The 57671-nt window shown below is 61.3% G+C and carries 46 protein-coding genes (1 of these 46 running past the window's edge); 22 read left to right on the top strand and 24 right to left on the bottom strand.

Annotated features, from left to right (window positions below; all coding sequences use genetic code 11):
• On the top strand, nt 1-1057 hold the 3' portion of the coding sequence (locus K5E37_RS13005; RefSeq protein ID WP_007954342.1) for a hemolysin family protein. 284 nt of this gene lie to the left of the window's left edge; only the last 1057 of its 1341 coding nucleotides appear in the window; the start codon falls outside the window, past its left edge; the stop codon is at nt 1055-1057.
• 6 nt (nt 1058-1063) lie between these two features.
• On the opposite strand, the gene K5E37_RS13000 is transcribed toward K5E37_RS13005, so the two are convergent.
• From K5E37_RS13000 to K5E37_RS12965, 8 genes are all read right to left on the bottom strand, one after another.
• Nucleotides 1064-1960 (bottom strand): M23 family metallopeptidase, encoded by an 897-nt coding sequence (locus K5E37_RS13000; protein WP_007954336.1) that lies wholly within the window; start codon nt 1958-1960, stop codon nt 1064-1066.
• Between the two features lie 225 nt (nt 1961-2185).
• Nucleotides 2186-3142: a response regulator gene (locus tag K5E37_RS12995; protein WP_064379783.1), complete on the bottom strand. Its 957-nt coding sequence runs from the start codon at nt 3140-3142 to the stop codon at nt 2186-2188.
• A 177-nt stretch (nt 3143-3319) separates the two neighbouring features.
• Entirely contained in the window at nt 3320-4081 is a 762-nt protein-coding gene (gene phoU, locus K5E37_RS12990; RefSeq protein ID WP_007954334.1) for a phosphate signaling complex protein PhoU, read from the bottom strand.
• Between the two features lie 71 nt (nt 4082-4152).
• The gene (gene pstB, locus K5E37_RS12985; RefSeq protein WP_221534015.1) at nt 4153-4986 is read right to left on the bottom strand and encodes a phosphate ABC transporter ATP-binding protein PstB; all 834 of its coding nucleotides are present in this window, start codon (nt 4984-4986) and stop codon (nt 4153-4155) included.
• Between the two features lie 82 nt (nt 4987-5068).
• Nucleotides 5069-6739, bottom strand: a complete 1671-nt coding sequence (pstA, locus tag K5E37_RS12980; protein ID WP_127800691.1) for a phosphate ABC transporter permease PstA — start codon at nt 6737-6739, stop codon at nt 5069-5071.
• A 16-nt stretch (nt 6740-6755) separates the two neighbouring features.
• Nucleotides 6756-8789 carry an ABC transporter permease subunit gene (locus tag K5E37_RS12975; protein WP_221534069.1) on the bottom strand — a complete coding sequence of 678 codons (2034 nt, stop codon included), beginning with the start codon at nt 8787-8789 and terminating at the stop codon, nt 6756-6758.
• A 424-nt stretch (nt 8790-9213) separates the two neighbouring features.
• Nucleotides 9214-10215 (bottom strand): phosphate ABC transporter substrate-binding protein PstS, encoded by a 1002-nt coding sequence (locus K5E37_RS12970; protein ID WP_007954316.1) that lies wholly within the window; start codon nt 10213-10215, stop codon nt 9214-9216.
• A 154-nt stretch (nt 10216-10369) separates the two neighbouring features.
• Complete coding sequence (locus K5E37_RS12965) at nt 10370-11668, bottom strand: MFS transporter (protein ID WP_085606203.1); 1299 nt, start codon at nt 11666-11668, stop codon at nt 10370-10372.
• Nucleotides 11669-12046: 378 nt separating this feature from the next.
• Here K5E37_RS12965 and K5E37_RS12960 point away from each other — a divergent pair, with 378 nt between their 5' ends.
• Nucleotides 12047-12451: an acyl-CoA thioesterase gene (locus K5E37_RS12960; protein WP_003229628.1), complete on the top strand. Its 405-nt coding sequence runs from the start codon at nt 12047-12049 to the stop codon at nt 12449-12451.
• Nucleotides 12452-12508: 57 nt separating this feature from the next.
• On the top strand, nt 12509-13408 hold the full coding sequence (locus K5E37_RS12955; RefSeq protein ID WP_085606205.1) for a D-hexose-6-phosphate mutarotase: 900 nt from the start codon (nt 12509-12511) through the stop codon (nt 13406-13408).
• A gap of 126 nt (nt 13409-13534) precedes the next feature.
• Here the strand turns inward: K5E37_RS12955 and K5E37_RS12950 are convergent, their stop codons facing one another.
• The 5 genes from K5E37_RS12950 to K5E37_RS12930 all read right to left on the bottom strand — a co-directional run bounded on the left by K5E37_RS12950 (nt 13535) and on the right by K5E37_RS12930 (nt 17249).
• Complete coding sequence (locus K5E37_RS12950; protein ID WP_085606207.1) at nt 13535-14071, bottom strand: DUF3299 domain-containing protein; 537 nt, start codon at nt 14069-14071, stop codon at nt 13535-13537.
• 103 nt (nt 14072-14174) lie between these two features.
• Nucleotides 14175-14420, bottom strand: a complete 246-nt coding sequence (locus K5E37_RS12945) for a GlsB/YeaQ/YmgE family stress response membrane protein (protein WP_003229635.1) — start codon at nt 14418-14420, stop codon at nt 14175-14177.
• A gap of 111 nt (nt 14421-14531) precedes the next feature.
• Nucleotides 14532-15614 carry a 5-(carboxyamino)imidazole ribonucleotide synthase gene (locus K5E37_RS12940; RefSeq protein ID WP_007954299.1) on the bottom strand — a complete coding sequence of 361 codons (1083 nt, stop codon included), beginning with the start codon at nt 15612-15614 and terminating at the stop codon, nt 14532-14534.
• 10 nt (nt 15615-15624) lie between these two features.
• Entirely contained in the window at nt 15625-16116 is a 492-nt protein-coding gene (gene purE, locus K5E37_RS12935) for a 5-(carboxyamino)imidazole ribonucleotide mutase (RefSeq protein WP_007954291.1), read from the bottom strand.
• Between the two features lie 215 nt (nt 16117-16331).
• The gene (locus K5E37_RS12930; RefSeq protein WP_007954288.1) at nt 16332-17249 is read right to left on the bottom strand and encodes a LysR substrate-binding domain-containing protein; all 918 of its coding nucleotides are present in this window, start codon (nt 17247-17249) and stop codon (nt 16332-16334) included.
• Between the two features lie 180 nt (nt 17250-17429).
• On the opposite strand from K5E37_RS12930, the gene aspA reads away from it, so the two are divergent.
• The 3 genes from aspA to K5E37_RS12915 all read left to right on the top strand — a co-directional run bounded on the left by aspA (nt 17430) and on the right by K5E37_RS12915 (nt 21852).
• Nucleotides 17430-18854: an aspartate ammonia-lyase gene (gene aspA / locus K5E37_RS12925; RefSeq protein ID WP_039765095.1), complete on the top strand. Its 1425-nt coding sequence runs from the start codon at nt 17430-17432 to the stop codon at nt 18852-18854.
• Nucleotides 18855-19296: 442 nt separating this feature from the next.
• Complete coding sequence (locus K5E37_RS12920) at nt 19297-20742, top strand: sodium:alanine symporter family protein (protein WP_085606209.1); 1446 nt, start codon at nt 19297-19299, stop codon at nt 20740-20742.
• 99 nt (nt 20743-20841) lie between these two features.
• On the top strand, nt 20842-21852 hold the full coding sequence (locus K5E37_RS12915) for an asparaginase (RefSeq protein WP_221534014.1): 1011 nt from the start codon (nt 20842-20844) through the stop codon (nt 21850-21852).
• A gap of 68 nt (nt 21853-21920) precedes the next feature.
• Here K5E37_RS12915 and K5E37_RS12910 read toward each other — a convergent pair whose 3' ends face one another.
• Nucleotides 21921-22337: a hypothetical protein gene (locus tag K5E37_RS12910; protein ID WP_221534013.1), complete on the bottom strand. Its 417-nt coding sequence runs from the start codon at nt 22335-22337 to the stop codon at nt 21921-21923.
• 325 nt (nt 22338-22662) lie between these two features.
• Here K5E37_RS12910 and K5E37_RS12905 point away from each other — a divergent pair, with 325 nt between their 5' ends.
• The 4 genes from K5E37_RS12905 (at nt 22663) to K5E37_RS12890 (ending at nt 30653) form a co-directional block, all read left to right on the top strand.
• On the top strand, nt 22663-23661 hold the full coding sequence (locus tag K5E37_RS12905) for an AraC family transcriptional regulator (RefSeq protein ID WP_085606215.1): 999 nt from the start codon (nt 22663-22665) through the stop codon (nt 23659-23661).
• 132 nt (nt 23662-23793) lie between these two features.
• Nucleotides 23794-24819: a histone deacetylase family protein gene (locus K5E37_RS12900; protein WP_221534012.1), complete on the top strand. Its 1026-nt coding sequence runs from the start codon at nt 23794-23796 to the stop codon at nt 24817-24819.
• Complete coding sequence (locus K5E37_RS12895; RefSeq protein WP_221534011.1) at nt 24816-25916, top strand: polyamine ABC transporter substrate-binding protein; 1101 nt, start codon at nt 24816-24818, stop codon at nt 25914-25916. Before K5E37_RS12900 ends, K5E37_RS12895 begins: the two co-directional genes overlap by 4 nt.
• A 117-nt stretch (nt 25917-26033) precedes the next feature.
• Complete coding sequence (locus K5E37_RS12890) at nt 26034-30653, top strand: dermonecrotic toxin domain-containing protein (RefSeq protein ID WP_221534010.1); 4620 nt, start codon at nt 26034-26036, stop codon at nt 30651-30653.
• On the opposite strand, the gene K5E37_RS12885 is transcribed toward K5E37_RS12890, so the two are convergent.
• The gene (locus tag K5E37_RS12885) at nt 30650-32203 is read right to left on the bottom strand and encodes a PLP-dependent aminotransferase family protein (RefSeq protein ID WP_221534009.1); all 1554 of its coding nucleotides are present in this window, start codon (nt 32201-32203) and stop codon (nt 30650-30652) included. The two genes, K5E37_RS12890 and K5E37_RS12885, sit on opposite strands and share 4 nt — an antisense overlap.
• A 92-nt stretch (nt 32204-32295) precedes the next feature.
• On the opposite strand from K5E37_RS12885, the gene K5E37_RS12880 reads away from it, so the two are divergent.
• Genes K5E37_RS12880 through K5E37_RS12870 form a run of 3 tightly spaced genes read left to right on the top strand, consistent with a single transcriptional unit; the run spans nt 32296 to nt 34060 of the window.
• The gene (locus tag K5E37_RS12880) at nt 32296-32919 is read left to right on the top strand and encodes an FMN-binding negative transcriptional regulator (RefSeq protein ID WP_085606223.1); all 624 of its coding nucleotides are present in this window, start codon (nt 32296-32298) and stop codon (nt 32917-32919) included.
• 10 nt (nt 32920-32929) lie between these two features.
• Complete coding sequence (locus K5E37_RS12875) at nt 32930-33376, top strand: GNAT family N-acetyltransferase (protein WP_221534008.1); 447 nt, start codon at nt 32930-32932, stop codon at nt 33374-33376.
• Between the two features lie 12 nt (nt 33377-33388).
• Complete coding sequence (locus tag K5E37_RS12870) at nt 33389-34060, top strand: GNAT family N-acetyltransferase (RefSeq protein WP_085606225.1); 672 nt, start codon at nt 33389-33391, stop codon at nt 34058-34060.
• Between the two features lie 30 nt (nt 34061-34090).
• Here K5E37_RS12870 and K5E37_RS12865 read toward each other — a convergent pair whose 3' ends face one another.
• A complete protein-coding gene (locus K5E37_RS12865) occupies nt 34091-34369 on the bottom strand; it encodes a helix-turn-helix domain-containing protein (protein WP_064379753.1) in 279 nt (92 codons plus the stop codon).
• Nucleotides 34366-35718 carry a HipA domain-containing protein gene (locus tag K5E37_RS12860; protein ID WP_221534007.1) on the bottom strand — a complete coding sequence of 451 codons (1353 nt, stop codon included), beginning with the start codon at nt 35716-35718 and terminating at the stop codon, nt 34366-34368. The genes K5E37_RS12865 and K5E37_RS12860 overlap by 4 nt, the downstream gene beginning before the upstream one ends.
• A gap of 240 nt (nt 35719-35958) precedes the next feature.
• Here K5E37_RS12860 and K5E37_RS12855 point away from each other — a divergent pair, with 240 nt between their 5' ends.
• Nucleotides 35959-38916 (top strand): autotransporter domain-containing protein, encoded by a 2958-nt coding sequence (locus K5E37_RS12855; RefSeq protein ID WP_221534006.1) that lies wholly within the window; start codon nt 35959-35961, stop codon nt 38914-38916.
• 593 nt (nt 38917-39509) lie between these two features.
• A complete protein-coding gene (locus K5E37_RS12850) occupies nt 39510-40583 on the top strand; it encodes an autotransporter domain-containing protein (RefSeq protein ID WP_409348065.1) in 1074 nt (357 codons plus the stop codon).
• A 104-nt stretch (nt 40584-40687) separates the two neighbouring features.
• On the opposite strand, the gene oadA is transcribed toward K5E37_RS12850, so the two are convergent.
• Both oadA and K5E37_RS12840 read right to left on the bottom strand, forming a co-directional pair.
• Nucleotides 40688-42496, bottom strand: coding sequence for a sodium-extruding oxaloacetate decarboxylase subunit alpha (oadA, locus tag K5E37_RS12845; protein WP_007954260.1), 1809 nt, complete (start codon nt 42494-42496; stop codon nt 40688-40690).
• An 11-nt stretch (nt 42497-42507) separates the two neighbouring features.
• Nucleotides 42508-43923 carry an acetyl-CoA carboxylase biotin carboxylase subunit gene (locus K5E37_RS12840; RefSeq protein ID WP_007954255.1) on the bottom strand — a complete coding sequence of 472 codons (1416 nt, stop codon included), beginning with the start codon at nt 43921-43923 and terminating at the stop codon, nt 42508-42510.
• A gap of 190 nt (nt 43924-44113) precedes the next feature.
• On the opposite strand from K5E37_RS12840, the gene K5E37_RS12835 reads away from it, so the two are divergent.
• The gene (locus K5E37_RS12835; protein WP_039765068.1) at nt 44114-45076 is read left to right on the top strand and encodes a LysR family transcriptional regulator; all 963 of its coding nucleotides are present in this window, start codon (nt 44114-44116) and stop codon (nt 45074-45076) included.
• Here the strand turns inward: K5E37_RS12835 and K5E37_RS12830 are convergent.
• The 3 genes from K5E37_RS12830 to K5E37_RS12820 all read right to left on the bottom strand — a co-directional run bounded on the left by K5E37_RS12830 (nt 45018) and on the right by K5E37_RS12820 (nt 49223).
• Nucleotides 45018-45224, bottom strand: a complete 207-nt coding sequence (locus tag K5E37_RS12830) for a PA3496 family putative envelope integrity protein (protein WP_007954251.1) — start codon at nt 45222-45224, stop codon at nt 45018-45020. The genes K5E37_RS12835 and K5E37_RS12830 overlap by 59 nt on opposite strands.
• A 108-nt stretch (nt 45225-45332) precedes the next feature.
• Nucleotides 45333-46199, bottom strand: coding sequence for a transcriptional regulator HexR (hexR, locus tag K5E37_RS12825; RefSeq protein WP_007954250.1), 867 nt, complete (start codon nt 46197-46199; stop codon nt 45333-45335).
• A gap of 150 nt (nt 46200-46349) precedes the next feature.
• Nucleotides 46350-49223, bottom strand: coding sequence for a bifunctional diguanylate cyclase/phosphodiesterase (locus K5E37_RS12820; protein ID WP_085606233.1), 2874 nt, complete (start codon nt 49221-49223; stop codon nt 46350-46352).
• A 259-nt stretch (nt 49224-49482) separates the two neighbouring features.
• Between K5E37_RS12820 and uvrD the strand changes: the two genes are divergently transcribed.
• The 4 genes from uvrD to K5E37_RS12800 all read left to right on the top strand — a co-directional run bounded on the left by uvrD (nt 49483) and on the right by K5E37_RS12800 (nt 53855).
• Nucleotides 49483-51666, top strand: coding sequence for a DNA helicase II (uvrD, locus tag K5E37_RS12815; RefSeq protein WP_221534004.1), 2184 nt, complete (start codon nt 49483-49485; stop codon nt 51664-51666).
• A 148-nt stretch (nt 51667-51814) separates the two neighbouring features.
• Nucleotides 51815-52255 (top strand): EamA family transporter, encoded by a 441-nt coding sequence (locus tag K5E37_RS12810; protein ID WP_085606235.1) that lies wholly within the window; start codon nt 51815-51817, stop codon nt 52253-52255.
• Nucleotides 52256-52430: 175 nt separating this feature from the next.
• Complete coding sequence (locus K5E37_RS12805) at nt 52431-53309, top strand: Tim44 domain-containing protein (RefSeq protein ID WP_007954246.1); 879 nt, start codon at nt 52431-52433, stop codon at nt 53307-53309.
• 138 nt (nt 53310-53447) lie between these two features.
• On the top strand, nt 53448-53855 hold the full coding sequence (locus K5E37_RS12800) for an SMI1/KNR4 family protein (protein ID WP_007954245.1): 408 nt from the start codon (nt 53448-53450) through the stop codon (nt 53853-53855).
• A 21-nt stretch (nt 53856-53876) separates the two neighbouring features.
• Here K5E37_RS12800 and K5E37_RS12795 read toward each other — a convergent pair whose 3' ends face one another.
• On the bottom strand, nt 53877-55640 hold the full coding sequence (locus K5E37_RS12795) for a cation:proton antiporter (protein WP_221534003.1): 1764 nt from the start codon (nt 55638-55640) through the stop codon (nt 53877-53879).
• Between the two features lie 281 nt (nt 55641-55921).
• Between K5E37_RS12795 and K5E37_RS12790 the strand changes: the two genes are divergently transcribed.
• A complete protein-coding gene (locus tag K5E37_RS12790) occupies nt 55922-56404 on the top strand; it encodes an acyl-CoA thioesterase (protein WP_003229693.1) in 483 nt (160 codons plus the stop codon).
• A gap of 116 nt (nt 56405-56520) precedes the next feature.
• Here K5E37_RS12790 and pdxY read toward each other — a convergent pair whose 3' ends face one another.
• A complete protein-coding gene (gene pdxY / locus K5E37_RS12785) occupies nt 56521-57393 on the bottom strand; it encodes a pyridoxal kinase PdxY (RefSeq protein ID WP_085606240.1) in 873 nt (290 codons plus the stop codon).
• Nucleotides 57394-57510: 117 nt separating this feature from the next.
• Between pdxY and K5E37_RS12780 the strand changes: the two genes are divergently transcribed.
• The coding region (locus K5E37_RS12780) for a DUF3301 domain-containing protein (protein ID WP_221534067.1) at nt 57511-57671 on the top strand (161 nt) is incomplete at its 3' end.

Below are 57671 nucleotides of genomic sequence, written 5' to 3'. Positions count from 1 at the left end.
GCACATCCTCGAGCCGCTGTTGAGCGCGGTCGGCGTGCAATCGGCCGAAGTCGTCAAAGGCATTTCGTTCTTCACCGCGTTCTTCATCATTTCCTACCTGCACATCGTGGTCGGCGAACTCGCACCCAAATCCTGGGCGATCCGCAAACCCGAATTGCTGTCGCTGTGGACGGCGGTGCCGCTGTACTTGTTCTACTGGGCCATGTACCCGGCGATCTACCTGCTCAACGCCAGCGCCAACACCATCCTGCGCATTGCGGGGCAAGGTGAACCCGGCCCGCATCACGAGCACCATTACAGCCGCGAAGAACTGAAACTGATCCTGCACTCCAGCCGTGGCCAGGACCCGAGCGACCAGGGCATGCGCGTGCTGGCCTCGGCGGTGGAAATGGGCGAGCTGGAAGTGGTCGACTGGGCCAACTCCCGGGAAGACCTGATCACCCTCGAATTCAACGCCCCGCTGAAAGAAATCCTGGCGATGTTCCGTCGCCACAAGTTCAGCCGTTATCCGGTGTACGACAGCGAGCGCAAGGAATTCGTCGGCCTGCTGCACATCAAGGACCTGCTGCTTGAACTGGCAGCGCTGGATCACATTCCCGAGTCGTTCAACCTCGCCGAACTGACCCGTCCGCTGGAGCGCGTGTCGCGGCACATGCCGCTGTCGCAGCTGCTGGAACAGTTCCGCAAGGGCGGCTCGCACTTCGCCGTGGTCGAAGAAGCCGACGGCAACATCATCGGCTACCTGACCATGGAAGACGTGCTGGAAGTGCTGGTCGGCGATATCCAGGACGAACACCGCAAAGCCGAGCGCGGCATCCTCGCCTACCAGCCGGGCAAGTTGCTGGTACGGGGCGATACGCCGTTGTTCAAGGTCGAGCGCCTGCTGGGGATCGACCTGGATCACATCGAAGCCGAAACCCTCGCCGGGCTGATCTACGAAACCCTGAAACGGGTGCCGGAAGAGGAAGAAGTGCTGGAAGTCGAAGGCCTGCGGATCATCATCAAGAAGATGAAAGGTCCGAAGATCATTCTGGCCAAGGTGCTGATGCTGGACTGACGGGGTTTACTGCTTGCCCAACGCAAAGTTGGGCAACGCCCCCAGCGGCTGGTTGAACTGATACGGAATCGACACCAGCCCCATTCCGGTATTGCGCTGCACCACAAAGTGCAGGTGCGGGCCGCTGCTGTTGCCGGTGTTGCCGGACAGCGCCAGCGGACTGCCCACCGCCACTCGCTGCCCTTCGCGCACACTCACCGATCCTTGCTTGAGGTGCAGGTACACGCCCATCGTGCCGTCGTCGTGCAGTATCCGCACGAAGTTGCCGGAGGGATCGGTGCCACGCCCGTTCTGGGAATTCTCGGTCTTCACTACCACCCCGGCGCGAGCCGCGATGATCGGCGTACCGACCGGCATGGCAATGTCCATCGCGTATTTGTTCTTCGGCCCGAAGTGGCTGTAATCGCCATTGGCGCCCTGACTGAGGCGGAACGGCCCGCCACGCCACGGAAACGGATAGCGATAGCCCTGTGCGGCGCCAGCGGGGTCACCGAGGGAATACTGGAACATCGGCGTGTACACCAGCGGCTTGCCACCGGACACCGCCGTCAGCAGCGCCAGCCGCGTATTGCTGCGCGCCGGCAGCACCCGGCGGATCGTTTGAGCCGGCGCGCCACGCACGTTGCTCATCCCGGTAAACGCCAGCGCAACCTCGACCGGCGCGTACAGGTCGTTGCGCACGAACACCACGTCCGCGCCCTTCTGCTTCTTGATGTCGAGATAGACCTGGCGCTCGAGGCGCTCGACCATCCGGTCCTGAAACACGAACACCTGGGAGCCTTTGCTCGGACGGTCGCTGTACGAAACCACTCCGTTGGCATCGGTGGATTTGTAGATCGTCATGGCCACAGTCGAGGTGGAGGCCATGAACAGACCACAGAAAAACAGCAGACGCAGGGGCATGGGCAAAAGTTCTGTCGAGTAAGGCCTGGGAATGAGCCTAGCAGCTGAAGCAGACCAGGCTAGTCGACAGATGTTTCAAATTGGCAGGTGCAGGAGATGATCGTCCCCACGCTCTGCGTGGGGATGCAGCCCGGGACGCTCTGCGTCCCATGCGTGAGGACGCAGAGCGTCCCTTGAGGCATTCCCACGCGGAGCGTGGAAACGATCAATGTCAGGCGACGAAGATTACGCGCCCGGAACGAAGTGCTTCTGCGCCGTGCCGCGGGCGATCAGGCGGGAGATGTAGTCGAGCTTCTGCGCGTCCTGGTCGACGAAGCGGAAGGTCAGTTGCAGCCAGTCGCTGTCGGGTTTCGGCTCGTGGGCGACGACGGCGTGCAGGTAGCCGTTGAGGCGGGCGATTTCGGCGTTGTCGCCCTGCTCCAGATCGAGCACGGCGCTGTCGAGGATCTGCGGCAGGGTGTCGGTGCGTTTCACCACCAGCAGCGCTTCCTTGATGCTCAGGGCCTTGATCACGCATTGCTGAGTGCCGCTCGGCAGGCGCAGTTGACCCTGGCCACGACCGCCGGCCGGAGCGCTGGAGGCTGCCGGAGCTTTCACAGGCGGGCTGTTGAGCAGACCACGCTGTGGCGCGGCGGCAGGTGCCGGGGCCGCAGCGGCAGGCTTGGCAAACGGATTTACAGCCGCAGCGGTCGGTGCGGAACCGACCACGGCAGCCTTGCCGCCGGTCAACGCGCTCAGGGAGTCGTTGCCGAACGCCGAGTTCATCTTGGTCGGGGCGCTGTTCATCAGGGTGTCGAGCTTGCCGACCTTGTTCAGGGCCTGCTTGACCTTGGTCAGCAGTTGCTCGTTGGTGAACGGCTTGCTGACGTAACCGGTGACGCCGGCCTGGATCGCCTGCACGACGTTTTCCTTGTCGCCACGGCTGGTGACCATGATGAACGGCATGGTCTTGAGGTTGTCCTGCTCACGACACCAGGTCAGCAGTTCGAGGCCGGACATTTCCGGCATTTCCCAGTCGCACAGCACCAGGTCGAAAGCTTCCTTGGCCAGCATGGCCTGGGCCTTCTTGCCGTTGATGGCGTCCTCGGTGCGGATCCCCGGGAAGTAATTACGCAGGCACTTTTTCACCAGGTCACGAATGAACGATGCATCGTCCACGACCAACACACTGATCTTGCTCATCCAACACCCCTATTAAAATCCCGGCAAGCATAACGCTGGCTGATGGCACATTGCCAAAACTCTTCAGTCACGCCGGGACTTTTCGTTCGCGGGTGCTGCTTTTTAATTCGCTTCTGCCCATGAAAAGCAGAAACAAAAACGCCCGGCCAAAGGGCCGGGCGCTTTTCTCAGGCAATCTTACTTATCGTCAGCATCGCCCGGAACATTAGCGGTTTCGCCACTTGTCCCTTCAACTTCTTCCTTCATGCGCTTGAGGCCCATGTGCCGCACATCGGTGCCGCGCACCAGATAAATCACAAGCTCCGAGATGTTGCGCGCGTGGTCGCCGATCCGCTCCAGCGAACGCAGCACCCAGATAATGCTCAAGACCCGCGAGATAGAGCGCGGGTCTTCCATCATGTAAGTCGCCAGCTCGCGCAGGGCGGTCTTGTATTCGCGGTCGATGATCTTGTCGTACTGCGCCACCGACAGCGCCAGATCGGCGTCGAAACGGGCAAAGGCATCCAGCGCATCACGCACCATGTTGCGCACCTGGTCGCCGATATGGCGAACCTCGACGTAACCGCGCGGCGCTTCGCCTTCTTCGCACAACTGGATCGCACGGCGGGCGATCTTGGTCGCTTCGTCGCCGATGCGCTCAAGGTCGATCACCGACTTGGAGATGCTGATGATCAGACGCAGGTCGGAAGCCGCCGGCTGACGACGGGCCAGAATGCGCAGGCATTCTTCGTCGATGTTGCGTTCCATCTGGTTGATCTGGTCGTCGATCTCGCGCACTTGCTGGGCCAGGCCCGAGTCGGCCTCGATCAGCGCGGTGACCGCGTCGTTGACCTGCTTCTCGACCAGCCCGCCCATGGCCAGCAGGTGGCTGCGCACTTCTTCCAGTTCGGCGTTGAACTGCGCGGAAATGTGATGGGTAAGGCCTTCTTTACTAATCATGTTGGCGTCCTTGGAGCGTCCGGTAAGGTGCGGCGGGCCGCAGCGTCAATTCTGTGAATAACCCGCAACTGTCAGCCGTAACGACCGGTGATGTAGTCTTCGGTCTGCTTCTTGGCCGGATTGGTGAACAGGGTATCGGTGTCGCCGAATTCCACCAGTTTGCCCATGTACATGAACGCCGTGTAGTCGGACACCCGCGCCGCCTGCTGCATGTTGTGGGTCACGATGACGATGGTGAACTTGGATTTGAGCTCGTAGATCAGCTCTTCGACTTTCAGGGTCGAGATCGGGTCGAGCGCCGAGCACGGTTCGTCGAGCAGTAGCACTTCCGGTTCCACGGCGATGGTACGGGCGATCACCAGACGTTGTTGCTGACCACCGGACAGGCCAAGGGCCGAGTCATGCAGACGGTCTTTGACTTCGTCCCACAGGGCCGCGCCTTTCAACGCCCACTCGACGGCTTCGTCGAGGATGCGCTTCTTGTTGATGCCCTGGATGCGCAGGCCGTAGACCACGTTTTCGTAGATGGTCTTCGGGAACGGGTTAGGCTTCTGGAACACCATACCGACCCGGCGGCGCAGCTCGGCCACGTCTTCGCCCTTGCGGTAGATGTTGTTGCCGTACAGGTTGATCGCGCCTTCGACGCGGCAGCCATCCACCAGGTCGTTCATACGGTTGAAGGTCCGCAGCAGCGTGGACTTGCCGCAGCCGGACGGGCCGATGAAGGCGGTCACGCGCTGTTTCGGAATGTTCATGCTGACGTCGTACAGCGCTTGTTTCTCGCCGTAGAACAGGCTCAGGCCCGGCACTTCGATGGCCACGGTTTCCTGTTCGAGGTTCAGGCTCTGCTTGTCGCGGCCCAGGGCAGACATGTTGATGCCGTAGGTATGTGTTTCGTGCTGCATGGGAGATCCCCTGTGCTAACAAATTCGGTTCGGTTGGCTGCCGGAATCTAGACCGGCAGCCCTTCAATTCTTGTGACGGCGATCAGCTGTCCAGCGCCTTGTACTTCTCGCGCAAGTGGTTACGGATGTACACCGCCGACAGGTTCAGGGTGGCGATCACCAGCACCAGCAACAGCGCCGTGGCGTACACCAGCGGCCGCGCGGCCTCGACGTTCGGGCTCTGGAAGCCGACGTCGTAGATGTGGAAGCCCAGGTGCATGATCTTCTGATCCAGGTGCAGATACGGGTAGTTGCCGTCCACCGGCAGCGACGGCGCCAGTTTCACCACACCCACCAGCATCAGCGGCGCCACTTCACCGGCGGCACGAGCCACCGCGAGGATCATGCCGGTCATCATCGCCGGACTGGCCATCGGCAGAACGATCTTCCACAGGGTTTCAGCCTTGGTCGCGCCCAGAGCCAGCGAGCCCTCACGCACGGTGCGCGGGATACGCGCCAGACCTTCTTCAGTGGCCACGATCACCACCGGCACCGCCAGCAGCGCCAGGGTCAACGAAGCCCAGAGCAGACCCGGGGTACCGAAGGTCGGTGCCGGCAGCGCTTCAGGGAAGAACAGACGGTCGAGCGAGCCACCCAGCACGTAGACGAAGAAGCCCAGACCGAACACGCCGTAAACAATCGCCGGAACACCCGCCAGGTTGTTCACCGCGATCCGGATAACCCGGGTCAGGGTGTTCTGCTTGGCGTATTCACGCAGGTACACCGCCGCCAGCACGCCGAACGGGGTCACGATCATCGCCATGATCAGGGTCATCATCACGGTGCCGAAGATCGCCGGGAAAATCCCGCCTTCGGTGTTCGCTTCACGCGGGTCGTCGGACAGGAATTCCCAGACCTTGCTGAAGTAGAAACCGATCTTGGTGAACGTACCCATCGCGTTCGGCTGGTAGGCGTGAACCACTTTGCCCAGGCCGATTTCGATTTCCTTGCCGTTCGCATCACGAGCGGTCAAGGCGTCACGGTTGAACTGCGCGTGCAGGTCGGCCAGACGGGCTTCGATGTCCTGATAGCGAGCGTTCAGCTCGGCGCGCTCGGATTCCATGTCCGCTTGCGCGGTGGCATCGAGCTTGCCTTCCAGCTCCAGCTTGCGACCGTGCAGACGGATGCGCTCGAGGCCGGCGTTGATCGCGCCGATGTCGGTTTTTTCCAGCGACTTGAGCTGCGCCGCGAGGCCGTTCACGCGGTTGATCCGCGCTTGCAGTTCAGGCCAGGCCGCTTCGCCTTCGGCAATCACCTTGCCGTCCTGTTTGACGTTGACCAGGTAGCCGTAGAAGTTGCCCCACTCACGACGCTCCAGCGCCATCAGTTCCACCGGCGTGGTCTGGTTGGTCAGCCACTCGCCGACGATCCAGGTGAAGTCGTTGCCGTTCAGGTCACGGTTGCCGACCTTGATCAGCTCGCGGGTCATGAATTCCGGACCTTCGTCCGGCACCGGCAGGCCGGCGCTCTTCAGACGGGCGCGCGGCACTTCTTCTTTCTGCACCACTTCGCCCACGACCAGATGCTGGCCCTGGCCCGGTACGTCATAGCTGGCGTGGATCAGATCCGCCGGCCAGAAGTGACCCAGACCGCGCACGGCGATTACCGCCAGCAGGCCAATGGTCATGATGACCGCGATGGACACCGCGCCACCGCTGATCCAGACGCCCGGGGCGCCGCTCTTGAACCATCCTTTCAGGGAGTTCTGTTTCACAGACTTCTACCTTTGCTTAAAGCGACGAGTATTTCTTGCGCAGACGCTGACGAATCAGTTCCGCGAGGGTGTTCATGACGAAGGTGAACAACAGCAGCACCAGCGCCGAGAGGAACAGCACGCGGTAGTGGCTGCCGCCGACTTCCGACTCCGGCATTTCCACCGCGACGTTGGCGGCCAGGGTGCGCAGGCCTTCGAACAGGTTCATTTCCATGACCGGGGTGTTGCCGGTGGCCATCAGCACGATCATGGTTTCGCCGACCGCACGGCCCATGCCGATCATCAGCGCCGAGAAAATGCCCGGGCTGGCGGTCAGGATCACCACGCGAGTCATGGTCTGCCACGGTGTGGCACCGAGGGCCAGCGAGCCCAGGGTCAGGCCGCGCGGCACGCTGAACACGGCGTCTTCGGCGATCGAGTAGATGTTCGGGATCACCGCAAAACCCATGGCCAGACCGACCACCAGAGCGTTGCGCTGGTCGTAGGTGATGCCCAGGTCGTGGGAGATCCACATGCGCATGTCACCGCCGAAGAACCAGTTCTCCATGAACGGGCTCATGTACAGCGACAGCCAGCCCACAAACAGGATCACCGGAATCAGCAGCGCACTTTCCCAGCCGTCCGGGACTTTCAGGCGGATCGATTCAGGCAGACGGCTGAAGGTGAAACCGGCGATCAGGATGCCGATCGGCAGCAACATCAGCAGGCTGAAGATGCCCGGCAGATGCCCTTCCACGTATGGCGCGAGGAACAGGCCGGCGAAGAAACCGAGGATCACCGTCGGCATCGCTTCCATCAGCTCGATCACCGGTTTGACCTTGCGGCGCATGCCCGGGGCCATGAAGTACGCGGTGTAGATCGCAGCGGCGACGGCCAGCGGTGCAGCCAGCAGCATCGCGTAGAACGCGGCTTTCAGGGTGCCGAAGGTCAGTGGCGACAGGCTCAGTTTCGGTTCGAAATCGGTGTTGGCCGCAGTCGATTGCCAGACGTATTTAGGCTCGTCGTAGTTCTCGTACCAGACCTTGCTCCACAGCGCGCTCCACGAAACTTCCGGGTGCGGGTTGTCGAGCAGCAGCGGTTGCAGCTTGCCGCCGGCTTCGACGATCACGCGGTTGGCGCGCGGCGACAGGCCGAACAGGCCCTGGCCTTCGACGACTTGATCGACCAGCAAGGTGCGGTGCGCGGTGCTGTGGAACACGCCGAGCTTGCCGCTGGCATCCAGGGCCAGGAAGCCCTTGCGACGTTCCTCGGCGGAAATTTCAACGATCGGCGTGGTGCCCATCTGGAAGGTGCGGATCTGCTTCAGACGCAGCTCGCCATCGGTGTCGCGGGCCATGAACCACTGGGCCAGGCCACCTTTGGAGTCACCGACGATCAGTGAGATGCCACCGACCAGTTGCGTGGTCGCAGTGACTTCAGCGTCAGCGTTTTCCAGCAGTTTGTAGCGACCGTTGAGGCTCTTGTCGCGCAGGCTGAACACGTCGGCCTGGGCACGCCCGTTGACCACGTACAGCCACTGCTGGCGCGGGTCGACGAAGATGTTTTTCACCGGCTCGGTCATCTGCGGCAGATCGATACGCTTCTGCTCGTTGGTGACTTCGCCGGTCATCATGTTTTCTTCGCTGGTCAGCGACAGCACATTGAGTTGCGAACCGGTGGAGCCGACCAGCATCAGGGTCGAATCGGTGGCGTTGAGGCTGACGTGCTCCAGCGCACCGCCGCCTTCGTTCAGCGCGATCGGTGCATCGCCGTACGGATACTCGATGGCCGGGGTGATGGTTTTCTTGCCATCCGGGTAGCTGACTTTATAAGTGTGACGGAACACCAGCGCCTGACCGTTGGACAGGCCCACGGCCACCAGCGGATGGCCCGGCTGGTCTTCGCCGATGGAGGTCACACTGGCGCCTGCCGGCAAAGGCAGATCGACGCGCTTCAATTCAGCGCCACTGTCGATGTCGAAGAACAGCGCCTGGCCCTTGTCGGAAACGCGCATGGCCACCTGATTCTGCTCTTCGAGCGAAATCATCAGCGGCTTGCCGGCGTCCTGCATCCAGGCCGGGGTGATTGCATCTTTCGCGCTCAGGTCAGCACCTTTGAACAGCGGCGCGACCACGTAGGCGAGGAAAAAGAAGATCAGGGTGATGGCTGCCAGCACCGCCAGACCGCCGACGAGGACGTACCAGCGGGTGAAGCGATCCTTGAGCGCGCGAATGCGGCGCTTGCGTTGCAACTCAGGCGTATTGAAGTCAATGCGCTTGGGAGGGTTCGTAGTCATTTTGGAATTGGCCAGATCATTCATGCGCACACCCTAGCGATCCTGTATGACAGAAAGATGACAATGCAGTGACGCACCAAATCCGCCGCCAGCAGGGCACTGGCAGTGGATAGAAGAATTCGGGGAGTGTGGGGGCCGGGCCGCTTGCGGGCCGGGCCCCACACGTGAGTCAGGCGGGGTTCACCCCTGACTCAGTTTGTTACTTTTTTGCGACTTCAGCGCCGCCTTCCTGCAGACCCAGGTCAGCCAGTGCTTTTGCAGCAACCTTGGCTGGCAGCGGGATGTAGCCGTCTTTCACGACCACTTCCTGGCCCTGTTTCGACAGAACCAGTTTCACGAACTCGGCTTCCAGCGGGGCCAGAGGCTTGTTCGGGGCTTTGTTGACGTACACGTACAGGAAACGCGACAGCGGGTACTTGCCGTTCAGGGCGTTTTCTTCGGTGTCTTCGATGAAGTCAGTGCTGCCTTTCTTCGACAGAGCAACGGTTTTCACGCTGGCGGTCTTGTAGCCGATGCCCGAGTAACCGATGCCGTTCAGCGAGGAGCTGATCGACTGCACGACCGAAGCCGAGCCTGGTTGTTCGTTGACGTTAGGCTTGTAGTCGCCTTTGCACAGGGCTTCTTCCTTGAAGTAGCCGTAGGTGCCGGATACCGAGTTGCGACCGAACAGTTGAACCGGCTTGTTGGCCAGGTCGCCGGTCACGCCCAGGTCACCCCAGGTTTTCACGTCGGTCTTGGCGCCGCACAGACGGGTGGACGAGAAGATCGCGTCAACCTGTTCCATGGTCAGGTGCTGGATCGGGTTGTCCTTGTGTACGAAGACAGCCAGGGCGTCCACGGCAACCGGGATGGCGGTTGGCTTGTAGCCGTATTTCTGTTCGAAGGCTGCCAGTTCGGTGTCCTTCATCTTGCGGCTCATCGGGCCCAGGTTGGAGGTGCCTTCAGTCAGCGCAGGTGGCGCGGTGGCGGAGCCAGCGGCCTGAATCTGGATGTTTACGTTCGGGTATTCTTTTTTGTAGTTCTCAGCCCAGAGGGTCATGAGGTTGGCCAGGGTATCGGAGCCGACGCTGGACAGGTTGCCCGACACACCAGTGGTCTTGGTGTAGCTCGGGATAGCAGGGTCAACAGCGGCAACCGCGTTGGCAGTCGCAACGCCAGCAGCGACAAAAGTCATTGCCGCCATCAAACGCTTCAGTTTCATGCCTTACTCCTAGCAGATAGGGTGTGTTAAGTCGGGGCCAAGTATCAGCAGGCCGTGTGAACACTCTATGGCTGAAATATGACAATTGGATGAAAGGCCAGCATCCCTGTCGGAAGGCTGGCCTTTCAGTTGTAACCGCAAGTGTGAAGGTGGTTTAGCGACCTTTGCTCCAGAGCCACGCACCGACCAGGATCCCCATCCCGCACAGCACCGCCACATAGTAGGCAGGCCCCATCGCGCTTTCTTTCAGCAGCAGGCTGACCACCATCGGGGTCAGGCCGCCGAAGATCGCGTAAGCGACGTTATAAGAGAAGGACAGACCGCTGAAGCGCACCACCGGCGGGAACGCTTTGACCATCACATAAGGCACCGCGCCGATGGTGCCGACCAGGAAACCGGTCAACGCATACAGCGGGAACAGCCAGTTCGGGTGATCGGCGAGGCTGTGATAGAAGGTCCAGGAACTGGCCAGCAAACCCAGGCAACCGAACACGAACACGCGACCGGCACCGAAGCGATCGGCCAGCGCGCCGGAAATGATGCAGCCGAAGCTCAGGAACACGATCGCCAGGCTATTGGATTGCAGCGCGGTGGTCGGCGAGAAGTGATAGACCGTTTGCAGCACGGTCGGGGTCATCAGGATCACCACAACGATACCGGCGGACAGCAGCCAGGTCAGCAGCATCGAGACTGCAATCGCCCCGCGATGGTCACGCAGCACCGCGCGCAGCGGCACTTCTTCGGCCAGCGCCTTGCGTTGTTGCAGTTCGGCGAACACCGGGGTCTCGTGCAGCCAGCGGCGCAGGTAAACCGAGAACAGACCGAACACGCCGCCGAGCAGGAACGGAATCCGCCAGGCGTAATCCGAAACTTCCGTTTGCGTATAAATGCTGTTGATCGCGGTGGCGACCAGCGAGCCGAGCAGGATGCCCGCCGTCAGGCCGCTAGTCAGGGTGCCGCAGGCGTAGCCGATGTGCTTGCCGGGTACGTGTTCGGAAACGAAGACCCAAGCCCCCGGCACCTCACCGCCAATCGCTGCGCCCTGGATGACGCGCATCAACAGCAGCAGGATCGGCGCCCACATGCCGATCTGCGCGTAGGTCGGCAGCAGGCCCATGATCAGGGTCGGCACGGCCATCATGAAAATGCTCAGGGTGAACATCTTCTTGCGTCCCAGCAGGTCGCCGAAGTGCGCCATGACGATCCCGCCCAGCGGCCGTGCGAGGTAGCCGGCGGCGAAGATGCCGAAGGTCTGCATCAGACGCAGCCACTCGGGCATGTCGGCCGGGAAGAACAATTTGCCGACCACGGTGGCGAAGAACACGAAGATGATGAAATCGTAGAACTCCAGCGCGCCCCCCAGGGCCGAAAGCGACAGAGTCTTGTAGTCATTGCGGGTCAACGGTCGTGCGGGTTGGTCGGGCTGCGCGAGGCTCGAGGGCGCTGTGGTCATGGCAAGGTCTTCTCTTATAGTCGGATCTGCCGCCACAACAACGCTGGCTGTGGCTCGGGCAGGTTCGGCACCATAGCAAATTGTTCGAAAAAGCACATAGAGGCGCGTATTTGCCGGTCGAAATCAGAACCGGACGGTCGTCGCGGAGTCTACCGACCGATATACTCGCAACCTTGCTCCGGTTTGTAAGGGGTTGCTGTGCGAAAACGTCGTTGGCCCGACCCTTGCTCGGGATTAGCCGGTTTCGCAGAGTTTCTCCTTAGGCGCCTGATGGAAAACGTGACGAACGTAGTATGTTCGGTGCTGAATCGTTTTTCCCGAAGACGGCTACCACCAGCAATACCCAACGAAGAGTCACGGGTCAGAGGCACCCCCGGCATGATAGAGCTCGAACAAGAAGATCCGATCCCGCAAGGCGACCTGGCCCTGCAAATCACCGCGCTTCCCCGCGAAACCAACGGCTTCGGCGATATTTTCGGCGGCTGGCTGGTGGCGCAGATGGACCTGGCCGGCACTGCCATGGCCAGCCGTGTTGCCGGTGGCCGTGTTGCGACAGTGGCCATTGATCGCATGGCGTTTCTGGTGCCGGTGGCTGTCGGCGCGCAATTGTCCTTTTATACCCAGACCCTGGAAATCGGCCGCAGCTCGATCCAGATGATGGTCGAGGTGTGGAGCGACGATCCGCTGTCCAGCGAGTGGCGTAAAGTGACCGAAGCGGTGTTCGTGTTCGTCGCCATCGATGGCAGCGGCCGCACCCGTTCGGTTCCGCCACGCGCACGTTAAACCTCGCGGCCGTTTCACGGTCGATAGTCGTCCAAGTTGCTGATCGAGAGTTGTCCCATGAACACGCCCAACGTTGAAGCCGTGAAACTGGATGAACTGAACTGCTGGCGCATCCGCCACGGTCAGGCCGAAGTGCTGGTGGCCCAGCAAGGCGCGCACATCCTCAGTTATCAGGTGGACGGCCAGCCGCCGCTGATCTGGCTGAACGACAAGGCCGTGTTCAAGACCGGCAAGAGCATCCGCGCCGGCGTGCCGGTGTGCTGGCCGTGGTTCGGCGTCTTCGCCCGCAACCCGCAGAGCGTGCAGGCAATGCGCGTCAGCGAAGAACCGGCCGCCGCCCACGGGTTTGTCCGGGCGATGGATTGGGAACTGGGCGGTATCGAAACCGAAGGTGAAAGCCTCAAGGTCGAGTTCAAGCTGCCCTACCCCGAAGGTGGCTTTCCGGGCTGGCCGCATCAGGTCGACCTGACCCTGACCCTGCGCCTCGACGATCAGTTGCACATCAGCCTGACCAGCCACAACCGTGGTGCCGACACCGTCAGCATCAGCCAGGCGCTGCACAGCTATTTCGCGGTCAGCGATGTGCGCAACGTGCGCGTCGAAGGCGTCGATGGCCTGGATTACATCGAGACCCTCGACGACTGGAAGACTCACACCCAGCAAGGCGACCTGCGTTTTGCCGGGGAAACCGACCGCATCTATCTCGACGCTCCGCCGCAACTGAGCATCGTCGATCCGGCCTGGGAACGGCGCATCGTGCTGACCGCCAGCGGTTCACGTACGGCGGTGATCTGGAACCCGTGGATCGACCGCGCCGCTGCGCTTAGTGACATGGACAACGATGGCTGGCAGCGCATGCTCTGCATCGAGACGGCAAACGTGATGAACGACGTGGTGAACCTGGCACCGGATGCCCGCCACACCATGGGTGTCAGCGTCGGCAGCAAGCCGCTTTAACCAACACCGCAAAACCCATTGTGGGAGGGGGCTTGCTCCCGAAGACAGTGTCTCAGTCGACGAATCCATTGACTGATCCACCGCCTTCGGGAGCAAGCCCCCTCCCACATTTGTTATGAGCAGGTTTTAGAGATCCGATTCCTGCACCACCCGCACCTTGTCCGCCTCCAGCGCATACGCCGCGTCGGCCAGATCATTGCTGACCTTCTCGATCTTCAGCGTGCCGGTCACCCACAGCGGCGTGTAGATGTCATCCAGCTTCAAGCCTTTCGGATAACGCACCAGCACCAGTTGATTCGGCGGCGGTGGCGGCACGTGGATGCACGCGCCCGGGTACGGCACGAGGAAGAACAGCGTGCTGCGACCCTTGGCGTCGGATTCCAGCGGCACCGGATAACCACCGATGCGGATGTGCTTGTCGTTCATCGACGCCACCGTCTTGGTCGAATACATCACCGCCGGCAAACCCTTGGCCTGCTTCATCCCGCCTTTCTGGGTGAAGGTGCCGGTGGCTTCCGGGGAGTTGTGGTCGATTTCAGGCATGGCCTCGAGGGCTTTCTGATCCGACTTGGGCATCAGTTCCAGCCAGTCGGTTTCCGGCAGATCGCCGGCGTGGGCCAGACCGCTGCCCAGCAAAAGGAGAGTCAACAGAAGACGGCGCATGAAGGTGCTCGGTAAAGGATGCTCGAATAAGGAGGGAACGCTGAATCGCCGAGCATTCTAGCCCTCCCCGCCGGATTGGCAGAGAGGGCTTTGTCGCTTTGGATCAGTTCTTTTTGATCAGGCCGTAGATCACCAGCAACACGATCGCGCCAACCAGCGCGCCGATGAAGCCGGCGCCCTGACCCGCCTGATAGATGCCCAGGGCCTGGCCGCCGTAAGTGGCTGCCAGCGAACCGCCGATACCGAGCAGGATGGTCATGATCCAGCCCATGCTGTCATCGCCCGGTTTCAGGAACCGCGCCAGCAGGCCGACGATGAGGCCGATAAAGATGGTTCCGATAATTCCCATGGCATTTCCCTCTGAATAGTAGATATGCGAAAGCCTAGTCAGACTTTCGCATCCTGCCATGAGAGAACGGCGGCCCCTTAATGGTTCCGCCGCTGCCAGATGAAACTGTCGTTACTCGGCGATCAGCGCTTCGACCTTGAGGATCTGCTGCTCGAGGGTCGCCTTGTCCTTGCAGCGCAGGTTGGCGTGACCGACCTTGCGCCCGGCCTTGAAGGCCTTGCCGTAGTGATGCAGGTGGCAATCGTCGATGGCGATGACCTTCTCGACCGGCGGAACCACACCGATGAAGTTGAGCATCGCGCTCTCGCCGACCTTGGCGGTCGAACCCAGCGGCAGACCGGCAACGGCCCGCAGGTGGTTTTCGAACTGGCTGCACTCGGCGCCTTCGGTGGTCCAGTGCCCGGAGTTGTGCACGCGCGGGGCGATTTCGTTGGCCTTGAGGCCACCGTCGACTTCAAAGAACTCGAACGCCATCACGCCGACGTAGTTCAATTGCTTGAGCACACGGCTGGAATAGTCTTCGGCCAGGGCCTGCAACGGGTGATCGGTGCTGGCAACGGACAGCTTGAGGATGCCGCTGTCGTGGGTGTTGTGCACCAATGGATAGAACTTCGTCTCGCCATCACGGGCGCGCACGGCGATCAGCGACACTTCACCGGTGAACGGTACGAAGCCTTCCAGCAGGCAGGCCACGCTGCCCAGCTCGGCGAACGTACCGACCACGTCTTCCGGCTTGCGCAGGACTTTCTGGCCCTTGCCGTCGTAACCCAGGGTGCGGGTTTTCAGCACGGCCGGCAGGCCGATCGACGCGACGGCGGCGTCCAGGTCGGCTTGCGACTGGATGTCGGCGAACGCCGGGGTCGGAATCCCCAGGTCCTTGAACATGCTCTTCTCGAACCAGCGGTCGCGAGCGATACGCAGGGCTTCTGCGCTCGGGTAGACCGGCACGAATTGCGACAGGAACGCCACGGTTTCGGCCGGGACGCTTTCGAACTCGAAAGTCACCAGATCGACTTCATCGGCCAACTGGCGCAGGTGATCCTGATCGCCGTAATCGGCCCGCAGGTGTTCGCCCAGCGCAGCGGCGCAAGCGTCCGGCGCAGGGTCGAGGAAAGCGAAGTTCATGCCCAGCGGGGTGCCCGCCAGGGCCAACATGCGACCCAACTGGCCGCCACCGATTACACCGATCTTCATCTCAACAACCTCAGGCAATACGTGGGTCTGGATTGTCCAGGACGCTGTCTGTCTGCTCGGCACGGAAGGTTTTCAGTACCGCGTGGAATTGTGGATGCTTGGCGCCCAGGATGCTCGCCGACAGCAGGGCTGCGTTGATCGCACCGGCCTTGCCGATGGCCAAGGTGGCAACCGGAATACCGGCCGGCATCTGCACGATCGACAGCAGCGAGTCGACGCCCGAAAGCATCGCCGACTGCACCGGCACGCCCAGCACCGGCAGGTGGGTCTTGGCCGCACACATGCCTGGCAGGTGGGCTGCGCCACCGGCACCGGCGATGATCACCTCGATGCCGCGGCCTTCAGCCTCTTCGGCGTACTGGAACAGCAGATCCGGGGTGCGGTGGGCGGAAACCACCTTGACCTCGTAAGGGATGCCGAGCTTTTCCAGCATATCGGCGGTGTGGCTAAGGGTGGACCAATCGGACTTGGAGCCCATGATCACGCCAACCAGTGCACTCATCGTCGCGCCTCTTCTCTCTGGGCGCCCGCAGGCGCGTCAAAAACAACAAGCCACGCAGGATGCGTGGCTTGTTGTAGGAAAAATGGCCGGACGAACCGGCCGAAGGCCGCGCAGTATACCGCAAAGAAAGCAATAAACAGCCCCCGTTGCGACCATCTGTCATCTGCCGCAAAAGCCCGGTTTTATTGACTCGAAGGTCAGTGCCGGGACATGTTTCACGCACCGGCCGGACCTTGCGCCGCACCGCCTTCCAGCTTGCGCCACAACAACCGCACATTGGCCTTGCGCACCAGCGCACAGCGGTACAGGCGAATCTCCAGCGGTACATGCCATTGCGGGCCGCCACAAACTACCAGCTCGCCCCGGGCCAGTTCGGCGCGCACGCTCAGTTGCGGCACCCAGGCAATGCCGAGGCCTTCCAGCGCCATGCTTTTCAGGCTGTCGGCCATGGCCGTTTCATAGATCGTGGTGAAGCGCAGCTGACGCTGACGCAGCAAACCATTCACCGAACGCCCCAGAAACGCCCCGGCGCTGTACGCCAGCAACGGCACACTGCCCTCGCCTTCCAGATCGAACAGCGGCTTGCCATTGGCATCGGCCGCGCACACCGGAAGCATTTCGGTCTGGCCCAGGTGCAGCGACGGGAAGATCTCCGGGTCCATCTGCATCGCCGCGTCCGGGTCGTAGAACGCCAACATCAAATCGCAGCCACCTTCACGCAGCGCGTGAACCGCGTCGCCAACGTTGGTCGCCACCAGCCGGGTGGCGATGTTCAGACCCTCGTTGCGCAATTGCGCGATCCAGCGCGGGAAGAAACCAAGCGCCAGTGAATGCGCCGCCGCGACCTGGATCACTTCGCCCTGCCCGCCTTCCAGATGATGAAGATGACGCAACACTTCACCGAGCTGTTCGACCACCGTGCGCGCGGTCACCAGGAACAGTTGCCCCGCCGCCGTCAGCTCGATCGGCGTACGCGAGCGGTTGACCAGCGTCAGGCCCAGCGCCGCTTCCAGGCTGCGGATCCGCCGACTGAACGCCGGCTGGGTCACGAAGCGCCGTTCGGCCGCCTGCGAGAAGCTGCGGGTGGCGGCCAGAGCACTGAAGTCCTCGAGCCATTTGCTTTCCAGATTCATCACGTCCTCCCGGACACGCACCAAAACAGGTCACACGTCTGCCGCGCACGCGGCGTCACACGAGCATTATGCCGAATGTGCATAGGGCAGTGTTTAACAGCATTGGCCCAAAAATTCCCACAAGCCTAGCATTCGCAGCGTTCCGGCACAGACCGGGTCCATATCGAGATGATTTCTATCATGTCCTCCGCTGCATCATTCCGCACAGAAAACGACCTGCTTGGCACCCTCGAAGTCCCTGCTCAAGCGTATTACGGCATCCAGACCCTGCGAGCGGTGAACAACTTCCGCCTCTCGGGCGTTCCGATTTCGCACTACCCGAAGCTGGTTGTCGGTCTGGCGATGGTCAAACAGGCCGCCGCTGACGCCAACCGCGAGCTGGGTCACCTGAGCGAAGCCAAGCACGCTGCCATCAGCGAAGCCTGTGCACGTCTGATCCGCGGCGATTTCCACGAAGAGTTCGTGGTCGACATGATTCAAGGTGGCGCCGGTACTTCCACCAACATGAACGCCAACGAAGTGATCGCCAACATTGCTCTTGAAGCGATGGGTCACCAGAAAGGCGAGTACCAGTACCTGCACCCGAACGACGACGTGAACATGGCGCAGTCGACCAACGACGCCTACCCGACCGCGATCCGTCTGGGTCTGCTGCTGGGTCACGACGCGCTGCTGGCCAGCCTCGACAGCCTGATTCAGGCGTTCGCGGCCAAGGGTGAAGAATTCAACCACGTCCTGAAGATGGGCCGTACCCAGCTGCAAGACGCCGTACCGATGACTTTGGGTCAAGAATTCCGCGCTTTCGCCACCACCATGGGCGAAGACCTGGCCCGTCTGAAGACGCTGGCCCCGGAGCTGCTGACCGAAGTGAACCTGGGCGGCACCGCGATCGGTACCGGCATCAACGCCGACCCGCGTTATCAGGCCCTGGCCGTACAGCGCCTGGCGCTGATCAGCGGTCAACCGCTGGTTCCGGCCGCCGACCTGATCGAAGCCACCTCCGACATGGGCGCCTTCGTGCTGTTCTCCGGCATGCTCAAGCGCACCGCGGTCAAGCTGTCGAAGATCTGCAACGACCTGCGCCTGCTGTCCAGCGGCCCGCGCACCGGCATCAACGAAATCAACCTGCCGGCGCGTCAGCCAGGCAGCTCGATCATGCCAGGCAAGGTCAACCCGGTTATCCCGGAAGCCGTGAACCAGGTGGCATTCCAGGTCATCGGTAACGATCTGGCGCTGACCATGGCAGCCGAAGGCGGCCAACTGCAACTGAACGTGATGGAGCCACTGATCGCTTTCAAGATCCTCGACTCGATCCGTCTGCTGCAACGCGCCATGGACATGCTGCGCGAGCACTGCATCGTCGGCATCACCGCCAACGAAGCGCGCTGCCGCGAACTGGTCGAACACTCGATCGGTCTGGTCACCGCACTGAACCCGTACATCGGCTACAAAAACGCCACCCGCATCGCCCGTATCGCCCTTGAAAGCGGCCGCGGCGTGCTGGAACTGGTGCGCGAAGAAGGTCTGCTCGACGAAGCCATGCTCGCCGACATCCTGCGCCCGGAAAACATGATTGCTCCGCGTCTGGTGCCTCTGAAGGCCTGATCCGACGCGTTACTTGTAGCACCGCTCACCAGGTCGAGGGACTAGACACCTCTCACCTTTTGAGGGCTTGGGGATGATTCCCCGAGCCCTTTTTTTTAACTGTTTGAACCTGAGAACCGTATGTATGGAAGCTGACCGCAAATCAGCTTTCACACAAACCCGACGCCGGTAACGTCGGGTGTTTCAAAGCTTCGTTTCGTCGCTCGCACCACAACCGTGCAGACGGGCGCCGCACTGATCGGTATAGTGCCGCCCCTCTTCGCGTGAGCGGTCGTCGGTAACGAGGCCATAACCCATGCGAAACCCGAACTAATAACAAACCCGCGATATGGATCCGGGACGAAACCCTCGCCTCGCCTGTTGTGCCGCGCGCACACCGGTGTAACGCGATGTTTCCGACCATCCAGCATTTGCTTACACAATAAACAGCGAGGAAAAATCCATGCTCGAAGTCATCAACGACTTCCTCTCAGGGAAAGTACTGATCGTGCTCATTGTCGGGCTCGGTAGCTACTTCACGATTCGCTCGCGTTTCGTTCAATTGCGCCATTTCTTCCACATGTTCGCGGTGTTCCGCGACAGCCTCAAAGGCAGCGCCGGTCAACTCAGCTCGTTCCAGGCCCTGATGCTCAGCCTCGCCGGCCGCGTCGGTGCAGGCAACATCGCCGGTGTCGGCATCGCCGTGACCCTCGGTGGTCCGGGTGCGGTGTTCTGGATGTGGGTGACCGCACTGGTCGGCATGTCCAGCAGCTTCTTCGAATGTACGCTGGCCCAGGTCTACAAGCGCGCCGATGGCGACGGCCTGTACCGTGGCGGTCCGGCTTACTACATCCAGCACGGCCTGAAACTCAAAGGCATGGCGGTGGTGTTCTCGATCCTGCTGCTGGTCACCTACGGCTTCGCCTTCATCGGCCTGCAGTCCTACACCGTGACCCACTCGCTGCAGAACGCCTTTGCCTTTGATCCGCAACACACCGGTATCGTCCTGGCTGTGCTGCTGGCCATTACCTTCATCGGCGGCATCAAGCGCATCGCTTCGGTGTCCGACCTGCTGGTTCCGATCAAGACCCTGGCCTACATCGGCGTGACCCTGTACGTGATCGGCACCCAGATCGAACACGTGCCAGCCATGCTGGAAACCATCTTCAAGAGCGCCTTCGGTCTCGACCCGGCCTTCGGCGGCCTGCTCGGCAGCGCAATCGTGATGGGCGTGAAACGTGGCGTGTTCGCCAACGAAGCGGGCCTGGGCAGTGCGCCGAACGTCGCCGCCGTGGCGGCCGTGAAGCACCCGGGCGCTCAAGGCGTGGTTCAGGCGTTCAGCGTGTTCCTCGACACCTTCGTGATCTGCACCTGCACCGCGCTGCTGATCCTGCTGTCGGGCTTCTACACCCCGGGCTTCGAAGGTGACGGCATCGTCCTGACCCAGAACTCGCTGGCCGCCGTGGTCGGTGACTGGGGCCGCATGTTCGTCAGCGTCGCACTGTCGCTGTTCGTCTTCACTTGCATCCTCTACAACTACTACCTGGGCGAAAACAGCCTGCAGTTCCTCACCCGCAACCGCGCTGCGCTGATGACGTTCCGCGGCCTGGTGCTGGCGCTGGTGGTCTGGGGTTCGATGCAGGACCTGTCGACCGTGTTCGCCTTCGCCGACATCACCATGACCTGCCTGGCCTTCGTCAACCTGGTGGCCCTGGCCATGCTGTTCAAGGTCGGCATGCGCGTGATGCGCGACTACGACGCGCAACGCCGCGCCGGCGTCAGCCAGCCGGTGTTCGACTCCAGCAAGTTCAGCGATCTGGACCTGGACCTGAAAGCCTGGCCGGCCAATCCGCCGGCCGACACTCAGGCTGACGCTCAGCCGCAAGGCATCCCCGCAGCGCAACGCTGATCGGGTAAAAACCGGGCGCAGGTCTTGCGCCCGGCGTGACACAAGCAGCGGTCGGCGTCATGCTCGACCGCATGCTGTCCTCGTTCAGGAGAACTCCCCATGAATTCCTCGACCTACCCTGCCGCCCAGCACGTCATGGTGCTGTACACCGGTGGCACCATCGGCATGCAGGCCAGCGCCAATGGCCTGGCCCCGGCGTCCGGTTTCGAAGCGCGGATGCGCGATTACCTGCACAGCCAGCCTGAGCTGGTGGTACCGCAGTGGCGCTTTCGCGAGATGTCGCCGCTGATCGACAGCGCCAACATGACCCCGGCCTACTGGCAGCAACTGCGTGAAGCGGTGGTCGACGCCGTCGATGTGCAAGGCTGCGACAGCGTGTTGATCCTGCACGGCACCGACACCCTGGCCTACAGCGCTGCCGCCATGAGCTTTCAGCTGCTGGGCCTGCATGCCCGCGTGTGCTTCACCGGCTCGATGCTGCCGGCCGGCGTTACCGACAGCGACGCCTGGGAAAACCTCAGCGGCGCACTGGTCGCCCTCGGCCACGGTCTGGCGCCGGGCGTGCACCTGTATTTCCACGGCGAATTGCTGGCGCCGACCCGTTGCGCGAAAGTGCGCAGCTTCGGCCGTCATCCGTTCAAACGTCTGGAGCGTCAGGGCGGCGGCGTGAAAGCCACTTCCCTGCCGGCAGCGCTGAACTACAACCAGCCCAAGCAACTGGCCAAAGTGGCCGTGCTGCCACTGTTCCCGGGCATCGGCGCCGAGATCATCGACGGCCTGCTCGACAGCGGCATTCAGGGTCTGGTGCTGGAGTGCTACGGCAGCGGCACCGGGCCGAGCGATAACCCGCAATTCCTCGCCAGCCTCGGCCGGGCGCGGGATAACGGCGTGGTTGTGGTTGCAGTCACGCAGTGCCATGAAGGCGGTGTCGAGCTGGATGTGTATGAAGCCGGCAGCCGCTTGCGTGGCGTTGGTGTGTTGTCCGGTGGAGGGATGACCCGCGAGGCGGCGTTCGGCAAGTTGCACGGTTTATTAGGGACAACTCTGGAAACAAACGAAGTCCGTAGTCTGATAGAACTCGATCTGTGCGGCGAACTGACGCAAGTCTAATCCCACTCTTAAATACATGAAAACCATAACCCACTCTTAGGCATTAATGGGTTATGGTTGGATCAGCATTAAACAAAATCGAAAATAATATCTTCGATATTTACAACCGGTGAACCGCTCATCATTTTCGCATTGCCGCCACCATAATATCTATTGCCTACAGCATCGTGCGAAACCTTGATTTTCCCTTCTACCCACGAATATGTTTCTCCCCCCTCTTCTTTATAACTAACCAATGCACTGTCAGGCCCCAATTCCTGTCCAAAATTTCGTTCTTCAACAACGAGAATAATACCGCTTTCAAAAATATCATCTCCGCTTCCGAACATAATGATCCAGCTCACTCCCTTAATGATTTTCCAGAGAGGCAGATCAATTGGGCTGCCGTCAGCCATAGCCTTCAAACGGCCAGTCAAATTCGTCTTCGATCCATTTCCGACACTCAGGCTTTCTTGAACCAACTTTTCAAAACCAGACTTTTCCATGACAAACACCTTTTTCGTGAATTAGAATTCGCCAGCAATTCGAAAGTAGCTAAAACAGCCTCAGAGTCAAGAAAAAACCCTAAAAAAACCAAATAACTTTATTCACATACAAAAACACGACCAACGGTTAACTCTCCTGTCAAAACCTGCAACTTCTGACAGTGGCGGCTTTAAAATATCAACATTATTCTATTCAGGCGCCTGCCTGAATTCTCGAACTAACCCACTTCTATTATTCAAATTTCATATTATCGAAAGTCCTTCTTGAATATTTTACGGCACATAACTTGCTAAAAAATCATCACATCCAGACTGGACGTTCCCAATGCTCCACTCCCACCTCACCACCCTCAACGCCGTCTCCCTGGTGCTCAACACCTTCAGGGATCAGGGCCTGTCCAGCGAAGCACTGCTGGCCGGCAGCGGCATCAGCGCGGCGGATCTGAGCCGGGCCGATACGCGCATAACCACCAACCAGGAGATGCAGGTCTGCGCCAACGCCGTCGCGCTCAAGCATGACATTGGCCTGGAACTGGGCCGGCGCATGCACGTTTCCTGCTACGGCATCCTCGGTTACGCGCTACTGACCTGTGCCACCTTCGGTGACGCTTTGCGGCTGGCGATCCGTTATCCGGCGCTGCTGGGAACACTTTTCGAACTGAGCCTGGAAGACGACGGCGAGCGTGTCTGGTTCGTCGCCGCCGATTATCGCGAGAGCCCGGCGATGGCGGTGTTCAACGCGGAGTTCTGTCTGGTGTCGCTGAAAGTCATCTGCGATGACCTGCTCGGCCATCCGCTACCGCTGCTCGCCACCCGCTTCGAGCACACCGCGCCAGACTATCGCGACAGCTACGCCGAACACTTCAAGGCGCCGCTGCACTTCGGCGCCAAGGACAACGCCTTCGCCTTCGACCGGCGCTGGCTCGACCAGCCGCTGCCGCTGGCCGACATCATCACCCACCAGGCCATGGCCGAACGCTGCCGCAAACAGAACACCGAGTTCACCGGCCGCCAGGCGTGGCTGGGGCGGATCCGACAGTTGCTCAGCGCGCAACTCAACGCCGCGCCGGGGCTGGAAGGTCTGGCACAGCAGATGAACTGCTCGCCGCGCACCTTGCGCCGGCATCTGAAGGACATGGGCTGCAGTTATCAGGAGCTGCTCGACGAACTGCGTTTCGAGCGGGCCAAGCAGATGCTTTGCGAGGATCAGTTGCCGATCTACCGCATCGCCGAAACCCTCGGCTTCAGCGAGACCGCGAGCTTCCGCCATGCCTTCGTACGCTGGAGCGGCGTGGCACCGAGTCAGTTCCGGCCACACGGTTAAACCGTCGAGGGGCGATATCAGGTCAGCATTTTTGGCCACATCGATCCCCTTTTGGCCTCTCTGGCCGTTCTCCGATTCGCCCCGCGCCGCAACACTGGAGCCAACCGAATCAGCCCCTGCGGAGAACAACAAATGCTGACGATCTACTCTGACGATCACCACCTGCACCATGGCCGCTGCGAATTGATCGACGGGCAACTCAAGCCCTGCTTCGAGATGCCGTCACGCGCCGACCACGTGCTGCAACGGGTGAAAAACCAAAACCTCGGCCCGGTCGAGGCGCCGAAGGATTTCGGCCTCGGGCCGATCGAGCGCATCCACAGCCGCGACTACCTCGACTTTTTCAAAGGCGCCTGGGCGCGCTGGACCGAATTCAACACCGACGGCGATTTGCTGCCCTACACCTGGCCGGCGCGCACCTTGCGTCAGGTCAAACCGGCCAGCCTGCACGGCCAGCTCGGCTATTACAGCTTCGACGGCGGCGCACCGATCACCGCCGGCACCTGGCAAGCGGCCTACAGCGCGGCGCAAGTGGCGCTGACCGCACAAGCGGAAATCCAGCGTGGCGCCCCTGGTGCCTTCGCCCTGTGCCGTCCACCGGGACACCACGCTGCCGGCGATTTGATGGGCGGTTATTGCTACCTCAACAACGCCGCCATCGCTGCGCAGGCGTTCCTCGATCAGGGCCACAAGAAGGTCGCGATCCTCGACGTCGACTACCACCACGGCAACGGCACCCAATCGATTTTCTACGAGCGCAGCGATGTGCTGTTCACCTCGATCCACGGCCATCCGGAAGCGGAATTCCCGTTCTTCCTCGGCTACGAAGACGAACGCGGCGAAGGTGCCGGTGAAGGCTTCAACTTCAACTATCCACTGCCGGCCGGTTCCGGCTGGGATGTCTGGAGCGCGGCGCTGGATCAGGCCTGCCAGGAGATCGATAACTACGGCGCCGACATCATCGTCGTGTCGCTGGGCGTCGACACCTTCAAGGACGACCCGATCTCGCAGTTCAAGCTCGACAGCCCGGATTACCTGGCGATGGGCAAGCGCATCGCGGCTCTCGGCAAACCGACCCTGTTCGTCATGGAAGGTGGCTACGCGGTGGAAGAAATCGGCATCAACGCGGTGAACGTGCTCGAAGGTTTCGAACAATGAGCAGACTCAAGCACTTCATCGCGCCGGCGTTGTGCGCGGCGCTGCTGAGCGGCGCCGCGCACGCGGAAGAACGCACCCTGCGCGTCTACAACTGGTTCGACTACATCACTCCCAAGGCACTGGAAGATTTCAAGGCGCAGAACAGCCAGACCAGACTGGTCTACGACATCTTCGACACTAACGAAGCACTGGAGGCCAAGCTGCTGACCGGCAACTCCGGCTATGACGTGGTGGTGCCGTCCAACGTCTTCCTCGCCAAGCAGATCGAGGCCGGGGTATTCCAGCCGCTGGATCGCAGCCAGTTGCCGAACTGGAACCACCTCGACCCGAAACTGATGAAGCTGATCGAAGCCAACGATCCGGGCAACAAATTCGCCGTGCCCTACATGTACGGCACCATCCTGATCGGCTTCAACCCGGCCAAGGTCAAGGCCGCGCTGGGCGACAACGCGCCGGTGGACAGTTGGGACCTGATCTTCAAGGAAGAGAACATCAGCAAGCTCAAGCAATGCGGTGTGGCCCTGCTCGATTCGCCGTCGGAGATCCTGCCGCTGGCCCTGCAACACCTCGGCCTGGATCCCAACAGCAAGAACCCGGCGGACTACGCCAAGGCTGAAGCGCTGCTGATGAAGATTCGCCCGTACGTGACCTACTTCCATTCGTCCAAGTACATGGCCGATATCGCCAACGGCGACATCTGCGTTGCGGTCGGTTATTCGGGCAGCTTCTCGCAGGCCGCCAACCGCGCCAAAGAGGCGAAGAATGGCGTGGTGGTCGACATGCGCCTGCCGAAGGAAGGTGCGCCGATCTGGTTCGACATGCTCGCGATCCCGAAAGGCGCGAAGAACCCGCAGGACGCCTACACCTTCATCAACTACCTGCTGCAACCGCAGGTGATTGCGCCGGTCAGCGATTTTGTCGGTTACCCGAACCCGAACAAGGACGCCACCGAACTGGTCGACCCGGCGATTCGCAACAACCCGAATCTGTACCCGACCGATGCGGCGATGAACACGCTCTACACCCTGCAACCGCTGCCGCGCGATGCGGAACGGGCGCGGACCCGGGCGTGGACCAAGATCAAGTCCGGTACCTGAAACCTGACAACCTGAACAGACCCGCACTCGCGGGTCTTTTTTTGCCTGCAAGATCTATGTACCGCATCGCGCCGTGGCCGGGATTTTAGTGTCCGGGTTTTCCCCGTGGACATGACCATGACTGAATCTGCCACCACTGCTGCACCCAGTGCTTCCCCTCTCCTGCTGAAACAGAGTCGACTGGTCGAGCTGATCGGCCAGGGCTACTCGATGCATCAAGTCGCCTCGGCGTTGTTGCGCGAAGCGCTGAGCAAAAGCTATCCCGAGCAACACCTCGATCCGGATCGCACCCAGCTCGCGACGCCCCTGCGTGAATCGGACGCCGCCCGGAACGCTGCCAGGGTCTTTACCTTCGAATCACTGACCCACGCCTTTATCCAGCATTGCCTGCACAAGACCACCGCCGACTACATCGAAGGCGAACACTTCCTGACCCGTACACCCGAAGCGATCCCGCCGATACTGCTGCCGGTAAGCATGGATGACATCACTTCGCTGGTGAACGACCTCGCACCGTTTCTGTTCCTCGAATACCAGCAGCGCCAACTCGATTACTGGAATGAATCCGCCAATCGCCAGCCACGCTGGCAAGAGCTGTCGGATCTGCTGTGTTCGGCTGCGAATGTGCAGTCGGCCAACGGCTGGGACGCCGACGAATGTGCATTGGCGCAATTTGTCGCGCAGCATCCCGACCGCAAACAACGCTCGACCGTGAATAGCGATTACATCGGGCTCAAGGCCTGCCTGATGGACATCGACCTGGTCGAAGACGAGGACAGCGCACACCTGCTCATTGCCGGTGCGCTGGTGCTGACCGCCACCGTCAAACAGCGGCAGCGTGTGTTGATGTACACCGTTGCCGATGGCTATGAGTCATTCGAATCGCTGACCAGGCTGGGCGAAACGCTCCCGCAGCGGATCGCCCCGGAGTTGTCCGACCGCTCTTTGAAATGGCGCCTGATCGAGCCTGAAGGAAACGTCTTCGATGCCGTCGCACAGGCGCTGATCAGCAACCAGCTCAGCGCCATCGAAGCACTGGATCCCGCCAGCCAGTCGATCAGTGCGCACGCCAGTTCCGGGCGACAAAGCCACGGGCATTTCAGTTCGCGTGAACGAGCCCGGCTCGACCAGCTGGAGGAGGCCATTCCCGACTGGTTGCAAGACGGCTCTGTCCATGACCAGCAAGACTACAGTCGCTACATTGCCGAGCTCGCAAACTTGCGCAACGACGCCGAGACCGGCGTATTCAAGGACGACGACTTCCCTCTGCTCAAGCCCTACGCCGAACGCCGCATGCGCGAAGCAATCATCGCCGACAAACGTGCCGAGGGCGCTGCCGACCTGCCGTTGGAACACCTGCGTATCAGCGTGACCAACAGCTTCGAAACCGGTGGCTTCACCCTGCCCAATCCATTTGACCGGTTAACCGAGACCCTGGGCGAATTCGCCCTGCAAAATGCCCCGCCCTATCAGGCCACGATCGCTTTCGACAATGGCCGAGCCGTACCGGCCTGGCTGACCGTGGACTTCCTGACCGCCATCGCGGAGAAGGTCGATATCGGCGGTCATTACCCGCAACTGATCAAACGCGCTCTGATCGATGACCCGATCCGCTCGGCTGCGCACAAGACCCACTACCTGAGCCAATTGCCGACGCTCCTGCCGATGCTCGCGCTGGAGTGCAAACTCAAGCACCGGGGCGGCGTCGATGAACGCGGTTATGCCTACGTCTGCCAACTGATGGATGCCATCAGCCGCAAACTGCCCACAGGCGAACATCCGGTGACCATCCGGCCACTGGCGTTTGTCCCTCGCCGCCGCTTGAGCCGGCGTTCGGACACGGTCGCCAACATGTTCATCATCTGTCCGCGAGACCACACTCAAGGTCCCTGCCTGTTGTACCGGCCACTGCTGGACACGCCGCTGACGCAGTTCGCCTCTTTGCAGAACCTGATGTATGCGCTGTATCAGGCCGGCGAATTGCGTAACTCGGTACTGGCCTGGCTGGGCAGCGCCGCACTGAGTTTTGAATACTCGCAATACGCCTTTCCGGTCGGCCTGCCCTCGCCATGGATCGTCACGCAACTGGCCACCGAACCGTTCATGCACCTGGACCTGACCGGTCCGCTCGAACTGGAGAACGCGCCCCTCGAAGGCGACATCCTCGCCGCGTTATACGCGGCAAACAGCCAGGCATTGGTGGAACTCGCGAACCGCCAGTCGCAATCCAACAGTGAGCGACGCTGGGCACTTCTCGCCGACAGCGGCTGGGCGATCTTCAGCGTTGCCGCGAACTTCATGAGCGGAGCGGCGGGCACCGCCGTCTGGGTCTGGCAGACCATCACGCAGATCCAGCAGGCGCTCGATGCCCATGACCGCGACGACACTCTGGTGACCTGGCAATCCACCGCCGATGTCCTGCTGACGCTCGGCATTATCCTGACCCAACACGTCGTGGCGCGACGCAAACGTTCATGGCTGCCGCGCCTGAGCGAGCCGTACGAGGCTGGCGAACGGCTGCCGGATAACGAGGCGTCAACCGGTTTCCCGCCATCCACCCTCGAGGTCCCACCGTCCGTCACACTGGATCCGCTGACCACCACCGGCGACGTGCCTGTCGGGCATCTCACTCAACTGGCACCTGACACGTTGCTGCGACCGGACTCCAGCGCACGGTTCATTGCAATGCTCGACCGTTTCAAGATCGCCACACCTGACTTGAGCGGCAAACGAGCCTCACCGGTCACTCACCTGTACACCCTCAAGGGCAAGACCTGCGCTCAAGTCGGCACGCGCTGGTTTCAAGTGCTCGCCCCGGCAGACGAGCCGGTTCACATCGTCGATCCGGCCGATCCACAACGAATCGGCATGGCACTGAAATACGACGAGACTGCCGAAAAATGGCACTGGGATCCGAAACTGCGCTTGCGCGGCGGCATGCCGAAAAGCCGGATCGAGGCATTCCGCCGTTCCAAAAAAAAGGCCATGGACGACGCCTGGGCGAAGCTGGAACAATTCGAAGCACGGGAAACCGAAGCGAAAACACAACTGCTGCGTGCGCTGGTAGCTCTTCCACGGGACACCAGCGAAGCGGGATTCGAGGTCTCCGCAGCCACTTATCTGGACCGGGCCACAAAGTTGGGCAACGACTACACCCAGGCTCTGGCCCAGCTGGAAATCTGGCGCGAGGCCGGGGGCGGTGGCTCGGTCCACCAGGCCAAGCTGATGAGCCTGACCCTGGGTCAGCACCGCTGCTTCGGCTCGTGGCTGCGGGTCAAAATGCGCATGTACGCGAAGGCCACACAGATATTCGTCGACAGCGCGACTCACCAGACACCGGTACCGCGCAAACGCCAGATCGATATCGCCACCGCTGCCACGGCGTTGAGCGACGAGATGATTGCCAACCTGCAGACACTGGACCGCTCACTGCAAATCCTGAACAGCCACTCCGCCAAGGCCAGAGAAGTGGCCACACGGCTGGAGTTGCTACTGCCGGACTTCAGCCCGCTCGATCTCAAGGCCAATGAAATCGGCATGTCCTACGAACGCTGTGTCGTGGAACAGCCGGGGGCGGCCATGAATGCCGCTCGCGTCGCTATCGGGATCATTACGGCCACGGCTGCCGACGCCAGTCATGAGCTGATTCAGCTGAGCAAAGCAGCGGTGACCGCCGACGGACAGCCGGCCCGTATCGAGCGTTTGTCGCAGTGGAACGACCTGTTCGCCAGCCTCGGCGAACAGGTGGAACAGTTGCCTGCCGCCCATCCGGGCCAATTCGTCCAGGCCCGGCTCGACAGGGTGCGCGAGCTGATCGGCGAATTCCACGCGGTAGCTCGCGAACGCCTGACCACGGAGCTACCTGAACCGGAGGAACGATCGGCACCCGCCAGGTCCCAGGCGCAGCCCTCTGCATCGCAGCCCAAAGTGAAGGTCTCCAAGAGCCGTCCACGCCCCGAGGTGGATGAGCAGGCTGCCCCTGCACCGGACAGCAACTCCGGCACAGAGGCCGCGTTCGTCAAACTTTCCACGCAACGGCCCGAACCGAAGGTGCCCACGGATGACGAGGACCTCCTTTCATCGGCCATGCAACTTGAAGCGAACATCTACAGCTTCAACAGAAAGACCCGCGAGGACGCCAAGCGGCCAGGGCGCATTCCCGCAGACATCCGCGACATGTTCGAGCAGCAAGTCGAACGACTCAAGCAAGCGGCCAGCGACGTCGACGAGGCGATTGTCCGAAGAAAAAGCGCGAAGAAGGATCCATGGCCCGTCGCCTCCCTCAGCGCCAATCTGCGCGAAGGCGCAACCCGCACCCGCGCTGAAGGAATCGAGACCTACGCGGCCATGCTGAAACAACGCAAACCCCGGGAAACCTATTTCCACTGGCTGCACGACAATGCGCAGGTCGAGGTGATCAAGGACCCGCGCGGCCGTATCCGCACCCGACATCGCGGGGACTTTTTTCAGGAGTACCGGATTCTCGACAAGACCAACGCCGACAAGCCGCTGTGGGTGGCGCACTTTCACTATGACCAGCTCAAGGATGCGGATGAGCTGTACACCATCGCCCACCTGAAATTTTCCGATGCCTATCTGCAGACGCTCGATGACAAGACCCGTCAGGCACTGAATACCTTCGATGCCGTCGACAATGCACTACGGCGCATCGTCGATCCGCAGGTGCGCGATCTGTTCCTCAAACCAGAGCCAGAGGAGCGACCGAAAGACCATTAACGGCACCAGACCTCACGCAAACGGGCCAGAGCCGACTCGATCGCCGGCTCCGGCACCGCCGCAAACCCCAGCACCAGACCGGCGCGCTGATCGATTGGGGTCGTTGAGTCCGGCAGCCAATACTTGCTCAAGCCGTGGACTTCCACTTCCACGCTGGCGGCCTGTTCGATCAATTGCTGCTCACGGGCCACGCTGTCGACCGCCACGGTGAGATGCAGTCCGGCCGACACCGCCGGCAGTTCACCCACACCCGCCAATCCGTGTGGCCATCCGTTGATCAGGGCGTTACGCCGGCTCAGGGCTGCCCGACGCATCCGCCGGATGTGTCGCTGGAAGTGCCCGGCCGCCATGAACTCGGCCATCACCGCCTGAGTGCTCACTTCGGAATGCCGGACATCTACCGCGCGCCGCTGCGCAAAGGCTTCCACCAGCCCCGGCGGCAACACCAGGTAACCCAGACGCAGCGCCGGGAACGCGACTTTGCCGAAAGTGCCGACGTACAGCACGCGACCCTGGCGGTCGAGCGCAGCCAGCGGCGCCAGGGGCGCGCCGGTGTAGCGATACTCGCCGTCGTAGTCGTCCTCGACGATCCAGCCGCCGGTGCGCTCGGCCCAGGCCAGCAGTTCGAGGCGTCGCGCCAGGCTCATCACCACCCCGGTCGGGTATTGATGAGACGGCGTGACATAAGCCACCCGACAATCTTCGGCGGCCGCCAGTGCCGCGCAGTCGATGCCCTCTTCGTCCACGGCAATGCCGCGCAATCGACCGCCGGCCAAGGCGAACGCATGACCCGCTGCGCGATAGCCGGGATTCTCGATGCCCACGCCGGCGCCCGGCTCCACCAGCAACTGTGCACAAAGGCTGATTCCCTGTTGCGCGCCACTAGTGATCACAATTTGCTCAGCCGAGCACTGCATGCCGCGCGAACTGCGTAAATAAGCGGCAATCAGACCGCGCAGGCGCGCATCGCCCGCCGGGTCGCCGTAGCACAGTTGCTGCAAATCGGGTTTGCGCCAGAACGCCGCGTTCAGCTTGGCCCAGACGTCGAACGGGAACAGATCGAATGCCGGAACACCGACCCGGAATGCTCGCGGCGGACCGCTCGGTGGCGTCGGTAAATGGTTCTGCTCAAGCCGCTGCAATGCACCGCTGTGGATAACTTTGCTGGATAAATTCCCAGTGGAATTGGCCAAAATTGTGGATAAGGCTGTGGGTAAGCCTGTTGAAAACCCTGTGGATACTTTTGTGGATAATTTTTTCGCCGGTGTCGCCGATTGCGGCAACTGCGCCACATAAGTGCCGTCCCCGACCCGGCCTTCGATGAAACCTTCGGCATACAGCTGATCGTAGGCACGCACCACACTGTTGCGGGAAATCCCCAGCGCTGCCGCCAGATCGCGACTGGCCGGCAGGCGCGTGCCGCTGGCCAGGCGTCCGTCGAGCACCCGCAGGCGCAAGGTCTGGTAGAGCTGACGGCTCAGACCTTTGCGGCGGTCGAGCTCGATACCCGCAGGGTTGAACGGCAGCGACAGCGTGGTCGAATCGGGCATGACAATGGACCTATGAAATTGGTCATCAATGGCTCTTACAACAGACCAATAGCCTGCCTACGATGCAGGCATTCGCCAAGGAAATTTTCTCCATGTACACGCCCCGCGCCTTTGCCATCGACGACTTGTCCCAACTGCACGAACTGATCCTCGCCACCCGCCTCGCCATCCTGGTGACCCACGGTGAACAAGGCTTGCAAGCCAGTCATGTGCCGGTGTTGCTGCATCGCGAACAAGGTCCGAACGGCACGCTGTACGGGCACCTGGCCAAGGCCAATCCGCAATGGAAAGACCTGCGCGACGGCGCCGAGGCCATGCTGATCTTCCCCGGTGCCGATGCCTACGTCAGCCCGGGCTTTTACCCGAGCAAGGCCGAGCACGGCAAAGTCGTGCCGACCTGGAATTACGTCGCCGTACACGCCTACGGACACGCCGAAACCTTCAGCGATGGCGGCCGTCTGCTGGACATCGTCAGCACCCTCACCAATCGCCATGAGGCCGGCCGCGCCCAGCCCTGGTCGGTCGACGATGCTCCGCCCGATTACATCGACGGCATGCTCAAGGCCATCGTCGGGTTTGCCATTCCGATCGACCGGCTCGAAGGCAAGCGCAAGCTCAGCCAGAACCGCAGCGCCGAAGATATCGCCGGCGTGCGCGAAGGCCTGGCCGCCAGCCCCGACATCAACGATCAAACCCTCGCTCAATTGATGCGTTAAGGAAATCACCATGAGTCAGATCGACATCCGTCCGGTCAGCGCCGCCGATCACGCCGCCTGGCTGCCGCTGTGGCAGGCCTACCTGCGCTTCTACAACACTGAATTGCCGGACGCCGTCAGCCAGAGCACCTGGCAGCGCTTTCTCGACCCGAACGAACCGACCCACGCCGTCCTCGCCTGGGCCGACGGCAAAGCGGTGGGCATGGTGCATTTCATCTACCATCGTTCGAACTGGAGCATCGAAAACTCCTGCTACCTGCAAGACCTGCTGGTGGAGCCGCAAACCCGTGGCACCGGCGTCGGTCGCCTGCTGATCGAACACGTTTACGCCACGGCCAAGGCCGACGGTTGCTGCAAGGTGCACTGGCTGACCCACGAAACCAACGCCACCGCGATCCAGCTCTACGAGCGCATCGCCGAACGCCCGGGTTTCATCCAGTTTCGCAAAGCCATTTAAGGAGCCACGCGCATGACGATTTCTCTCGCTGACTGGAAAGGCGTGCCGCCACCCTCCACCACCCTGATCGAAGGCCGCTTCATCCGCTTGGAAAAGCTCGACCCGGCGCGCCACGGCGACGACCTGTTCAACGCCCTGCAAGGCCCCGGCGCCGACCCGAAACTCTGGGATTACTTGCCCTACGGCCCGTTTCCGGAGCGCAGCGCCTTCAATGACTGGCTGAACAACCATGCCGCCCACAACGATCCGTATTTCTTCAGCGTCATCGACCGCGCCAGCGGCCAGGTGCAAGGCATCCTCAGCCTGATGTCGATCGTCCCGGCTCAGGGCCGCATCGAAATCGGCCACGTCACCTTCGGCGCCCCGATGCAGCGCTCGCCGAAAAGCACTGAGGCGGTCTACCTGCTGGCCAAAGAATCCTTCGCCCTCGGCTACCGTCGCCTCGAATGGAAATGCAACAACGGCAACGCCCGCTCCAAATATGCGGCCGAGCGGTTGGGCTTCAGCTTCGAAGGTGTGTTTCGCCAGCACATGGTGGTCAAAGGCCAGAACCGCGACACCGCGTGGTACTCGATCCTGGACTCGGAATGGCCGGCGATTGCGGCGGGGTTCGAACGCTGGTTGAGCGATGAGAATCAGACGGCGGATGGGCAGGTGAAGGGGTTGGTTGAGTGCCGCGCTTGAAACTCGATCGACACTAAACAGGTTGCGGGTTCAGCTGTTGTTTCGCCGAACCCGAACCACGCCCATTTTCAACCCGAACGGGCGGAACACGGCATTCAGGGATTTCAGTGTCTGATTACCCTCGCCGTGTTCGATGTGCACCAGCGTGCGTACCGAAATCTTGCACATCTTCGCGAACTGGGTCTGATGCAACCCGGTCACCTCCACGCGTAAACGGCGAACGGCTTCACCGATTTCTACGGTTCCTTCAGCCAGCGCTTCTTGAATGCTTTCGATGAGCACGGTTCGCTCCGCGACGGTCATGCTCATTTCAGATCCCACTCTTTCAATCGTTGCTCCAGGTTTTTCAGGTGGACGCCCGGATGATTCATTGTCCGGTCAGGCAAACCGCTGGCGCTCAAAATATCCGGCAACTCGGCCAGGCACTGCGCATCTTCACGCAGGCGCTCGAAAGACTCCGGCGCGTCGGACAACCCTGCCAATGGATCATCCGGATCGGAAATATCCGCCAATGCGCGACAAACCCCTCGCCAATCGACATCTCCCGCCCTCTCCAGCTCTTTTGGCCATTTGGTCGTGCGGGTCACACCTTCGTCATCCATGACCATGGGGGCCAGATCATAAATGGGGGCCAGACGATACGAGCCCTCGTCACGAATGATTGCGGTATTGCGACCGTGGTTGTCCGAGTTGCCAAGAATTTTGTTGATCAGGTCCCGACGTAAATAGTCCGCCACCAGTGCCGGAATCTGATCCGCTTGCCCCGCATTGCGCCAGAGCTCGGCGAGCATGCGAATGACATCCATATGGTTCATCGCACTTCCCGGCGTCGTCACTTCGGCCAGCGAATAAATCGACTCCACGGCAAAACGCTCTACCCCACGGCTCGTCACCTGGCGATCAAAACGCTGCATCCACAAGCTGGGTTTGTTCGCTTCCTCTAATGCCAGACCTTCTGCGGCGACGGTTTCGATACCCAGTGCCTGAAGCGCCTGGTAGTAGTGGAATTCGCTGCGCAGGATGTCTTGATCGGTTTGACTTCCTTTATTCCGGGCGAACTTCACAAACCAGTGCTGATGGACGTTTTCATCATCCAGCACAGCATCGGGGTACAGAAGACCGGCACGATCCTCCGCCAGGAGAATCTTGGGCGCTTCACCTCCGGCCCCTGTCGCCCCACCAATCGCAGCTCCCATTTCATAGGCATACTCAAGAAACCGGTGGTCACGGCTGACGACCTCCTGACGCTGAAAACCGATGGGCTTGCGCTCATCGACAGCCTCGGCCGATTCTTTTATCCGCATGTTGCCGATCGGAGCTGGAGTGCAGCGACCAAGCAGATAAAGATCGGCACTGATGCCTGCAGGTTTCTCCTGCCCCAGACGTGCAAGAAGAAACCTTTTAGCGGCGCCTGCCGGCGCGATGTCATGCACGAATGCAGGCGTGATGGATCGCCGGCCTTCCCAATCAAGGGGAAACAGCGCACTCACGGCCTTGGAAAAAGGGGAGCCGATGGCCTCAATGTTCTCGACCAGATACGCCGACTCGTAGCCAAAGCTGCAGCGGCTTTCGAAGCCTTTTTCGGGCGAGTCGAAACTCAACACCATCGCGTCGTGCCATTTGCCGGCGTCGAATATCTGCAAAGTCAGATTGTGCATGAGGTTCTCATCTGCAATTAAATGCATTGCTGCGGTCGTTTGGTGAACTATAAGTGCAATATAGTGCATTTCAGAAGTTCGAGAGACTCGTTAATCTGCAATAAAGTGCAGATAAGGAAATAAAACCTCGAGATAAACGCAAAATAATGCAGATGCCGCTGAGACCGCCACGGACATCATTCTGTAAAAACCCTCCGCTATACAGGACGCCCCGCTTATAACAAAAAGGACGTTCTCCCCATGCCCTTCCCGCCCCAGCGTCTGTCATTTGCCATTGCCCTGCTGTTCGCCACCAGTGCCGCCCACGGCAAGACCGTACAGATCGACACCGCCACCACCGCGTCGCAGACATTGGGCGGCAGCGACACGCTGACAATTTCGGCGCCGGGCAGCATCACCAACAGTGGCAAGGCTGTGAGCCTCAAGGACGGCACCAGCGGTGCCGGCGTAATCATCGACAACGCCGGCAAGATCATCTCCACGGGCGGCCGGGCCATCGACAGCAGCGGCGACCTGACCCAGGCGCGAAACTACACCATCTATAACCGCAGCGGCGGGCAGATTCTTGGCTCCAACGACGCGATTCGCATCGACAGCAACTTCGTCAGCGGCAGCTTGTTGATCGACAACAGCGGCACCATTCGCTCGACCACAGGCCAGGGGCTGGACCTCGATGCATTGCGCAGCGACGGGGTCAAAACCAAGATCATCAACCGCGCGGGCGGGCTGATTCGTGGCGACGCCAGCGACGGCATGAAAACCGGCGCCAACGCGACCATCAGCAACTACGGCGAGATCTCCACCGGTGACTCGCACAACGCCGACCAGAAATTCGACGGCATCGATATCGACACCGCGACCGGCGTCAGCGTGACCAACTACGGCGTGATTTCGGGCGGGCGCCATGGCATCACCACCGACCTGGGGGCGACGCTGGTCAACTACGGGCAGATCACCGGGCGCAACGGCTCCGGTTTCGGTTCCGATGGCGACGGCACGGTGATCAACCACGGCACCATCACTGGCGCCTATTCCGGTTTGCAACCGAATGGCGACGGCGACGGCGTGGACATCGACAAGATCGCCCACATCGAAAACTACGGCACCATCCAGGGCGTCGGCGCCGGTGGTGTGGACAAGGGTGGCTTCGCCAATGGTAGCGAAGGCATTGCGCTGGGCGGCGGGTACATTCTTAACGCCAAGGACGCGCTGATCAGCGGCGCCAACAGCGCGATTCTGGTGGACGACGGCAGCAGCGGTTCAGGACTGGCGGCCACCACGCTGGAGAACTACGGCACCATCCGGGGTCTCGACGGTTTCGGCGTGAAGTTCGTCGGTGAGTTCGCCGACAACGTGATCAACGGCGGCACCATCAGCGGCAGCAACGGCCTGGCGCTGGACCTGGGCGGTGGCAATGACAGCCTGACCCTGCGCAACGGCAGCCGCTTTGTCGGCGTGGTCGACGGCGGCAGCGGTTATGACCGCGTGGTGATGGACGACGCGGCGGGCGGCAGCTTCGGTGCCAGCCGCAACTTTGAATGGCTGGAAGTCAAACAAGGCGCCTGGACGCTCACCGGCAGCGGCGACTTCAGCGACGGTGGTGCCGTGCGCAGCGGCGCCACGCTGATAAACCAGGGCGGTATCGCCGGCAACCTGACCGTGGACGCCGGAGGTGTGTATGCCGGCGGCGGGTCGGTAGGCAACCTCAACGTCAATGGCACGTTGCGCACCGACACCCGTCTCGGCACCGCAACCATCGTGCACGACTTGAACATGAGCAGCGCATCCACCCTCGCCTACGGCGTCAACGCCGATGGCAGCAGCGCGCCGGTCCAAGTCGGCGGCACGGCCAACCTCAACGGCGCAACGTTGGCGGTCAACCCCGGCAGCGGCACTTATCCGTGGCAGAGCCATTACACGGTGCTACAGGCTGCGCGGGTCAACGGCACGTTCGGCGCGGTCACCAGCGACTACGCGTTCCTCACGCCGACCCTCGCTTACACGCCGACTCAGGTCGACCTGACTTACACCCGCAATGACGTGGCGTTCAATGAATTCGCCGCCACCGGCAACGGCAGCAACGCCGCCAACAGTCTGGCCTCGATCGGCAAGAGCAATGCGCTGTACAACGCCTTGCTCAACACCACTCAAAGCAGTGCAGGCGCGGCCATCGAGCAACTGGCCGGCGCCAGCAACGCCAACCTGACCAGCGCCACCCTCGGCGCCAGCAGCCAGGTCGGCAGCAGCATGCTCTCGGCGATGCAGCAAATGGGTGGCAGTCCAGGCTTGATGGTCGGCCTCAATCAGCGTGATACGCCGATCCTCGCCGCCAACGGCGTACCGACCGAAGCGCGAAACCTGAATGATCCGAACGCCCGAGGCCGACTCTGGCTGCAAGCCATCGGCGGCTACGGCAAACTCGATGGCGAACACGGCAGCAGCGGTCTGGAACAACGCACCAAGGGCAGCGTGCTCGGTGCCGACTGGGCACCGAATCCACAATGGCGTCTGGGCGTGCTCGGCGGCTATTCGAAGACCGACCTGGACGCCACCGGCGTCGACGGCAATGTCGAGAGCTGGCATGCCGGTGTTTACGCGCTGCATCAAAACGGCCCGCTGGCCCTGCGCCTGGGCGCGGCATACAGCGGCCATCAGGGCGAAAGCAAACGCACCATCGAGTTCAATGGTTTCAGCGATCGTCCCAAAGGCGATTACGACGCCGACAGCCAGCAAGCCTTCGCCGAACTCGGCTACGCCATGGGCACTGGCCGGCTCAGCGCCGAACCGTTCGCCAGCCTCGGCTACCAGCGCTACCACCGCGACCGCTATCAGGAAAAGGGCGGCGCCGCGGCGTTGCAGGTCGACAGCCAGACCCAGGACAACTTCAGCAGCACCTTCGGCGTACGCCTGGCGCACCTCAGCTCGCTGGACAATGGCATGAGCCTGACCCCACGGATGGCGGCAGGCTGGAAGCACACCTACGGCGATGTCAGCAGCTCGACCCGTCAGGCCTTCGTCGTGGGTGGCACGGCGTTCAACGTCGATGGCAGTTCACTGGATCGTGACAGTCTGGTGCTGGAAGCAGGGCTGGATCTGGGCATTTCCGCGCGGCATACGCTGGGGGTGGGATACAGCGGCGAGATTGGCAGCAACAGCCGAAATCACGGGTTGATCGGGCAGTGGCAGATGAGTTTCTGAGATTTCGCCAATCCGGATTTCAGCGGGTGTTGTAGGTAAAGGCGTCTGGTCGATTGGGTAATCATGGCGGGTTCATTACCTGCCAGCACCCGGGCTACAAAAGCAGACGTCATCGCCTGCACACAGTTCGGAATTGCCCGGCATCGGCGCACCGGCATCGACTTTTACAGTTTGTTCTCTTTTCACATGAGACGAACTGAATGCCCATTCAATGCAAATACAAGCTCCAACATCTTGTCCTGGCGGTTGCTCTGGGAGTCGGTTGCGTGGAGTTTTCTCTGGCAGAGCAGTCGGAGCCCGACGCGCCCGTCGTGAAAGAGGTGAAACCCAGGAGCCCGCGCACACCTCCTAAGGTGAAACCTGCTCCGCTTCTCATGGCAGAAACAGTGAGTGAGGAAAGGATCGCTCCGCCACTGGAAACAATCCCCGTCAGCACTGAGATCCCAGCGGTATCCGCTCACACATCCGGCGACATTCCATCCAGGAAAGTCGCCACGACAGAGAGCGGCAGCGCTCTCGAAGAAAGCCTGGAAAAACCAGCGCCCTTAACGGAACCGGTTCTGGCTGAAACGTCCGCAGCTCAACAAACCCAAGTGGTTGACCAGCCACAGTCAACGGACTCCCCTCCACCTCCAGGCAATGCAGCCATTGCAGCCCTGCTCGCTGCCGACGAAACCACGGCCGCCCTCGCCTACTATCAACTGGCGGGCGGCAGCAATGCCAACCTCGCCAATGCAACCCTGAGCAGTGTCACGCCGGTCAGCGCCAGCCTGCTGTCAGCCATGCACCAACTCGACAATGCCCACGACTCACCGGGCAACTCACCACGCCATGCGGCCGGCAACGCAGACACCGGCAGGGTCTGGCTGCAAGCCCTTGGCCACAGCGGGAAACTCAATCGCGAATTTGAACCGATGCAACACTCCACCAAAGGACTGCTGCTCGGCGCGGACTGGCGCCTCGATGAAACATGGCACCTGGGCTTGATGGGCGGCACCTCCGACACGCGCATCGACAGCAAAGAACTGGACGGCGACCTCGACAGTTGGCACCTCGGCGCCTACGCCTTGCGCCAGACCGGCCCGCTGTCACTTCGGTTAGGCGCAACCTGGAGCCGTCACGAAGGCAGCACCCGTCGCGAAGTCGCGTTCGATCGCTTCCATGACCGACTCAAGGGCAACTACCAGGCCAGCACCCAGCAAGCGTTCATCGAATCGGGATACAACCTGGGTCGGGCCAACGTCAGCATCGAGCCGTTTGTCGGCCTCGGCTACCAACGCTACCGGCGCCACGGCTACACCGAGAAAGGCGGAGCGGCGGCGCTCAAGGTTCACGCTCAATCCCAAGGCAACTTCAACACCACCGTCGGCCTGCGCATGGCGAAAGTCAGCACGCTGGATAACGGCATGCGTCTCACGCCACGATTCAGCGCGGGGTGGAAACACGTTTACGGCGAGACCTATACCAGCACCCGCCAACGCTTGGTCACCGAAACCGAAGACTTCACCGTTTACGGCGCCGAACTGGATCGCGACAGCTTGAAACTCGACACAGGGCTGGATCTTGCGGTCTCGAACAGTCACACATTGGGTGTCGGACTGTCCGGAGAGATCGGTACCGACAGCCGAAACCACGGCGTATCGGGGCAGTGGCGAATGGCGTTCTAAGTCCAGACGGGTTGCTGCCGCACGGTGCGGCAGCACTTTGAAAGCAAAAAAAAGGGGAGCACATGCTCCCCCGAGGTTTAAAGCGTTGTATCGAGGCCGTTATCTCAGCCTTCGATCTCGATCAGGATTTCGCCCGGGTTCACCCGGTCGCCCTTGGCAACGTGGATGGCGGTGACCTTGCCGGCAATCGCAGCCTGAACTTCGGTCTCCATCTTCATCGCTTCGGTGATCAGCACAGCCTGGCCCGCCTTGACGGTGTCGCCTTCCTTGACCAGCACATCGACGATGTTGCCCGGCATGGTGGTGCTGACATGGCCCGGTGCCGAAGCCTGCTTGCGCTTGCTGCTGCCGCCGCCAACAAATTCGTTGAGCGGTTCGAACACCACTTCTTCCGGCATACCATCGATGGACAGGTAGAAATGACGCTTGCCTTCAGCCTTGACGCCGACACCGGTGATGTCCACGCGGTAGGTTTCGCCGTGGACGTCGATGACGAACTCGGTCGGTACGCCTTCGCCGCCGGCCGAAGCCACCTTGCCCGCTTCCGGGATCGGCAGCAGCACTTCCGGGGTGAGGGTGCCGGCGGCACGCTCTTCGAGGAACTTGCGACCGATGTCCGGGAACATGGCGAAGGTCAGCACGTCTTCTTCGGACTTGGCCAATGCGCCGATATCGGCACGCAGCTTGGTCATTTCCGGCTTGAGCAGATCGGCCGGACGTACATCGATCACCTCTTCGCTGCCGATGGCCTGACGACGCAGCTTCTCGTTCACGGTGCCCGGCGCCTTGCCGTAGCCGCCTTGCAGGTAGAGCTTCACCTCGTTGGTGATGGTCTTGTAGCGCTCGCCGGCCAGCACGTTGAAGAACGCCTGGGTGCCGACGATCTGCGAAGTCGGAGTCACCAGCGGCGGGAAGCCGAGGTCTTCACGCACGCGCGGGATCTCCGCCAGCACTTCGCCCATGCGGTTCAGAGCGCCCTGCTCTTTCAACTGGTTGGCCAGGTTGGAAATCATCCCGCCAGGCACCTGGTTGACTTGAACACGGGTATCGACGGCGGTGAATTCGCTTTCGAACTGGTGGTACTTCTTGCGCACGGCGTAGAAGTACAGGCCGATTTCCTGCAGCAACTCCAGGTTCAGACCGGTATCGAACTCGGTGCCTTTGAGCGCAGCAACCATCGATTCGGTGCCAGGGTGACTGGTGCCCGAAGCGAAGCTGGAGATCGCGGTGTCGATGTGGTCGGCACCGTTTTCAATGGCCTTGAGCTGGCACATGGTTGCCAGGCCGGCGGTGTCGTGGGAGTGGATAAACACTGGCAGCGACTGCTCGGCTTTCAGTGCACGTACCAGTTCACCGGTCGCGTATGGGGTCAGCAGACCGGCCATGTCCTTGATCGCCACCGAGTCGCAACCCATGGCTTCCATTTGCTTGGCCTGGGCGACGAACGCATCGATGGTGTGCACCGGGCTGGTGGTGTAGGCGATGGTGCCCTGGGCGTGTTTGCCGGCAGCCTTCACCGCTTCGATCGCCACGCGCAGGTTACGCACGTCGTTCATTGCATCGAAGATGCGGAACACGTCGATGCCGTTGACCGCAGCCTTGGCGACGAACGCCTTGACCACGTCATCGCTGTAGTGGCGGTAGCCCAGCAGGTTCTGGCCGCGCAGGAGCATTTGCAGACGGGTGTTGGGCAGCGCGGCGCGCAGCTGGCGCAGACGCTCCCACGGGTCTTCCTTCAGGAAACGCACGCAGGCGTCGAAGGTCGCGCCGCCCCAGCACTCCAGCGACCAGTAGCCGACTTTGTCGAGCTTGTCGCAGATCGGCAGCATGTCTTCGGTGCGCATGCGGGTGGCGAGCAGCGATTGGTGGGCGTCGCGCAGGATGGTGTCGGTTACGAAAATCTTTTTAGTCATTGTTCTATTCCTCACAGGCCTGCGTGGGCGGCGATGGCGGCGGCGATGGCCAGGGCCAGCTCTTCGGGTTTGCGCTTGATCGAGTAGTTGGTCAGTTCAGGGTGGCTTTCAACGAAGCTGGTATTGAACTGGCCGCTACGGAACTCCGGGTTGCGCAGGATTTCCTGGTAGTACGCGGCGGTGGTCTTCACGCCTTGCAGACGCATGTCGTCGAGCGCGCGCAGGCCGCGGTCCATGGCCTCTTCCCAGGTCAGCGCCCAGACCACCAGTTTCAGGCACATCGAGTCGTAGAACGGCGGGATGGTGTAGCCGGTGTAGATCGCCGTGTCGGTGCGCACGCCGGGGCCGCCGGGGGCGTAGTAGCGCGTGATCTTGCCGAAGCTCGGCAGGAAGTTGTTTTTCGGGTCTTCGGCGTTGATCCGGAATTGCAGGGCAAAACCGCGATGCTGGATGTCTTCCTGCTTCACCGACAGCGGCAGGCCGGAGGCGATGCGGATCTGTTCGCGGACGATGTCGATCCCGGTGATTTCTTCGGTGATGGTGTGTTCCACCTGCACCCGGGTGTTCATCTCCATGAAGTACACCTCGCCCTCGGCGAGCAGGAACTCCACGGTGCCGGCGTTCTCGTAGCCCACGGCCTTGGCTGCGCGCACCGACAGGTCGCCGATGTAGGCGCGCTGTTCCGGGGTCAGTTGCGGGCTCGGGGCGATTTCGATCAGCTTCTGGTTACGGCGCTGGATCGAGCAGTCACGTTCGAACAGATGCACGACGTTGCCGAAGCTGTCGCCGAGGATCTGCGCTTCGATGTGTTTCGGATTGACGATGCATTTTTCCAGGAACACTTCCGCCGAACCGAAGGCCTTGGTGGCTTCGGAAATGACCCGGGGGAAATTCTGTTCGAGTTCTTCGCGGCTGTTGCAGCGACGGATACCGCGACCGCCACCACCGGAAGTGGCCTTGAGCATCACCGGGTAACCGATGCGGTCGCCCTCGCTCAACGCTTCCTCGATGCCCGAGACGTTGCCTTCGGTGCCAGGCGTGACCGGCACGCCGGCCTTGATCATGCTGCGGCGCGCTTCGGTCTTGTCGCCCATGCGGCGGATGACTTCCGCCGACGGGCCTATGAATTTGATGCCGCGTTCGGCGCAGATGTCTGCCAGCTCGGCGTTTTCCGATAGGAAACCGTAGCCGGGGTGCAGCGCATCGCAGCCGGTTTCCACGGCCAGGTTCACCAGCTTGCGCGGGTTCAGGTAACCGGCCAGCGGCTCGGCACCAATGCTGTGGGCCTCGTCCGCACGCTTCACATGCAAGGCATGCCGGTCGGCGTCGGAGTAGATCGCGACCGAGCGGATGCCCATCTCGGCGCAGGCACGCACGATTCGTACGGCAATCTCACCACGGTTGGCGATCAGGATCTTTGTTATCACTTGGAGGTTCCCTTGAGCCGGTGGCACCACGACCTGCTAGACCCAGGTCGGCACGTGACCAAATGTTTCAATCTGGTCTCGGCTCCACACTAGCGCTGACAAGGGATTAACAAAAATGAATAAAAATTGGGTCAGGCATAAGTAAAGACTTATAGTCAACGCATCAGCCCGCGGCCAGAGTCGGTAGAAAATGCGTAAGTCCTTGATGCGTATGACATTGCGTCAATTGCAGATCTTCAACGAAGTGTGCGATTTGCGCTCCTACAGCCGCGCTGCCGAGGAAATGTCGCTCACACAACCGGCCGTCAGCCTACAGATTCGTCAGCTCGAAGAGCTGATCGGCCAGCCATTATTCGATTACGTGGGCAAAAAACTCTACATGACCGAAGCGGCCGAAGCACTCCAGCGCGCCAGCCGGGACATTTTCGGGCGCCTGGAAAACCTCGACATGCAGCTCTCGGACATGCAGGGCTCGCTGCAGGGCCAGTTGAAGCTGGCGGTGGAATCCAGCGCCAAATACTTCGTGCCGCACCTGTTCGCGGCGTTCAAGCGCCAGCATCCGGAAGTGAATCTGCAACTGACGGTGGTCAACCGTGGCCAGGTGATCCGCCGACTCTCCGACAACCGCGACGATCTGGTGATCATGTCGATGGTGCCGCAGGACATGGGCCTGGAATTCCTGCCGTTCCTCAACAACCCGATCGTTGCCGTGGCGCGGCCGGATCATCCGCTGGCACACATGGGCCCGCTGCGCTTGCAGGATCTGGAACCTTACACCTTGCTGATCCGCGAACCCGGTTCGGGTACGCGACTGGCCTGCGAGGAGTATTTCAAGGAGAAGCGCGTGCACTTCACCCAGACCCAGGAAGTGGCGTCGGCCGAAGCCCAGCGTGAATGCGTGGTGGCGGGTCTGGGCCTGGCGCTGTTGACGCGCCACGCCCTGAACCTGGAGCTGGCGACCGGCGGCTTGGTGGAGCTGCCGGTCGAAGAATTGCCGCTGTTTCGCAGCTGGTGCCTGGTGCAAGCCAAAGCCAAGCGGCTGTCACCGGTGGCGCACGCCTTCCTGGCGTTTATCCGCAGCGAACGGGTGCAGATCAGCGCGCTGGTTGAGCGCTTCGACGGGAAGCTGCCGGCGCTGCCTGCCAGTGATTGATGTCCTCGGGAAAATCGCCGATTTCGGCCTGAAGCTGGCGGAGTTCGAAGCGATCTTCGATAGCGCGGCGAAACTCCATGCGGCGCTGGTCTTCCTGCTGACGACGGGTTTTCGCGGCGCTGTTGCGTTCTTCGTAAGGCTGAGCCATTTCGAGTCTCCCAAGGCGATTACGGGAGTTTCACGATAGGCGCGGTGGATGACGATTTGGCTGCGTCGGGGTTACAGGCAGATGAAGATTGCCGTCACCCCACAACAATCAGTCATCCAGCGCTTTCACCGATTTTGGCGACAGCCGCAAGCTGCGCAGGCTGCGCTTGACGCTCTTGAGGTGGTTGACCAGGCTCGGCCCACGCGCCATGGCCACGCCCATCGCCAATACGTCGATCACCACCAGGTGAGCGATACGCGAAGTCAGCGGCGTGTAGATTTCGGTGTCTTCGTGAACGTCGATCGCCAGGTTGACGGTCGACAACTCGGCCAGCGGTGTCTGGCTCGGGCACAAGGTGATCAGCGAAGCACCGCTCTCGCGAACGAGGTTGGCGGTAATCAGCAGGTCTTTGGAACGGCCGGACTGGGAAATGCAGATCGCCACGTCGGTCGGCTTCAGCGTCACCGCCGACATCGCCTGCATGTGCGGGTCGGAATACGCCGCGGCGGTCAGCAGCAAACGGAAGAACTTGTGCTGTGCATCCGCCGCCACCGCGCCCGACGCACCAAAACCGTAGAACTCGACGCGCTGGGCCTGGGACATCAGCGTCACCGCCCGTTGCAGCTCCAGAGGATCGAGCTTTTCGCGAACCTCCATCAGCGTGTGCAACGTGGTGTCGAAAATCTTCAGGCTGTAGTCGGCAACGGAATCGTCTTCATGGATCGCGAACTGACCGAAGCTGGCGCCGGCCGCGAGGCTTTGCGCGAGCTTGAGTTTCAGATCCTGGAAACCGGAACAACCGATGGCCCGGCAGAAGCGCACGATGGTCGGCTCGCTGATGCCGACGCTGTGGGCCAGGTCGGCCATGGAACTGTGCATCACTGCCGCAGGGTCAAGCAGCACGTGGTCGGCGACCTTGAGCTCCGACTTGCGTAACAGGTGACGTGACTGGGCGATGTGTTGCAGCAGATTCAAGGGGCTGGACTCTTGTTATGGAAAGATGTGCTTTGGCCAGATGCCGGGGATGTAGCAAGCTTGTAGTTATACTACATGAATCGGCTTTTTGCCTGCTCAATGCGTAACTCGATCCCCCCGGATCAGGCGACATGCGCTGCATGTAGCCCTTTACAGCGGTTTTTCCTGTTCACGCAACAACGCGGCAAGGCCGACCGCCTCCACCGGACGGCTGATCAGATAGCCCTGCACCTCGTCGCAACCTTCAGTTTTCAGAAACGCCAACTGCTCGGATCGCTCGACACCTTCGGCGACAACTTTCAGTGACAGCCCGTGAGCCATCGCAATGATCGCCCGGGTGATCGCCGCGTCCTCGCTGCCCTCGCCCAACCCGCGAATAAAGGCCTGATCGATCTTCACGTAGTCCACCGGAATCCGTTTCAGATAGCTCAGCGATGAATAGCCGGTGCCGAAATCGTCGATGGCCAGCTTCACCCCCAGATCCCGCAACTGCTGGAACGTGGCGATGATGTGTTCGACGCTGTCGAGCAGCTGGCTTTCGGTCAGTTCCAGTTCGAGGTAGTGCGGCGCCAGGCCGGTTTCCTCCAGCACCTGACGTACCAGACTGACCAGTTTGCCTTGGCGCAATTGATGCACCGACAGGTTCACCGAAACCCGGATCGGTGCCAGCCCCTGACGCTGCCATTCGCACGCCTGCCAGCAGGCCTGGCGCAGGACGAATTCGCCGATCGGCCCGATCAGCCCTGTTTCTTCGGCCAGGCCGATGAAATCCCCCGGCGGCACCCGGCCCATGGTCGGGTGATCCCAGCGCACCAGCGCTTCCGCCGCGTTGAGACGACCGGTCGCCAGGCACAGTTTCGGTTGATAGAAGACGTTGAGCTGCTTTTCCTCGATGGCTTTGCGCAGCTGGTTTTCCAGTTGCAGGCGCTCCAGCGTGCTGGCCTGCAGACTGTCGGTGTAGAACTGAAAGTTGTTGCCGCCCAGGTGCTTGGCATGTTGCATGGCCATGTTCGACTGGCTGACCAGCGCGGAAATCTCCCGGGCGTTATCGGGCAGCATGCTGATGCCCATCGAAGCACTTACTACCAATTCGTGCCCTTCCACGGTCAACGGCAGTCGCAGCTTGGTCGACAGCCGCGTGGCGACCCGCGCCAGGCTCGACAGGTTGCCGTAGGCGTCGAACAGCACCGCGAACTCGTCGCCGGACAGCCGGGCGATGGTGTCGGCTTCCGGCAAGGCGTTGACCAGCCGCCGAGACATCTTTTGCAGCAACTGGTCGGCGATCTCGTGGCCGAGGCTGTCGTTGAGCAGCTTGAAGCGATCCAGATTGATGTGCAGCAGCGCCAGACTCCGGCGCCCGCCCTGCCGCACGCGCTGATGGGCTTCGTGCAGGCGTTCGCGGAACAATGAGCGATTGGCCAGGCCGGTGAGTTCGTCGTAGTGGGTCAGGTAGCGCATTCGCTCTTCGGATTCACGGCGCGCCGACAGATCGGCGAAGAAGCCGACGATATGGCTCACATTTCCCCGACTGTCGCGTACGGCATTCAATTGCAGCCACTGAGGATACAGCTCGCCGTTCTTGCGGGTTTCCACCAGTTCGCCCTGCCAGCTGCCGTGCTGTTCCAGCGCGTGGCGGATCGCGACGTAGTGCCGGCGGGCGTCGCGGCTGCACGGCAATTCGACGACGTTGCGCCCGAGCATGTCGTCGATGTCATACCCGGTGACCCGGCTGAAGGCCTGATTGATGGCGATCAGCGAATAATTCGGGTCGAGGATCACGATGCCTTCGCTGGCGGCCTCGAACACCGTCGCCGCCAATTGTTGCTGGGCTTCCAGGCTTTTGCTGACGCTAATGTCGCGGCGGGTGCCGACCATGCGGATGACCCGCCCGTTCTCGTCGCGCTCCACCGCTCGCCCACGGTCTTCGATCCAGACCCAGTGGCCGTCGCCGTGGCGCACGCGGTATTCGATCTGATAATCCTCGGTGCGCCCCTTCAAGTGCTCGATCAGCGCGCGCTTGAGTGGCGGCACATCTTCCGGGTGCAGGCGTGGCCGCAGGTGCCTGAGCAGCCCGGTGACGTATTCCGGGTCAATGCCAAACAGTTCCTGAATCTGCGTGTGGTGAACTTCGTCAGTCTGCAGGTTCCAGTCCCACAGCCCCAGCTCACTGGCTTTCAACGCCAGGGCCAGGCGCGCCTCGCTTTTGCTCAGGGCCTGGTTGGCGACGTCCAGTTCCCGGCTGCGCTGGGCGACCCGGTCTTCCAGCTCGACCTGGGCTTCACGCAACTTGCCCTCAGCGCAACGCCGGTGCTCGATTTCCTTCGCCAGCTCCTGATTGAGCTGTTCGCTGCGGGTTTGTGTCTGTTGCAGGTGCTCGATCAGGTGCTGGTTCTGAAAGCGCCGCAGCAGTCCACGATCGATAAGCCGATTGACCTGCCACGCCACCACACTCAGGGAGCCGAGCAGGATCAGCCCGAGCCAGCCCCAGCCGCGCGCCAGTTCGTCACCGCCCCAGAACAGGTAGCCGATGGCCGGCAGCAGGCATGGCAAGGTAAAGGAAAGGAATGCCGGAATACTCACGGCGTAAGCCACGCTGGCCGACAGGGTCGCGGCGCCGATCAGGCCGAACACCCAGGCCTGCTGCATGAAGTTGTCGGCGGGAACCAGAGCGATGCCGGCGCCAGCGAGGGTCAGGCCGGTCATGGTCGAGCCGAGCAGGAACATCCGGCCCCAGATCGGCTGGGCCTGGCGATCGGGAATCGCCGAATCGAAGGCCGCGACCTGAATCACCCGCAACGCCACCAGCGACAGCAGCCACACCAGCCAGACGCTGACCACGAAGTAACGCTGCGGGCTCCAGAGCAGACCGGCGCAGACCAGACCATTGATCAACATGAACAGGGTGGGCAACAGCGAACCCTGATAAAGAAGGCGCGTGCGCTCGACCGCCATCTGGGTGGCGTAATGCTTGCGGATTACCCGGGGTTCCACAGAGGGGCCCGACAGGTCGAAGCTGAGGGTCATAGGCAACGTTCTTGTTCTTATAAGTGTGAGCATGCGCCCGGAAACGTGGACGGAGCATACACAAGCCGAACCACTTGCCAAACTGCCCCAGATCATAATTTCACCGAAACTTTTCCGCCGCTCGTCACCCGCCAAAGCCCCGACGCCAGGCGGGCCAACGCCTGTAGCCGGTGACCGACCGGTCGTCACGGGCAGCACTTTCATCGGCTAATGCAAAGCTCGGTTTGCCCGGGCCTGCGGCGCACCCTAGAATGCCCCGATGCGCGATGATCTCTCCCTTCTGCTGAACTCCCTCAACGATGCCCAACGCCAGGCCGTAGCGGCTCCCGTTGGTCGTCAATTGGTCCTGGCCGGTGCCGGCTCCGGCAAAACCCGAGTGCTGGTGCACCGTATCGCCTGGTTGATCCAGGTCGAAAACGCCTCGCCCCACTCGATTCTGTCGGTGACCTTCACCAATAAAGCCGCTGCCGAGATGCGTCACCGCATCGAGCAGTTGCTGGGCATCAACCCGGCCGGCATGTGGGTCGGCACCTTCCACGGCCTGGCGCACCGCCTGTTGCGGGCGCACTGGCAGGAAGCCGGGCTGAGCCAGACGTTCCAGATTCTCGACAGCGACGACCAGCAGCGACTGGTCAAGCGGGTAATTCGCGAGTTGGGGCTGGACGAGCAACGCTGGCCGGCCCGTCAGGCCCAGTGGTTCATCAACGGGCAGAAAGACGAAGGTCTGCGTCCGCAACACATTCAAGCCAGCGGCGATTTGTTCCTGGCGACCATGCGCGGCATTTATGAAGCGTACGAGGCGGCGTGCCAGCGTGCCGGCGTCATCGATTTTTCCGAACTGCTGCTGCGCGCCCTCGACCTGTGGCGCGACCACCCGGGCCTGCTGGCGCATTACCAGAAGCGTTTCCGGCACATTCTGGTGGACGAATTCCAGGACACCAACGCCGTGCAGTACGCCTGGTTGCGTCTGCTGGGCAAGGGCGGCGACAGCCTGATGGTGGTCGGCGACGACGACCAGTCGATCTACGGCTGGCGCGGCGCGAAAATCGAGAACATCCACCAATACTCTTCCGACTTCCCGGATTCGGTGACCATCCGTCTGGAGCAGAACTACCGCTCCACGGCCGGCATCCTGAAAGCCGCCAACGCCTTGATCGCCAATAACACCGGGCGCCTGGGAAAAGAACTGTGGACCGATGGCGGCGACGGCGAAGCGATCAACCTTTACGCCGCCTTCAACGAACACGATGAAGCACGCTACGTTGTCGAAACCATCGAAAGCGCGCTGAAAACCGGCCTGGCTCGCAGCGATATCGCGATTCTCTACCGCTCCAATGCCCAATCGCGCGTTCTGGAAGAAGCGTTGCTGCGTGAACGCATTCCGTACCGCATCTATGGCGGCCAGCGCTTCTTCGAGCGGGCGGAAATCAAGAACGCCATGGCTTACCTGCGTTTGCTGGAAGGTCGTGGCAACGATGCGGCGCTGGAGCGGGTGATCAACGTCCCGGCTCGCGGCATCGGCGAGAAAACCGTCGAAGCGATTCGCGACCATGCCCGTCACAGCGATGTGTCGATGTGGGAAGCCATGCGCCAGCTGGTGGCCAACAAAGGCCTGACCGGTCGCGCCGCCGGTGCGCTGGGCGCGTTTATCGAACTGATCGAAAACCTCGCCGCCAAGTGCGCCGAGATGCCGTTGCACCTGATGACCCAGACCGTTATCGAGCAGTCCGGGCTGATCGCCTACCACGAAGCGGAAAAAGGCGAGAAAGGCCAGGCCCGGGTGGAAAACCTTGAGGAACTGGTCAGCGCCGCGCGCAACTTCGAGAACACCGAAGAAGACGAAGAGCTGACGCCACTGGCGGCGTTCCTCGGCCACGCTTCGCTGGAGGCCGGCGACACTCAGGCCGACGAACACGAAGACAGCATTCAGCTGATGACCCTGCACAGCGCCAAGGGCCTGGAATTCCCTTACGTGTTCCTGGTGGGCATGGAAGAAGGCCTGTTCCCGCACAAGATGAGCCTGGAAGAACCGGGGCGCCTTGAGGAGGAGCGGCGACTGGCCTATGTCGGCATTACCCGGGCGATGCAGAATCTGGTGATGACCTATGCTGAAACCCGACGCCTGTACGGCAGCGAAACCTACAACAAGGTGTCGCGTTTCGTACGGGAAGTACCGAAAGGCCTGATTCAGGAAGTACGCCTGTCCAACAGCGTCAGCCGGCCGTTCGGCGGCAACCAGTCGATGGGGGGCAGCAACCTGTTCCGCGGCAGCGAGATTCCGGAAACCGGCCTGAGCCTTGGCCAGGCTGTCCGTCACTCAATCTTCGGCGACGGCGTGATCCTCAACTTCGAAGGCGCCGGCGCCCAGGCCCGGGTGCAGGTGAACTTCGCCGAAGGCAGCAAGTGGCTGATGCTCGGGTACGCGAAGCTGGAAGCCATTTAGGGGCAGCCCGTCGTTGCTCATCGTTCCCACGCTCTGCGTGGGAATGCATCCCGTGACGCTCTGCGTCACTGTGGACGCGGAGCGTCCATGGCGGCGTTACCACGCAGAGCGTGGGAACGATCGGACACGAACACTGGAGGCAACATCCATGGGCTCGGGCTTCTTTTCTTCCTGGACGTTCTGGGCCCTGCTCTCGGCCACCTTCGCCGCGCTGACGGCCATCTTCGCCAAGATCGGCATCGAAAACGTCAACTCCGACTTCGCTACCCTGCTGCGCACAATCGTCGTATTGGTCAGTCTAGCCTTGATTTTGTACGCAACGGGCCAATATCAGTCCTTGGGATCGATCTCCGCCAAGAGCTACCTGTTTCTGCTGTTGTCGGGCCTGGGTACCGGTGCTTCGTGGCTGTGCTACTTCCGGGCGTTGAAAGTCGGCCCGGCATCGCTGGTCGCCCCGGTGGACAAGCTCAGCGTGGTCTTCGTGGCGGTGCTCGGTGTGATCCTGCTGGGCGAGAAACTCGACCTGCGCCAGTGGGGCGGTATCGGCCTTATCACTGCCGGCGTGGTGATGCTGGCTTTTCGGCGCTGATCCATTTCCTGCTGAACCTATCTCCTTTTCCTACAGACAAAAGTACATGGCCTTATTGCCCCGACCGAGCTGAACGTAACCTGTCAGGCAAAAGCCCGAAACACTCTCTCGCTAGCCAGTAACACTTCAGCTGTGCAACATGGCGCGCGTGTCTCCACAAACGGGAATTCCCTTTATGAAACGTTTTCTTAGCATCGCCATGGCGTTGTGCATCGGCCTGACGATGAGCCTCGACGCCAACGCCAAGCGCTTTGGTGGTGGCAAAAGCGCCGGCGCTGCGCCGACGCACCAGACCAGCCAGATGGCTCCTTCTTCCCCAGGCATGGGCGGCGCTGCGGCGACTGCTGGTGCTGCCGGTGCCGCGGGCGCTGCGGCCAAGGCCGGCGGTGCTTCGAAATGGCTCGGCCCTCTGGCCGGCATCGCGGCCGGTGGCCTGCTCGCTTCCATGTTCATGGGCGGCGGCTTCGAAGGCATGCAGTTCTTCGACATCCTGATCATGGCCGTGATCGCGTTCGTGATCTTCCGCTTCATCGCCGCCCGTCGTCGCAAGCAGCAGGAGCAGTTCGCTCCGGCCGGCGCGCCGATGCAGCGTGAAGTGTTCGAACAGAAACCAGCAGCCATGGGTTCGATCTTCGGTGGTTCGGCCGCGCCTGCTGCCGCCCGTCCGGTGATCAACGCGCCGGCCTGGTTCAACGAACAGCGCTTCCTTGAAGCCGCCCGCAGCCACTTCCAGGCGCTGCAGCAGCATTGGGACGCCAACGAAATGGACAAGATCGCCGAGTTCGTGACCCCGCAAATGTTCGAGTTCCTCAAACGCGAGCGCGCGGAACTGGGTGATGCGTTCCAGTCCACCTACATCGACAACCTCCAGGTACAACTGGATGGCGTGGATGATCGTGCGGACAAGACCATCGCCACCCTGACCTTCAACGGCGTGTCGAAGACCTCGCGTTTCGACCAGCAGGGCGAAGTGTTCAGCGAAAGCTGGAACATGGAACGTCCACAGGGCGACAACCAGCCTTGGCTGGTCGCCGGTATCCGCCAGAACGGCTGATCACCTCCGACGTTTTACCCGCAGTAATGAAAACCCCGGCCTCGGCCGGGGTTTTCTATTTCGCGGTTGCATCTATAGCGAGCTACTGTATAAACCGCCCCATATAAACCGCGCCATTCAAGCAAGAGGATCCCGGACGTGGAAGAAATCATCGAACAACTGCGCGAAGCCAACGAACCCGTACCGGTTCCCCTGGAGTTGCCCGACGAAGACCAGTTGGTGGAAATCGAAGAAGAGCTCTTCATCAACATCCCGTTCGTCTTCAAAGAGTTTCTGCTGACCGTCAGCGACGTGGTTTACGGCAGTCTGGAGCCGGTGACCGTCACCGACCCGCAATCCCACACCTACCTGCCGGACGTCGCCGCCAATGCCTGGGATGCCGGCGTGCCGCGCGACCTGATCCCGATCTGCCAGGACGGTGACGACTACTACTGCGTCGAAGAAGACGGCACCGTGGTGCTGTGGTCGGGCGAAGAAGAACTGATCACCGAAGAGTCCTGGGAATCGGTCTGGCACTGGGCGCGGGACGTCTGGCTGGAAAGCTGAAACGCCCCGCACCATGGGTGGTCAGTGCCCCGACGGCTCCTTGTGGTTGTCGAGGGTTTCCAGCAGGGCCACCTGCATCCGCGTGTGCACCCGGATGAACCAGCGCCAGAGCAGCGCCGCCACGGCGGCCGCGACTACGGCGATCAGCACCAGCAACTTGTTGGTCGGCAAGATACTGGCCGACAAGGCTGCCAACAGCAGGAAAATCACCAGCAGCGAGATAATCGGGATCACTTCGGCGATCACCCGGCGCACTCGCTGTGTGTGACGCCCGGCCATTTCCGGCTTCACGCCCATCTCCGCCAACAGCATCGACAGCGCCTTGAGCTTCCGATAGGCCGCGATCAGGAACGGCAACGACACCAGCAGCGCCCCGCCCCAGATCAACGCCTTCTGCCAGCTCGGATCGCTGATCCAGTCCTGCATCCAGATCGAGAGGCGCCCGGCAAAGAAAGCGCCGGCAAAGAAGATCGCGATCACCAGCGCCAGATTGACCCCGACCTGCAGCAGAATCCGCCGGATCATGGACACCAGCATCGCGCCCTCACCCTGCGGCTGAATGCTGCGCAGCCACTCGCCGTACATCCCGAACACTCGACCGAGGCGCTGCGGCATCGCGGCAGACAGCTTGATCGACAGCGGATCGGCAGCCCGGATCAGGTACGGCGTCAGCAACGTGGTAATCACCGAAACCGCCACGGCCACCGGATACAGGAAGTTGCTGGTGACCTGGAGGGTCATCCCCAGCGCCGCGATGATGAAGGAGAATTCGCCAATCTGCGAAAGCCCCATCCCGACCCGCAGTGAGGTTCGTCCGTCATTCCCTGCGATAAACGCCCCGAGGCCACAGGACAGCATCTTGCCCAGCACCACGGCGACCGTGATCACCGCAATCGGCCACGCGTATTGCAGAAGAATCATCGGATCGAGCATCAGGCCGATGGCGACGAAGAAGATCGCACTGAACAGGTCGCGAACCGGCTCGATCAGGCGCTCGATTTTCAGCAGTTGCCGCGACTCGGCCATGATCGCGCCGATCAGGAACGCCCCGAGCACCATGCTGTACTCGAGTTTGACCACCAGCAGGCAGAAGCCGAAACACAGGCCCAGCACGGTGATCAGCAGCATCTCGTTGCTTTCGAATTTTGCCACGTAGGCCAACAGTCGCGGCACCAACAGAATGCCGACAACCAAGGCGACGATCATGAACAGTGAGAGCTTGCCGACGGTAGAAAACACTTCGCCGGAACTCACCGTGCCGCTGACAGCGATGCTCGACAGCAAGGCGATGATGCCGATGCCGAGAATGTCCTCGACGATCAGCACGCCGAAGATCAACTGGGCGAAGCGCTCGTTTTTCATCTTCAGGTCGTTGAGCGCCTTGACGATGATGGTGGTCGAGGAAATCGCCAGGATCGCGCCGAGGAACAGCGAATCCATGGTGTTCCAGTCGAACCAGCGGCCGATTTCGTAGCCGATCCAGATCATCAGCACGATTTCGAGGAACGCTGCGATGAAGGCCGTGGCGCCGACCTTGAACAACTTGCGCAGGCTGAACTCCAGGCCCAGGCAGAACATCAGGAAAATCACTCCCAGCTCGGCGAGGGTCTTGATGGTTTCTTCGTCGTGGATCAGGCCGAAGGGCGGTGTGTGCGGGCCGATGATGAAGCCGGCGACGATGTAGCCGAGCACTACCGGCTGCTTGAAGCGGTGAAACAGCACGGTCACCACACCTGCGACCAACATGATCACCGCCAGATCCTGAATAAAGCTGATGGCATGCATGGTGTGGGCTCCTTGAATGACGAGGCTCACGCAGGCATGGGAAATGTCTGGGCGAGCTGAGTAAAAATCCGCTTTGGGTGTAGGAATCGCCCTTGGGGTGGGCTTTTGCAGGGTAACACCGCGACTTCCGGCTGAAAGGCGGTGCAATATATGGAAACAGATCGATTCGGGCGTGACGGCGGCCAGTTGCCTGGCGTCCCGATAACGGTGCTTTTGAAAAGCGACCAGGCACCCGCAGAGGTGTTTCTTCCAGCAACCCTGCCTTGACCCGTGAGAACGTTATGGAACCCGGAAACGCCCAGCTGTCGATGACGGTACTGATGACCCCCGACATGGCCAACTTCTCTGGCAATGTCCACGGCGGCACCCTGCTCAAATACCTCGACGAAGTGGCCTACGCCTGCGCCAGCCGTTATGCCGGCCGCTACGTGGTGACCCTGTCGGTGGATCAGGTAATTTTCCGCGAGCCGATCCACGTCGGCGAACTGGTGACTTTCCTGGCGTCGGTGAACTACACCGGCAACACCTCGATGGAAGTCGGTATCAAAGTGGTGACCGAGAACATCCGCGAGCGCTCGGTGCGCCACACCAACAGCTGCTTCTTCACCATGGTCGCGGTGGACGATCAGCGCAAACCCGCCGCCGTACCGCCGCTGCAACCGCAGAACAGCGAAGACAAGCGCCGCTACATGCAGGCGCAGCAACGCCGGCAGATCCGTCAGGAGCTGGAAAAGCGCTATCAGGAAATCAAGGGCGACGCCTGATCAGCCCTTCGATCTATGGCGCTCTGCAGATAGCTTTCGCGAGCAAGCCCGCTCCCACATTTGGAATGCGTTCCTCCTGTGGGAGCGGGCTTGCTCGCGAATGGGGCAACTCGGTCTTACAGACTGATCGGCGTGGCTTCGAACTTCACCCGCGGATGCGCAATCCGGTCCTGCGCTCGCACCAGCTGCAGCTCGTAACTTGCGCAAGCCTGGGTTTCCAGCAGCACTTCATGCACCGCTGCTGCGGTGAATTCAAACGCTGCCACCAGGCTATCCCCGAGCAGCACGCGCGCCAGGAACAGACCTGACGTCAGATCGCCCACCCCCACCGGCTGACGCGGAAACGCCAGCAGCGGACGCCGCAGATGCCAGCTGCCATCGGCCGTCACCAGCAACATTTCAAAGCCATCCGCCGGTTTGCCCGGATAATCCAGATGTTTGACCAGCACCGCTTTCGGGCCACGTGCCAGAAGCGCCCGCGCCATCGCCAGGCAATCGAACAGCGACTGCGGCTTGCGCCCGGAGAAGCTGTCCAGCTCCAACTGGTTCGGGCACATGAAGTCCGCAACAGCGGCGGCCTCTTCCAGCAGGAAATCACTGACCTCGGCGGGAACGCTGCAACCCTTTTCCGGATGCCCCATTACCGGGTCGCACAGATAAAGGGCTTTCGGGTTGACCGCCTTGATCCGCTCGATGCCACTGAGAATCGCCCGGCCCTGCGCCGCACTGCCGAGATAACCGGACAGCACCGCATCGCAATTGCCCAGCTCACCGATGGCGGCGATGCCTTCGACCAGTTCCGGGATCCGGTGCGGCGCCAGCACTTCGCCGGCCCACTGGCCGTACTGCGTGTGGTTGGAGAACTGCACCGTATTGAGCGGCCAGACATTCACCCCGACCCGCTGCATCGGAAAAACCGCAGCGCTGTTGCCGGCGTGGCCGAACACCACATGGGACTGGATGGCGAGCAGATGAGGCGTACGTTTCATTCGGGTTTTTCCGTAAAACGATTGAAATTCAAGCCGCGCAGTATGCGACGAAACGCAGCCTGTACGACAGACCGGCGACGCAGTTAAGCTGACGCCATCATTTGGAGTTTCGTGTTGATGCTCACCCTGGAAAACATTTTCGTGCTGATGCTGTTCGCCGTCGCCGGTGCGTGGCTCTGGCACAACCACGGCTTGCGCGAGCGGGCGCTGGAGCGGGTCAAACAGCATTGCGTGAATGTCGGCGTCGAGTTGCTCGACGGTAACGTGGCGCTGAAGAA

It is taken from the genome of Pseudomonas sp. RIT778 (assembly GCF_019718735.1).
Lineage (GTDB): Bacteria > Pseudomonadota > Gammaproteobacteria > Pseudomonadales > Pseudomonadaceae > Aquipseudomonas > Aquipseudomonas aphyarum.
Note: the sequence above shows the minus strand (reverse complement) of the source record. Positions and strands in the feature narration are given on the sequence as shown.

Excerpts from the sequence above, each read along its gene's own strand:
- K5E37_RS13000 (WP_007954336.1), bottom strand. The coding sequence starts at position 1,960 with ATGCCCCTGCGTCTGCTGTTTTTCTGTGGTCTGTTCATGGCCTCCACC.
- K5E37_RS12995 (WP_064379783.1), bottom strand. The coding sequence starts at position 3,142 with ATGAGCAAGATCAGTGTGTTGGTCGTGGACGATGCATCGTTCATTCGT.
- phoU (WP_007954334.1), bottom strand. The coding sequence starts at position 4,081 with ATGATTAGTAAAGAAGGCCTTACCCATCACATTTCCGCGCAGTTCAAC.
- pstB (WP_221534015.1), bottom strand. The coding sequence starts at position 4,986 with ATGCAGCACGAAACACATACCTACGGCATCAACATGTCTGCCCTGGGC.
- K5E37_RS12975 (WP_221534069.1), bottom strand. The coding sequence starts at position 8,789 with ATGCAGGACGCCGGCAAGCCGCTGATGATTTCGCTCGAAGAGCAGAAT.
- K5E37_RS12970 (WP_007954316.1), bottom strand. The coding sequence starts at position 10,215 with ATGAAACTGAAGCGTTTGATGGCGGCAATGACTTTTGTCGCTGCTGGC.
- K5E37_RS12965 (WP_085606203.1), bottom strand. The coding sequence starts at position 11,668 with ATGACCACAGCGCCCTCGAGCCTCGCGCAGCCCGACCAACCCGCACGA.
- K5E37_RS12960 (WP_003229628.1), top strand. The coding sequence starts at position 12,047 with ATGATAGAGCTCGAACAAGAAGATCCGATCCCGCAAGGCGACCTGGCC.
- K5E37_RS12955 (WP_085606205.1), top strand. The coding sequence starts at position 12,509 with ATGAACACGCCCAACGTTGAAGCCGTGAAACTGGATGAACTGAACTGC.
- K5E37_RS12950 (WP_085606207.1), bottom strand. The coding sequence starts at position 14,071 with ATGCGCCGTCTTCTGTTGACTCTCCTTTTGCTGGGCAGCGGTCTGGCC.
- K5E37_RS12945 (WP_003229635.1), bottom strand. The coding sequence starts at position 14,420 with ATGGGAATTATCGGAACCATCTTTATCGGCCTCATCGTCGGCCTGCTG.
- K5E37_RS12940 (WP_007954299.1), bottom strand. The coding sequence starts at position 15,614 with ATGAAGATCGGTGTAATCGGTGGCGGCCAGTTGGGTCGCATGTTGGCC.
- purE (WP_007954291.1), bottom strand. The coding sequence starts at position 16,116 with ATGAGTGCACTGGTTGGCGTGATCATGGGCTCCAAGTCCGATTGGTCC.
- K5E37_RS12930 (WP_007954288.1), bottom strand. The coding sequence starts at position 17,249 with ATGAATCTGGAAAGCAAATGGCTCGAGGACTTCAGTGCTCTGGCCGCC.
- aspA (WP_039765095.1), top strand. The coding sequence starts at position 17,430 with ATGTCCTCCGCTGCATCATTCCGCACAGAAAACGACCTGCTTGGCACC.
- K5E37_RS12920 (WP_085606209.1), top strand. The coding sequence starts at position 19,297 with ATGCTCGAAGTCATCAACGACTTCCTCTCAGGGAAAGTACTGATCGTG.
- K5E37_RS12915 (WP_221534014.1), top strand. The coding sequence starts at position 20,842 with ATGAATTCCTCGACCTACCCTGCCGCCCAGCACGTCATGGTGCTGTAC.
- K5E37_RS12910 (WP_221534013.1), bottom strand. The coding sequence starts at position 22,337 with ATGGAAAAGTCTGGTTTTGAAAAGTTGGTTCAAGAAAGCCTGAGTGTC.
- K5E37_RS12905 (WP_085606215.1), top strand. The coding sequence starts at position 22,663 with ATGCTCCACTCCCACCTCACCACCCTCAACGCCGTCTCCCTGGTGCTC.
- K5E37_RS12900 (WP_221534012.1), top strand. The coding sequence starts at position 23,794 with ATGCTGACGATCTACTCTGACGATCACCACCTGCACCATGGCCGCTGC.
- K5E37_RS12895 (WP_221534011.1), top strand. The coding sequence starts at position 24,816 with ATGAGCAGACTCAAGCACTTCATCGCGCCGGCGTTGTGCGCGGCGCTG.
- K5E37_RS12890 (WP_221534010.1), top strand. The coding sequence starts at position 26,034 with ATGACTGAATCTGCCACCACTGCTGCACCCAGTGCTTCCCCTCTCCTG.
- K5E37_RS12885 (WP_221534009.1), bottom strand. The coding sequence starts at position 32,203 with ATGCCCGATTCGACCACGCTGTCGCTGCCGTTCAACCCTGCGGGTATC.
- K5E37_RS12880 (WP_085606223.1), top strand. The coding sequence starts at position 32,296 with ATGTACACGCCCCGCGCCTTTGCCATCGACGACTTGTCCCAACTGCAC.
- K5E37_RS12875 (WP_221534008.1), top strand. The coding sequence starts at position 32,930 with ATGAGTCAGATCGACATCCGTCCGGTCAGCGCCGCCGATCACGCCGCC.
- K5E37_RS12870 (WP_085606225.1), top strand. The coding sequence starts at position 33,389 with ATGACGATTTCTCTCGCTGACTGGAAAGGCGTGCCGCCACCCTCCACC.
- K5E37_RS12865 (WP_064379753.1), bottom strand. The coding sequence starts at position 34,369 with ATGAGCATGACCGTCGCGGAGCGAACCGTGCTCATCGAAAGCATTCAA.
- K5E37_RS12860 (WP_221534007.1), bottom strand. The coding sequence starts at position 35,718 with ATGCACAATCTGACTTTGCAGATATTCGACGCCGGCAAATGGCACGAC.
- K5E37_RS12855 (WP_221534006.1), top strand. The coding sequence starts at position 35,959 with ATGCCCTTCCCGCCCCAGCGTCTGTCATTTGCCATTGCCCTGCTGTTC.
- oadA (WP_007954260.1), bottom strand. The coding sequence starts at position 42,496 with ATGACTAAAAAGATTTTCGTAACCGACACCATCCTGCGCGACGCCCAC.
- K5E37_RS12835 (WP_039765068.1), top strand. The coding sequence starts at position 44,114 with ATGCGTAAGTCCTTGATGCGTATGACATTGCGTCAATTGCAGATCTTC.
- K5E37_RS12830 (WP_007954251.1), bottom strand. The coding sequence starts at position 45,224 with ATGGCTCAGCCTTACGAAGAACGCAACAGCGCCGCGAAAACCCGTCGT.
- K5E37_RS12820 (WP_085606233.1), bottom strand. The coding sequence starts at position 49,223 with ATGACCCTCAGCTTCGACCTGTCGGGCCCCTCTGTGGAACCCCGGGTA.
- uvrD (WP_221534004.1), top strand. The coding sequence starts at position 49,483 with ATGCGCGATGATCTCTCCCTTCTGCTGAACTCCCTCAACGATGCCCAA.
- K5E37_RS12810 (WP_085606235.1), top strand. The coding sequence starts at position 51,815 with ATGGGCTCGGGCTTCTTTTCTTCCTGGACGTTCTGGGCCCTGCTCTCG.
- K5E37_RS12805 (WP_007954246.1), top strand. The coding sequence starts at position 52,431 with ATGAAACGTTTTCTTAGCATCGCCATGGCGTTGTGCATCGGCCTGACG.
- K5E37_RS12795 (WP_221534003.1), bottom strand. The coding sequence starts at position 55,640 with ATGCATGCCATCAGCTTTATTCAGGATCTGGCGGTGATCATGTTGGTC.
- K5E37_RS12790 (WP_003229693.1), top strand. The coding sequence starts at position 55,922 with ATGGAACCCGGAAACGCCCAGCTGTCGATGACGGTACTGATGACCCCC.
- pdxY (WP_085606240.1), bottom strand. The coding sequence starts at position 57,393 with ATGAAACGTACGCCTCATCTGCTCGCCATCCAGTCCCATGTGGTGTTC.